Source organism: Ruegeria sp. HKCCD7628 (genome assembly GCF_057221005.1).
The window spans coordinates 282,102-339,772 of record NZ_JBWVBA010000003.1 but is presented as its reverse complement, the minus strand read 5'-3'; the positions used below and the strand labels follow the sequence as shown (position 1 = coordinate 339,772).

Genomic DNA, 57,671 nt, shown 5'->3' with positions numbered 1-57,671 from the left:
AGATCGACCGTGGGCTGATCTCACCCAGTGAGAGATATTCGGCCAAGGCCGATGTTCCGTTGTAATCCAACCGGTCTCTATCGTTGGAATAGTCAGAAACACGACCAACAAACGCTTCGAGAACATCAAAGGCGGCCTCTTCACCTGCGCGCAAATGCTGCGCGACCACTCCGGCGCCTCGGTTCATTGCCGCCTCCATGGCCCAACTCCCAATGTCATCCGACTTTGGCCAAGCTGGCGGCGCAATCAGGCGGTTCGGAGTTGGCACCGGTGGGTCAACGTCCCTGTGTTGCACAGCTCTCCACATCGGCGTGAACACGCGGAAAGGTTGTCCACTCTTCGTCGCTACTGTCCAGGGTTCGAACAGCAGATGGCCGGAAAACGACTTTGCCTCGACCCCTTGGTCCTTCAGCGTTGTCTTGATGCTGCTGTCCCGCTCAATGGAGTCCGGATCATAAGCGCGGGTCCAGTACACTGCAGATGCTCCGGTTTCGCGGACAAGCTGTTGCAAAACCTCGATGGCGTTTCCCTGCCGCAGGATCAACCGACTGCCAACTTGCGTCAAACGCTGCTGCAGCGCTTCCAGCCCTAGCGACAGTCGCCATTTAGGTGCAGCACCCAGCGTCTGAGCAAGATTGTCGAGTATGTAAACGGGAATGACGGAACGACCGCTTTGAACTGCTGCGTTCAAAGCTGGGTGATCCGACAGGCGCAAGTCCCGCCGGTACCAAATGATGATCGGTGACTGCTCGTTTTCCATGATCGCCCTTTGTATTTTCTTTTATACGAAACAGGGCGAAAACTGGATCACAAAACGGTGTCAAGACTTTCCAATAACTGGTTGATTTCGTTCTCAGACGTGTAATGGGTGAAACTGACACGCAGCACACCGCGGGTCAGATCGATACCCATCGCTTCAAGTGGGCGAACTGCGTAGAAATCTCCGCCCCCGGCCATGATCCCGTGCTTGACCAGATTGCTTGCCACATCTTCGGCATTTTGTTCCAAAGCCAAAGCTACGGTTGGCGCACGACGGGCCGCGTCAGAGGTCCCGATCAGCCGGACCGAATTGCGATCCTTCACGGCGTCCAAAACAGGTTGCAGCATTGCAACCTCTTGCCCTCGCATCAAGTTGTGCACAAACGCACCCCGCTCGGTCGCGCCGCTTTGGGGGCCGCCATGATGATCGCACAGAAGGTCGACGTAATCCGCCATCCCCGCGCAGGCCGCGATCTGAGCGTGATCCGGCCCCGCAGGCGTAAACCTTTTGTACAAACTGTCCGCATTGAAATAATGCGCCTGGTTTGGCAGCAACTCACCCAGCGACCGTCGCATGACCATACAACCCTGATGAGGGCCATAGGTTTTGTAGGCCGAGAACAGATAGATATCCGGCCCCATATCTCCGACATTGGGGAACCCATGCGGCGCGTAAGAAACACCATCCACACACACGAATGCGCCAGCGGCATGAGCGATCGCAGTGATCTCGGTTACCGGATTGATCTCTCCGATCACATTCGAACAATGCGGAAAACAGACCAGACGCACCTTTTCATCTAACAGGTTTTCCAGATCATGCGGGTTCAGCGATCCGGTCTCGGGGTCGATCTGCCATTCCCTGACCTCGATACCCTCCTCAGCAAGGCGGCGCCAGGGACCTGAGTTGGCCTCGTGATCCTGATTGGTCACAATGATCGCCTCTCCGGGTTGCATCCAGCGCCGGAACGCCTGTGCCAATACATAGGTGTTTTGAGTCGTGGAGGGACCAAAGCTCAGCTCGTCAGTATCGACCCCCAGAATCGCTGCCATGCGGACGCGGGCTTCGTCCATTTCCTCACCCGCCAGCCGACTTGCTTCGTAAGGACCGTAGGGTTGCACTTTGCGCTGGGTGTAAAAACGAAACAGGCGATCCAAAACCGGTTTGCAGGTATAGGATCCGCCTGCATTCTCAAAAAACGCCTGCCCTTGAAGGCTAGGTTCGGAAAAGGCCGGAAACTGCGACCGAACGAAATCGATATCGAGAGTGCTCATGGCACGAGGCTCCTTAGATCATGCACGTCAATCCATGAGGACACCGGTGCATGATTCCGGGTCCCTCGGAAATCATGGCGGGTCTTCCAGCCAAGCCTTCGCGTTTGCGATGGCAGCCCCTGCGGTCGCAAAGACCGGGCCAAGTTGCCCAGCGTTCGCGTCCGCGTCAAGCACTTGAATACAGAATGCCCGGTCTTTGGGGACGAGGCTTATCCCTGAACTTTGGTATAGGTACCTTCACCTGCAAGAATACCGCGGAACCCGCCCGGTTCATCCAGGCCGAACACGATCAGCGGCAGGTTATTGTCACGCGCCAGCGCAATAGCCGAGGCATCCATGACCCGCAGACGCTTTGCCAGAACATCATCATAACTGACCGTGTCATAGCGCACTGCATCCGCGTGTTCCTTGGGGTCCTTGTCATACACCCCATCCACACCGTTCTTGCCCATGAATATCGCCTCACAGGCCATTTCATTCGCGCGTAGCGTGGCGGCGGTATCTGTCGTGAAATAAGGGTTACCCGTTCCGGCAGCAAAGATGCACACACGCTTTTTTTCAAGGTGGCGTACAGCGCGGCGGCGGATATAGGGCTCACAAACCTCATCCATGCGAATGGCCGAAATCACACGCGTGAAAACCCCAACTTCCTCAAGTGCTGACTGCATCCCAAGCGCGTTCATAACCGTCGCCAGCATCCCCATATAGTCAGCGGTCGTCCGTTCCATCCCTTGCGCCGAGCCGCTCAGACCGCGGAAAATGTTACCTCCGCCGATGACCATGCAGATTTCGACCCCCAGATCGTGCACGGATTTCACCTCTTGCGCGATGCGCTGAACCGTCGGCGGGTGCAGGCCAAAGCCCTGATCGCCCATAAGCGCCTCGCCTGAAATTTTCAGCATCACGCGACTGTATTTGGTTTTCGGGGTGTCGGTTTCGGGGGAAAGGCTCATGTTGCGCTCCGGGCTGGCACGGGTTTTATTTCGCCGCAAAATGAAGCAAAACCTCTGCGGGTTCAATGCGGATCATGAGGAACAAGGCACTCTTGGATGGCCAACACGAACACATCGCAGATTTGGGACCGCCTGCCCCCCATTCCCACCGATAAACCTGTGCTAATTGCCGGGCCCACAGCCTCGGGCAAATCCGAACTGGCGTTGCGGATCGCTGAAACCTTCGGCGGTGTCATCGTGAATGCCGATGCCAGTCAGGTCTATGCGTGCTGGCAGGTAATTTCAGCCCGGCCATCCGCCGACGACGAAGCGCGCGCACCCCATCGGTTGTATGGGCATATCGCCTATGATCAGGACTATTCCACCGGCCATTGGCTACGCGAGGTCAAACCATTTTTGAGCGGACCTCAACGCCCCATCATAGTGGGTGGAACCGGGCTCTATTTCTCCGCTCTGACAGAAGGTATGGCTGACATACCGGCAACCCCATCCGACATCAGGACCGAGGCGGATCAGCTTACCCTACCCGATCTGATCCGTGGCGTTGACCGCGAAACTCTGGCGGGGATCGACACGCAGAACCGCGCACGAGTTCAGCGCGCGTGGGAGGTTCTGCGCGCGACCGGTCGCGGCCTACGCGACTGGCAGAACGACACACCGCCTCCGGTTTTGAACATCGCGGATACAGTGCCCATCGTTTTCGACGTGGACAAACAGTGGTTGCTGAACCGGATCAACCTGCGATTTGATCTGATGCTGGACACCGGCGCATTGCAAGAGGTCAAAGCCATGCGTGCGCACTACGATGCGTCGCTTTCTGCTTTCAAGGCCATCGGAGTTCCCGAGCTTATGGCCTACCTTGACGGCAACATGACACTCGAGGCCGCCCGTGAACGCGCCACAATCTCGACCCGACAATTTGCCAAACGTCAGCGGACATGGTTCCGTGCGCGCATGAAAGACTGGAATCGCGTTGATTTCTCAAAGTGATACCACATTTTTTTGATTGACTACTCAGGCGTGTTTTGTGCCACGCGCGAATATGTCGAATCCCCTGCCTTCAGACCGATCAGCCAATGTAACGCAGGTCCAGACTCGATCGGTGTTAGCGGCAACCGACCCCGACGAATGTCGTTTTTGTACCCTGAATGACGATTTCGAACGTTGACCTGACCCGATTTCTGGTGCCGAATGAACGCATGGGGATGTTCAGTATCACAAAAACGGAAACCCGAGAGCCTGCCACCCGCGCCTGCCGGGCCTGAGCGGTTCTACATTCAATCATAAAAATCTATGTCACAGGGAGAGACATTAATGACAAAGCAAACCTTGACCGGAGCACCGATGCACTGGGCGGCGGAAATGCATGCACAGGAATTTCGTGACGGCAAGCTCAGCCGGCGGGAGTTCATGGCCCGCGCCACGGCATTGGGTGTCGCTGTTCCTGCCGCCTATGGAATGATCGGCCTAAGCTCACCCGCAGTCGCGCAAGAACCACAGCGCGGCGGCACGATCCGCTACCAGATGGAAGTGCGTGCGCTGAAAGATCCGCGCACCTACGACTGGACACAGATTGCCACCTTCACCGCAGGTTGGCTTGAATATCTGGTTGAATACAACAATGACGGCTCATTCAAACCCATGTTGCTGGAAAGCTGGGAAGCCAATGCTGACGCGACCGAATACACGCTGAACGTGCGTAAAGGCGTCAAGTGGAACAACGGTGACGATTTCACCGCCGAAGACGTCGCGCGCAATATCACCGGCTGGTGCGATGCGACCCTAGAGGGCAATTCCATGGCGTCACGCATGGCGTCTTTGGTCGATGAAGCCACCCAAAAGGCGGCGGACGGTGCCATCACCGTGGTCGACTCGCACACTGTAAAACTGAAATGCAACGCCCCGGATATTACCATCATCCCAGGCATGGCAGACTATCCGGGTGCCATTGTTCACAGCAGCTTTGACGCAAACAACATGCTGGCCAACCCGATCGGTACTGGATTTATGATCCCGGAAAGCCACGAAGTTGGCGTTAAGGGCGTGCTGGTGCGTAACGAAGGCTTTGACTGGTGGGGATATGAGGCCGGCAAAGGCGGCTATATCGACCGGATCGAGTTCATCGACTACGGCACCGACCCTGCCGCGTTCCTAGCTGCATACGAAGCCGAAGAAATCGACATGAATTGGGAGTCGGTGGGCGAATTCGTCGACATCTTTGATGGTATCGGTCTGGTGCGCTCGGAAATCCCGTCTGGCTTTACCATCGTCATCCGCCCGAACCAGCTGGCCGAGGACGATAGCGGCAACAAGATCTACGGCGACAAGCGGGTTCGTCAGGCGCTGGCAATGGCCGTCAACAATGAGGTCTGCCTAGAGCTGGGCATGTCTGGCTATGGTATTCCTGCGGAAAACTGCCACGTGGGTCCGATGCACCCCGAGTACGACTCGGCCGTGACCCGTATCCCTTATGATCCGGCAGGTGCAAAAGCCCTGATGGAAGAAGCGGGTATGGCTGATTTCGAGCACGAAGTTCAGTCCATCGACGATGACTGGCGCCGGAACACCACTGCGGCTGTTGTTGCACAACTTAACGATGCCGGGATCAAGGCCAAACACACGATCCTTCCGGGCTCGACCTTCTGGAACGACTGGACGAAATACGCATTCTCCTCGACCAACTGGAACCACCGTCCTCTGGGCACGCAAGTTCTGGCATTGGCCTACAAGTCGGGTGTTGCATGGAACGAATCCGGTTTCGCCAACGAAGAGTTCGACAAACTGCTGGCCGAGGCGAACTCGATCGCAGATGTGGACAAACGCCGCGAAGTGATGGCCAAGCTGCAGGCGATCATGATCGAAGAAGGCGTGACCATCCAGCCTTACTGGCGCACAGCGATGCGTCACCATCGCGACAACATGGTCGGTGTCGAAAAGCACATCGCGGACCTTCCGCAGCTTTATAAATTCGGCCTCGTTTCCTAAGCCGAACAACACAAGGCCGCGCCTGACGGGCGCGGCCTTTTCATCCTGACGACGGCGACCAAAACAACAGCGATGCGCACGGTCCGGCGACCGATGCGCGAGCCTACCAACAGGGGCTAACATGGGATTATTCATCTTAAGGCGCGTCGGCATCATGCTTTTGACAGCGCTGTGCCTTACCTTTCTGGTCTTCTACCTGACGAACCTTTATCCGAACCTCGAAAAACTTGCGAAGACGCAGGGCAACTTCCGTATGTCCGACGAGCAGGTCGAGAGCTTTCTGGAAAAAGGTGGATACCTGCAGTCAACCCCCGTGAAATACGGTGAATGGTTGGGAATCCTGCCATCTTATCGGCACACGAATGAGGACGGCACAGTTCAGGGCAGATGTATCTTGCCCGGCAAGACTGCCGAAGAGTCTCCGAATTTCTGTGGTATTCTGCAGGGGTACTGGGGCTATTCGACCGTGTTCAAAGAAGAGGTCTCGACCGTTGTCGGGACACGTCTTGCCCTGACCGGACGGCTGATGTTCTGGGTGATGCTGCTAATGGTGCCGTCAGCTCTGATCTTGGGTATTTTGGCGGGTATGAAGGAAGGCTCGGCCACCGACCGGACGCTTTCGACCTTTGCCATCACAACAACGGCAACGCCGGAATACGTATCAGGCGTGATCTTCATCGCGATCTTCACGTCCTCTGCCGTGGGGCTAAAATGGTTCAAGGGCACGGCCACACAGGCGATGGAGAATCCGACGTTTGAGAATTTCTTCTTGCCCGTGCTGACAATCGCGCTTTATGGGATGGGCTATATCGCCCGGATGACCCGCGCCTCGATGACCGAGGTGATGACCGCGCAGTACATCCGAACCGCGCGCCTGAAGGGTGTCTCGTTCCCGAACATCGTGATGAAACATGCGTTGCGCAATGCGCTGATCGCCCCCTTCACCGTCATCATGCTGCAGTTCCCATGGCTGCTGAACGGTGTCGTGATCGTCGAGACCTTGTTCAACTACAAGGGCTTTGGCTGGGCATTGGTTCAGGCAGCAGGCAACAACGACATCCAATTGCTGCTGGCGATCTCGGTCGTGTCAGTCTTTGTGGTGCTGGTGACCCAGCTGATATCGGATATCGGCTATGTCTACCTGAACCCGCGCATTCGTATTTCGTGAGGAGGCAGAGATCATGGAACCATTAACCTGGACCGGCTCTATTGCCTTCCTGAACCCGCTTTTGGCGATTGCGCTCGTTCTTATGGCCGCATCGATCCTGGCTTGGATATTGGCCAGTATCGTTCTGCCCGAACCTCAGATGACGGTGAACCCCGACGGGACGCTGACATCGGGATCTGGCATACGAAACCTAATCCAAGCCCTGATGCGATACAGCTTTCTGGCAAGCGTCGCGCTTGCTGTTGCCTATATCGTCTTGGGCATTTTGATGGGAACCAGCGCAGGTATCATCGGCGCAATGATGCAGCAATTCCTGCCCGTCTGGTTTTCGTTGATCCTGCTGTACGCAATGTCCATCGCGTTCAAACGCAAATTGGGACTATATGGCAAGCTGTTTGACAGTCCAATTGGCATGATCGGCTTTGGCCTTGTGATGTTCTGGGTTTTCACCGGGATTTTTGGCGCGCTTGACCTGATCGTGACGCATGACTCGCTATCACAAGTCTCAGGGATGAAGAACAAAGTGCCCGGAACGCCTTTGCCCAGCGTGGAGGACGGAGAATATGCGTGGTACCTGCTGGGGGGCGATAACCTGGCCCGCGACGTCTTTAGCCGAATGGTCAAGGGCGCGTGGATTGTGGTGCAGATCGCGCCTCTGGCGACGATGTTTGCCTTCATGGTCGGGATCACGCTGGGCTTGCCTGCAGGTTACTACGGTGGGCGGCTGGACACATTGCTGTCTTTCCTTGCGAACCTGATCCTCGCCTTCCCGGTCATTTTGCTGTTCTACTTACTGGTGACGCCCGAGATCGTGGCAACCGGTGTTCCAAACTACATGGCCGCTGTCCTTTTCATCTTTCCGATCATCTTTCTTGGGGTGCTATTGAACTCGCGCTATTACACACGGCCGACGTTCCGAACGCCTCTTTTGATTGGTGTTCTGGGAGTCGCGCTCTGGCTGTACCTGTCGCTGATTTCGACAGGTGGGTATGTGGTTAACACCGACGCCTACGGCATTTGGGGTCTGCCAACCTTTCTGGACCTTTTCGACGTTCCAGCTGGCATCCTTGTGGTCTTCGTTTCGGTGGTCTTCGTGAACTCACCCACTGTGTTCCGCATCGTGCGAGGGTTGGCGATGGACATCAAAACCCGCGACTATGTCGCCGCGGCTCAGACGCGGGGTGAAGGACCATGGTACATCATGCTGTGGGAAATCCTGCCCAACGCGCGCGGCCCTCTGATCGTCGATTTCTGTCTGCGGATAGGATATACTACGATCCTTTTGGGTACCTTGGGCTTCTTTGGCCTGGGTCTGCCGCCAGAAAGTCCGGATTGGGGGTCGACCATCAATGAAGGGCGCAAGCTGTTGTCGGTCTATCTGCACCCTGCCCTTCCTCCGGCGTTGGCGCTGTTGTCATTGGTTCTCGGTTTGAACCTGCTGGCAGACGGTCTGCGCGAAGAAAGTCTGAAGGATTGATGTGAAAGCGGCCGGGGGGCCAGCCCCCCGGACCCCCCGAGATATTTTCAGCCAGATGAAGGGGATCCCCTGACTCTCGCGAGGAGAAAACAAGATGAACAAACTGGCGGATTATGATGGGCCAATTCTTGAGATCGATAAGTTGTCGATTTCGTTTTTCACCCGTCTGAGGGAAATCCCCGCTGTCATGGACTTCTCGGTCAGTGTGCAGCCCGGCGAAGCGGTTGGTCTGGTCGGCGAATCCGGCTGCGGCAAATCTACTGTGGCTCTGGGCGTTATGCAGGACCTTGGCAAGAACGGGCGGATCGTGGGTGGAACGATCAAGTTCAAGGGACGTGATCTAGCCGAGATGAGCTCGGACGAGTTACGCGACATTCGCGGCAATGAGATCGCGATGATTTATCAGGAACCAATGGCGTCGCTGAACCCGGCCATGAAGATCGGCAAGCAGTTGATGGAAGTACCGATGATCCACGAAGGCGTGAGCACGGATGAGGCCTATGCCCGCGCGCTTGAAGTGGTAACAGATGTCCGCCTTCCCGACCCTGAACGGATGCTGAACTCTTTTCCACATCAGCTTTCAGGCGGTCAGCAGCAGCGGATCGTTATTGCGATGGCGCTGATGTCTAAACCGGCTTTGTTGATACTGGACGAACCAACAACAGCACTGGACGTGACCGTCGAGGCCGCCGTAGTCGAATTGGTCAAGGATCTGGGCAAGAAATATGGCACTTCGATGCTATTTATCTCGCACAATCTGGGACTGGTGCTTGAGACCTGTGACCGTCTGTGCGTGATGTATTCCGGCGAGGCGGTTGAACGCGGCTCAATCCATGACGTGTTCGACGAGATGCAGCACCCGTATACGCAGGCACTGTTCCGGTCGATCCCCCTGCCAGGTGCAGACAAGAACGCGCGGCCTTTGGTGGCGATCCCCGGGAACTTCCCGTTGCCGCATGAGCGTCCTCCGGGATGTAACTTTGGACCACGTTGCGATTATTTCGAAGAAGGTCGTTGCGACGCACAAGACATTCTGATGGAGGCCGTACCCGGCAATGATCGCCATCACACACGTTGCCTAAAGTTCAAGGAAATCAACTGGAACGCGCCGATCACCGTGTCTGAGCAGAAGGAAAAGGCCGAAATCGGTCGGACCGTTCTGAAGATGGACAACCTCAAGAAATACTATGAAGTTGCGGCGAATGCACTGTTTGGTGGTGGTGCCACAAAGGTGGTTAAAGCCAATGAAACGCTCAGCTTCGAAGCACATGAATCCGAGACACTTGCGATTGTTGGAGAATCCGGTTGCGGTAAGTCCACGTTTGCCAAGGTTCTGATGGGGTTGGAAACCGCGACAGATGGGCAGATCCTTCTGGACAACCGCAATATCGAGGCCGTGCCCATCGAGGAACGCGATGCCAAGACCGTTGGCGAGGTTCAAATGGTCTTCCAGAACCCGTTCGACACGCTAAATCCCTCAATGACTGTTGGTCGCCAGATCATTCGGGCGCTTGAGATTTTCGGTGTTGGCAACTCGGAGGCTGAACGCAAGAAGCGGATGCTCGAGCTTCTGGATCTTGTGAAACTGCCACGCGCATTTGCAGATCGGATGCCGCGCCAGTTGTCAGGAGGACAAAAACAGCGCGTGGGCATTGCCCGCGCCTTTGCCGGAGATGCGCGGATTGTTGTGGCAGATGAGCCGGTCTCGGCGCTGGATGTCTCAGTGCAGGCAGCAGTGACAGACCTGTTGATGGAAATTCAGCGCGAACACAAAACCACCCTGCTGTTCATCAGCCATGATCTTTCGATTGTGCGCTATCTCAGCGACCGGGTGATGGTGATGTATCTGGGCCATGTGGTCGAGTTGGGCACAACAGATCAGGTTTTTGCTCCTCCCTACCACCCCTATACCGAGGCGCTGCTGAGCGCGGTTCCGATTGCGGACACCTCGGTCGAAAAGCAGCATATCGTGTTGGAGGGCGACATCCCGTCAGCCATGAACCCACCCCCCGGTTGCCCATTCCAAACGCGGTGTCGTTGGAAATCCGAAGTACCCGGCGGCTTGTGCGAAGAAAAAGTACCGCCTGTGAAAACTCTGGCCGAAGGCCATCAGGTCAAATGTCACCTGGCGGAAGATATTCTGGCGCGGATGGAACCCGTCATCAAAGTTGCGGCGGAGTAAATCATAAACCCAATTGGACCGGCAGCAATGCCGGTCTAGGCTAGGATAGAGAAGTAAGGTTAACTTCCCCAGATTATACGAACGTAGTTCTGCGTCTCTTTGTAAGGCGGCACACCACCATGTTTTTCAACGGCTTTTGGTCCGGCATTATATGCCGCCAACGCAAGGCGCCAGGATTTAAACTTGCGGTATTGCCAAGACAGATAGCGCGCACCGCCTTCCAAATTCTGTTTCGGGTCCTGAGGGTTTACGCCCAACAACCGTGCTGTTCCGGGCATAAGTTGGGCCAACCCCAGCGCGCCTTTGTGCGACACTGCTTGGGGGTTCCACCCGCTTTCCTGCTGAACAAGCCGTAGGAACAGATCCTCCGGAACGTTATGCTTTCGCGCAGCTTGCCGTGCGAGTGACACAAATTCACCTTTGTATTTTCCGGTATAACGCTGATTGAACTGGCCTTTGGGCCTTTTGGGCTTTAGACGCTCTGAATCTCGGTACTGTGTCGCGGCGCGTGTATCCAAAACCTTGGATTGTTTCAGAAAAATGTCTTTCCGGCTCTTGGTTGACAACGTGTCAGCCGATGCTGAAACGGAAACCAGCGCCAGAAAAAGAACTGAAAAACCAATCACCAAAAACCGCATTAACGCCAGCCCTGCATTTTCACGAACCCGATTGAGTATAGGTATTTCAGCCAATAATGAAAGCATGGTTAATCCAGCCTTGGTAAATTCCTGCTTATCTCAATACCCATCAACTGTGTTTTAACCATGACGCAGGCCGTATAGGGTCGCAGTGAGAATTGGCGTCAGATTCGGACGCATACTGTTAGATAAAGAACGGGGACGTATATGGCAGGCTCAGTCAACAAGGTCATTCTGGTAGGAAATCTAGGTCGCGATCCTGAAGTGCGCTCATTCCAGAATGGTGGCAAAGTGTGTAACCTGCGTATCGCCACCTCAGAGACCTGGAAAGACCGCAACACCGGCGAACGCCGCGAGCGTACCGAGTGGCACTCGGTCGCCATTTTCTCGGAGCCTCTGGCACGGATTGCCGAGCAATATCTGCGTAAAGGCAGCAAAGTGTATATCGAAGGCCAACTGGAAACCCGGAAGTGGCAGGACCAATCGGGTCAGGATCGCTACTCGACCGAAGTTGTCTTGCGTCCCTACCGGGGCGAGCTGACCCTGCTTGATGCCCGAGGCGAAGGTGGCGGTGGCGGCGGCTATGGTGGTGGCCAGTCAGGTGGATACGGCGGCGGTCAGGCTGGCGGCGGCTATGGTGATCCGTACGGCGCACCATCCAGCGCTCCTGCCCCGGCCTCTAGCGGAATCGACGACGACGAGATTCCGTTCTAAGTAAAACGGAGACATATCATGACATGGTCCTTCTCACTCGGCCGGATATTGGGGTCGGAATTGAGGGTCCATGTCACCTTTTTCCTACTGCTCGCCTGGGTCGGTTTCGCCGCCTACTCCAACGGAGGTCTCGAGGCGGCCGTTGAAAACCTGATTTTCGTGTTGGCGTTGTTTGCCTGTGTGGTCGCTCATGAATTTGGCCACGCCCTGATGGCAAGGCGGTACGGGATCAAGACTCCGGACATCACTCTGTTACCGATCGGCGGTTTGGCGCGTCTCGAGCGGATGCCGGAAAACCCGTTGCAAGAGGTCTGGGTCGCTTTGGCAGGCCCCGCGGTGAATATCGTGATCTGGATCGTTTTGGTCTTGCTTGGTGCCAACATGCCGATTGAAACGATGGCGCAGATTGACAGCACGACGCCGGGTCTGATGAACCGTCTGGCCTATGTGAACCTGCTGCTGGCTGTGTTCAACATGATCCCCGCCTTTCCAATGGATGGCGGGCGCGTGTTCCGCGCTTTGTTGTGTCTAAAAATGGACCGGGTCAAAGCCACAAGGGTCGCTGCGTTAGCTGGTCAGGCGGTTGCGGTGGGGTTTGGCTTTCTGGGTCTCAGCACAGGAAATCCGCTGCTGGTCTTGATCGCAGTGTTCGTCTTCGTTGCCGCCAATGCAGAAAGTCAGGATGTGACCATGCGCGCAGTCGCGCGGCAGGTACAGGCGCGCGACGCCATGATTACCGAGTTCCACGCGCTATCACCAAACGACACGCTAGCGACCGCCGCCCAAGCTGTCATCCACACGACGCAACACGAGTTTCCGGTAATGTCTGACGGCGGCGAATTACTCGGCTTTGTCACACGCAACCGATTGTTTGCCGCGCTTGCTGATGAAACGCCCCGGTCCAACCCAGCAACGTCGATCATGGAGACGGACGTTCCAACAGTCCGCCTGACCGACGGGCTTGAGGCGGTGTTGGACGGGCTGCACAAAGGTGCTCCGGCCATTGCGGTCTGTACACAGACGGGCGCAATGGTCGGATATATCACGCGCGAAAACATCGGCGAGTTGATGGTGATCCGCAGCCGCTGATCAGGCTGTTGCCAGCGCGTCCTGAAGCACCGACAACACGGCGTCGCGCGGCACATCCGACGTGACGAAAGCCTGACCAATCCCGCGCGCCAGAATGAATCGCAACTGACCGTCTATGACCTTCTTGTCCTGCGCCATCAGATTGACCAATGCCTCGGCCCCCGGAAGCTCTCCGGGAATGTCGGCCAGGTCGGTCTTCATCCCCATCGCGCGCAGATGCGCCCGAACGCGGCTTGGGTCTTCTTGCGAACAGAGGCCCAGACGAGAGGACAGCTCAAAGGCCAGCGCGCAGCCGATGGCCACGCCTTCTCCATGCAACAGGCGGTCCGAATACCCAGTCGCAGCCTCAAGCGCATGACAGAAAGTGTGACCCAGATTGAGCAAGGCGCGATCGCCCTGCTCGGTCTCATCCCTTTCCACGATATCAGCTTTCATTTGCACTGAACGGGTCACAGCACGCACACGTGCTGCCATATCACCACCCGAGACCTTGGTCCCGCTTTCTTCAAGCCACTCGAAGAAATCGGCGTCACCCAGCAGCCCGTATTTGACCACCTCGCCATATCCGGACAAGAAATCCCGATCCGTCATTGTGCTCAGAACCGACGTGTCGGCCAACACCAGCGAAGGCTGATGGAACGCCCCGATAAGGTTCTTACCCTGTGGCGCGTTTATGCCGGTCTTGCCGCCGACCGAACTGTCCACCTGCGCCAGCAGCGAGGTCGGGATTTGCACGAACCGAACACCGCGCCGCAAAACGGCTGCGGCAAAGCCTGCAAGGTCGCCGATCACGCCGCCGCCAAACGCGATGACAACATCCCGGCGCTCGACCTTCTCGGCCAGCAGCCACTCGACCGCGCGTTCAAAATGAGGCCAGCTTTTGGTTGCCTCACCCGCAGGCAGGGCCAATGCCGACATCTCGATCCCCGCCGAGGCCAACCCATCGCGCAGGGCATCCAGATGCAAGGCAGCCACATTTTCATCGGTCAAAACGGCGACCTTGGGCCTGTGCAGCAGCGGAGCGATCCGTGTCCCGGATTTCGCCAGCAGATCCGGCCCTATTTCGACGTCATACGAGCGCTCGCCCAGTGCAACATGTACGGTTTGGTGCATTTAAGTCCGTTCCAAAACATCGGATCGCGTCAGCAATGCGTCCACAACCCGGTCCACCATATTATCTATCGAGGTTTCTCCGTCCGACGTAACCGTCAGATCCGCTTGCGCATAAACCGGCACGCGATCCTCATAGAGGGCGCGCAATGTCGCATAAGGGTCTGCCGTGCGCAGCAAAGGGCGCGTGTCCTTGTGCTTGACCCTGTTCCACAGCACGTTCAGATCGGCCCTGAGCCAGACCGATACGCCCCTCTCTGTGATCATCTGGCGGTTATGCCCGGCCAAGAACGCCCCCCCGCCCGTTGAAAGGATGCCTTTTTCCTCGTCCAGAAGCCGCCCGATCACCTGACTTTCCTTGTCACGAAAGAACGGCTCGCCGTCGCGTTCGAAAATCTCGGGGATGGTCATGTTGGCCGCCGATTCGATTTCGGCATCACTGTCGAGGAACGGAACCGCCAGTCGCGCCGCCAAAGCGCGGCCGACCGCGGTCTTTCCCGCCCCCATCATGCCCACCAGAACAACCGTTTTGTGCAATAGAAGGCCCGGAGCACGGACTTTCGCATCGGTATTATGCTTAATTTCGCTCATTTCAACGTGAATGACGTGATCTTAAGAAAAATGCCAGCTATAACTGGGACAAAACAGAAAAATGAGGCGATGTTGAGCGATGGGCCGTCTGATAAAATTCCTGATATATCTGATCTGCCTGTGTTTTATCGGGTTGGTGGGCTACGCGTATCTAGGTCCTTTCTTTGGCGTTGATTTTTCGGCCCCGCAGGAAGAAGTGCGCGAGCCGGTCATTCTGAATGTGGATTAAGGCCGCAGCGGCTGCGATGCTGCTGGCCAGTGCGGCACAGGCGCAGCAGGAACCTTTATCTGTGATCGACTGGCTGAGCCAGCCACCGGACAACCTGCCCGGCACTGTTCTGCTGGAACCGCCTGTATCGGATTCCGGGTTGCAACCGGGTGTGGAAGTCACTCCGCTTGAGGCGTTGTCCCAGCCCTTGGGATTGGTGTCGTCGTCGGTGACAGGCCTTCCGGTGGATGTGTGGCAAAACAGCGATCCCGCACGGTTGGCGGAACTGATCGGTCACGTGCCGGTCAAATACAACCCGGCCATGCAACGCCTGCTTTTCACTCTGTTGCTTACCGAAGCTCGTGCGCCATCCGGACCCGATGCCGAGGAGACCTTGCTGCTGGCGCGGCTGGACCGGTTGATGCAGCTTGGCGCAGCTGATCCCGCGCAGTCTCTGGTGCAACTTGCCGGTCCGACGGACACCCGCGACCGGTTCCAACGCTGGTTTGATGCCACCCTTCTGACCGGAGACGAAGATAGAAGTTGCACAGCGCTGATCGCGCAACCGCATCTGTCTCAGGACTACGAAGCCCAGATATTCTGCAAGGCCCGGCGTGGCGATTGGACCTCAGCCGCGCTGACGTTAGAGGCAGCTCATGCGTTGCAGATTCTTCCGGAAATGGACCTTGCCTTGCTGGACAGGTTCCTCAGCCCCGAGCTGTTCGAAGACGCCGAATACCTACCGCAACCCGAGCGCCCCGACCCGCTTACATTCCGACTGTATGAAGCAATTGGCGAGCGCTTGCCCTCGACTTCGCTGCCGCGCGCCTTTGCCAATGCCGATCTGCGAGATGTGGCCGGATGGAAAGCACAGATCGAAGCAGCCGAACGACTGACTCGCGTCGGTGCTTTGACGCCCAACCAGTTGCTTGGGCTATATACCGAACGCTCTCCGGCTGCATCCGGAGCGGTCTGGGACCGCGTCGCCGCCGTTCAACGTTTTGAAAGTGCGTTGGACTCCGGTAAAGTCGGCGCGATCGCGCAGTCCCTACCCACCGTGTGGGAGCAGATGCGCAGCGTGGGGCTTGAAGTTCCATTCGCCGAGCTTTTTGCGAACCGGCTGTCAAAAGTCACATTGACCGACCCAGCCGCCGAGGAATTGCGCTGGCGTATTCTGTTGCTGTCCGATCTTTACGAAACCGCTGCCCTGGCTGTTCCTGACCAAGGGGAAGAGAACCAATTCCTCGCCGCTTTGGCTCAGGGTGATCCTGGACGCGCGCGCTCTCCATCGCCTTTGGCAGACGCTGTCGCGCAGGGTTTTGCCTGGGCCGCACCCGTTCCCGCCGATATCGACCGTTTGCTAAGCGACGGACAACTGGGTGAAGCCGTCCTTGAGACGATGGAGTTGTTCGCACATGGGTCACGCGGCAACCTCGTGGACCTTTCAGCCGCCATCGCAACCCTGCGGAGGGTTGGTCTTGAAGACACGGCCCGTCGCGCTGCGCTGAACCTTTTGATCCTACAGGGCACATGACCATGGTAGCCCCGGCCTCGCACGACCTTTGGATTTCAACCTTTCTTCAGGCGCAAGCGGCCGAGCTTGGGGCGTCACCCAATACATTGCTGGCATATGGGCGCGACCTGAAAGACTTCGCCGCGTGGCTCGAGCGTCGAAAAACCACCTTTGATCAGGCGGACCGCGACAGAATCGAACGTTATCTGATCGATTGTGACGCGCAGGGATTGTCCCAATCCACCCGCGCAAGACGGCTGTCCGCGATCAAGCAGCTTTACCGTTTTGCATTCGAGGAAAGCTGGCGTGAGACCAACCCCGCCATCCAGATAAAAGGACCGGGTCGCCAAAAACGCCTGCCGAAAACTCTGGACGTGCCGGAAGTTGACCGTTTGCTGCAAGCCGCGCGTGAAACTGGTCGCACCGAAACCGACCGCATCCGCAACACTTGTTTGATGGAAGTTCTTTATGCAACCGGCATGCGCGTGACCGAGTTAGTCTCACTGCCGGTGTCTTCCGCACGAGGTGACCCACGAATGTTGTTGGTTCTGGGTAAAGGCGGGAAAGAGAGGATGGTGCCGCTGTCGCCCCCAGCCCGCGAGGCGCTGGCGCTATGGCTTAAAACGCGGGACGAGGCCGAAGACCAATTGGTGGCCGATGGCGGGCAAAGGTCGCGGTTCCTGTTTCCCTCGCGCGGCAAATCGGGTCATCTGACGAGGCACATGTTCTTTCACCTGATCAAAGAGCTTGCGGTTCAGGGCGGCGTGTCGCCAGAAAAAGTCACTCCGCACACTCTGCGTCATGCGTTTGCCACACATCTTTTGGCAAACGGGGCCGATCTGCGATCGATCCAGACGTTACTGGGTCACGCCGATGTCGCGACCACGGAAATCTACACGCATGTATTGGACGAACGCCTTGCGGAGTTGGTGTTGGAGCATCACCCGCTTGCCAAAGAGCCGCAGGACAAAGGCTAACCCCTTGATCCGCCGGGGCCGCGCCCCCATAACGAATGAAGCAACACCAACCTACAAGGACCAATGGAACCCTCACCCTCTATGATCGACGGCGCATTCTGGTTTACCACAAGCGCTATTCTGCTTTTGCTTGTCCTGTCGGGCTTTTTCTCGGGTTCTGAAACAGCATTGACTGCCTCATCGCGCGGTAAGTTGCGGGCGCAGGCCGACAAAGGGTCTCGCGGCGCACAAAAGGCGCTGGATATCACCGACGACAACGAACGTCTCATCGGCTCGGTCCTGCTTGGCAACAACCTGGTCAACATCCTGGCGGCATCTTTGGCGACTGCTTTGTTCACCAAACTGTTCGGGGAAAGTGGCGTGGCTTTGGCGACGCTGGTGATGACCCTGCTGGTGCTGATTTTTGCCGAGGTGCTGCCAAAAACCTATGCCATCACAAACGCGGAAAAAGCGGCATCTTTGGTGGCACCCATTATCAGTGTCGTTGTCACCGTATTCTCGCCTGTTGTGGCAGCAGTACGTCTGTTGGTGCGCGGCGTTTTGCGCCTCTTCGGCGTTCGGATCGATCCCGACAGCAACATTCTGGCTGTCCGGGAAGAGATCGCCGGTGCATTGCAACTGGGACACTCGGAAGGTGTGGTCGAAAAGGAAGACCGCGACCGAATTCTTGGCGCGCTCGATCTGGGTGACCGCGCAGTTGAAGAGATCATGCTGCACCGCTCGAACATCGAGATGATTGACGCAGACGACGCGCCCGAGGCGATCCTTCAACAATGTCTTAAAAGTCCTCACACCCGCCTGCCCGTCTTTCGGGACGAACCCGAGAACATCGTAGGCGTCGTCCACGCCAAGGACCTGTTTCGTGCCATGTATGCCCACGCTGGGGATCGCGAAAGCCAGCCGAACCAGTTGGAGAGCTTCGATATCTCGAAGGTGGCCAACGATCCGTATTTCGTGCCCGAAACCACCACTCTTGACGATCAGATGCGAGAATTCCTGCGGATGCACAGCCATTTTGCGCTGGTCGTGGATGAGTATGGTTCGTTGCGCGGATTGATCACGCTCGAGGATATTCTGGAAGAGATCGTTGGTGAGATCGCGGACGAGTTTGATCTGGAAGAAGATGTCCCCGTCACGCGCACAGATGATGGTCAATATCTGGTTGAAGGCGCGATGACGATCCGTGACGTGAACCGGGCAATGGAATGGTCCCTGCCGGACGAAGAGGCAAACACCGTCGCGGGTCTTGTCATTCACGAGGCGCAGATGATCCCCATCGTAGGTCAGGTCTTTTCCTTCCACGGCTTCCGTTTCGAGGTCACCGCACGCGAGGGCAATCGGATCACCGAGCTCAAAATCCGACCGTTGTAACGAACAATCCGCGACACCTGGTGTCGGGAACGGAACAGTAAACCCGCACCCGCCCTTGCAGGTTCGGGTAAATGCGGATGGAGGCGAGGACGTGAAGACGACAACGCAAGTGGCAGTTATCGGCGGCGGCGTCGTCGGCTGTTCAGTCCTTTATCACCTGACCAAGCTGGGATGGTCCGACGTTATACTATTGGAACGCTCGGAAATTACCAGCGGGTCCACGTGGCACGCGGCGGGCGGGTTTCACACGCTGAACGGCGACACCAATATGGCCGCGCTGCAGGGCTATACGATCCGCCTGTACAAAGAACTGGAAGAGATTACCGGCATGTCATGTGGCCTGCACCATGTTGGCGGGATCACTTTGGCGGACAATCAGGATCGGTTCGACATGTTGTTGGCCGAACGCGCCAAGCACCGCTTCATGGGGCTGGAAACCGAGATCGTCGGACCGGATGAAATCAGGAAAATTGCGCCAATTACCAATACGGACGGCATCATAGGCGCGCTTTATGATCCCCTGGACGGGCATCTGGACCCATCCGGCACAACTCATGCCTATGCCAAGGCTGCGCGCATGGATGGGGCCACGATTGAAACCCATTGCATGGTGCACGAAACCCTGCAACGGCGGGATGGCACTTGGAATGTGGTCACCGACAAGGGCATCATTCACGCGGAGCACGTGGTGAATGCAGGCGGCCTATGGGCGCGCGAGGTCGGGGCGATGGCGGGCGTTTATTTCCCGCTGCACCCGATGGAGCATCAGTATCTGGTCACCGACACGATCCCTCAGATAGAAGCTATTATTGATGCGGGCGGAGAGCATCCGCATGTGATGGACCCAGCCGGAGAAAGCTATTTGCGACAGGAAGGGCGCGGGCTTTGCATCGGGTTTTATGAACAACCCTGCAAGCCTTGGGCCGTGAATGGGACGCCTTGGGAGTTCGGGCATGAATTACTGCCCGACGACTATGACAAGATCACCGATAGTATCGAGTTCGCATATCGCCGCTTCCCGGTCCTAGCCGAAGCCGGGGTGAAGTCGGTAATCCACGGGCCTTTCACCTTTGCGCCGGACGGGAACCCTCTGGTCGGCCCCGTCCCAGGGTTGCGCAACTACTGGTCTGCCTGTGGTGTAATGGCGGGCTTCAGCCAGGGCGGTGGCGTGGGTCTGACGCTGGCGCAATGGATGATCGAAGGCGAGCCCGAGCGCGATGTCTTTGCCATGGACGTGGCCCGGTTCGGCGACTGGATCAGCCCGGGCTATACTCGCCCCAAGGTGATCGAGAACTATCAGAAACGCTTTAGCGTTTCCTACCCGAACGAGGAACTGCCCGCCGCGCGCCCCAATCGAACCACGCCGATGTATGACATCTTCACCGATCTGGGTGCGGTCTGGGGTCAGCAATACGGGCTGGAGGTTCCAAACTATTTCGCCCAGCATGGTGAGCCCGAATACGAAACACCTTCATTCCGCCGGTCTGACGCATTTGCGGCCACTGGACGTGAGGTGCATGCGGTGCGCAATGCAGTGGGTATCAACGAGGTCCACAACTTCGGCAAATACCGTATCACCGGCCCTGATGCGCGAACATGGCTTAATCGGATCATGGCCGGGCGTATCCCGCAGCCTGGTCGCCTGTCACTGACGCCGATGCTGTCACCCAAAGGCAAGCTGATCGGGGATTTCACCGTATCTTGCCTGGATGAGACCGATTTCCGCCTGACCGCATCTTATGGCGCGCAAGCATTTCATATGCGGTGGTTCCTGCAGCATCAGGAAGGCGATGTTCACATCGAAAACATCAGCGATCGCCTGAACGGGTTTCAGATTGCTGGCCCCAAGGCTACCGAAGTTCTAGCGGCGTGTACCCGAGACGACCTCTCGGACCTGCGTTTCATGGATGTCCGCCGAATGACCTTCGGTATGACTGACTGTATCGTGCAACGTGTAAGCTACACCGGAGATCTGGGTTACGAGATCTACTGCGATCCGATGGCGCAGCGGCAGCTTTGGTGGACGCTCTGGCAAGCCGGAGAGCCGCTCGGCATGACCCCTTTCGGTATGCGGGCCATGATGAGCCTGCGTCTGGACAAGTTCTTTGGGTCATGGATGCGAGAATACTCGCCCGACTACACCCCAGGTGAAACCGGGTTGGATCGGTTCATTTCATTCTCGAAACCTGATGACTTCATCGGACGTGCCGCCGCAGAATTAGAGCGCTCGGAAAAACCTGCGCGCAGGTTGGTTTCCTTCATCGTTGATGCTGAAGACGCCGACGTGAATGCCTATGAACCGATTTGGCTACAGGGTGAGGTTGTGGGCTTCTGCACCTCGGGTGGGTATTCCCACCATGCGCAACAATCGGTTGCTTTGGGTTTCCTTCCTGTTGAACACATCGCGGAGGGAACAGAGGTCGAGATCGAAATTCTTGGTCAAATGCGTAAGGCCCGGATGGTGTCGACGCCTTTGTTTGATGGTGACGGAACCCGAATGCGGGGATGACATCAGCCAGCCAGAACGTCATTCTAGGCACATGAAAAAAATACCAATTATCTTGCTGGCTGCCGGTCAGTCCAAGCGCATGCGTGGACAGGACAAATTGCTGCAACAAGTGGACGGCATGACCCTGATGCGCCGATCTGCGCTAACTGCAATGGATGCCGGAGAGGTGTTCGTCGCGCTGCCCCCAAGGCCACATGATCGGTATGCCGCATTGCACGGGCTGGACCTGCACAGGATCGAGGTTGTCGATGCCGCGGAAGGGATGAATGCCAGTTTACGCCGTGCATTGGCTCAAATCCCAAACGATGTCCCGGCGGTCATGGTTTTATTGGCCGATCTGCCCGAGATCACGGCGCAGGACATAACCGCAGTCTTGTCCGCCATGATCGATCACCCTGACCACCTGATTTGGCGCGGAGCCACAGCCTCGGGTAAGCCCGGTCATCCGGTGGTTTTTGACCAAAGTCTGTTTTCCGAGCTTAGCACCCTGTCCGGTGATGAAGGAGCCCAATCCGTTGTGCGTGCCCATTTGGACAAGGTTTTCTTGCGGCCCCTACCCGGCGAACATGCGTTACTGGATTTGGACACACCCGAGGATTGGGCAAGATGGCGCAATCAACGTTAAGTCAAAAGTAACACGGCCCGGTCTTTCCAGACCGGGCCGGTACCCAAAGCGGGACTACCACGTTTCACACGTTCCAAAAGCGCAGCCAAAAATGCCTGTAGCACCTTGGCTATTCCGCTGCCGAACCTAAACAAGACCCCCTCGTTAACATGCCGCTGAGCGCTTCTGGTAACAGTGACGAGCTTTTGGCACCCCCTAGTGCCATCAGCTTCCCCTCGCTTGGGCATGCCTATCGTCACCGATCCGCCCCGCGCAAACAACGCTAAAACAGGAATTTCGGTTAATTTTCGACATATCAGAATGGTTTTTCCGCAACATCTCTGAAATCGGCAATCTACCTAAAGATGTTTATTAACCCCCGATGAATGCAGGGAAATTCGAATATGATCAGATCTATATGAAAATTGATTTATGTTGTTCATGGTTGTTTGCGGTTAAGTGGTCTTTTCACCAGAACAGACCACAACCTAAAGGCGATCTTAGGGAATGTAAAAACCCCCTTGCATCATTTGTTATCGAATTTGTCTCAATTCTTCACTTTTCTCTTTCTGGCCCCTTATTAGGAAACAATTTGGAAGATTCGCTGGTTTGATTCGTCCCGTTTTGCACCTTCCATCCATTCAGATCGGCGAATAAGACATCCGATTTGTGGCAAAATTAAGATTTCTTAACCTTTGTTAAAGGAAATGATCAGACTGGTGCCGCATCTGCTGTCTTAACGCGCGACCGCATCCGCGTGATATAAACAGGAGACCAAAATGAGCATCCGAAAATCTTCTCTTCTCATGCCGCGCACAACCAGTTGGGTTGGCGTCAGCGCCCTAAGCGCCGCGCTTCTTGCGACGACCGCCCTGCCCTCCAAAGCAGACGAAGCGCTGGCGGATCTGGTCGAGAGCGTATCGCCGTCAGTCGTGACCATTGTCGCGGAACAGAAAGCGCGCCAGATCCCGACCCAGGGACAGAACTTTGATTTTGAAGGACATCCGTTCGGTGAATTTTTCAAACGTTTCGGCGCGCCTGAAGGCTTCGATGCTCCGCAACGCGGTCCGGCACAGGGTCTGGGATCGGGATTTGTACTTGATGAGGCAGGCTACATTATCACCAACCACCATGTCGTCGACAATGCCGAGTCTGTGACCGTCCGCCTAAGCGACGACCGCACGTTCGAAGCAGAAGTCATCGGGACCGACCCTTTGACGGATATCGCCGTGCTCAAAATCGACGCGGGTGAGGACCTGCAAGCCGTCGAACTGGGCGACAGCGATATTATCCGTGTGGGCGAAGATGTTGTCGCCATCGGAAACCCGTTTGGGCTCAACTCGACCGTGACTACGGGGATCGTTTCGGCCAAGGGTCGCAACATCTCGCAGGGGCCATACGCCGAATTCATCCAGACGGATGCCGCGATCAACAAGGGTAACTCGGGTGGACCTTTGTTCAACATGGATGGAGAGGTCATTGGGGTGAACTCGGCCATTTACTCGCCAACCGGCGGATCGGTGGGCTTGGGCTTTGCAGTAACGTCCAACATCGTGGACCACATCGCCTCTGATCTGCGCGATGACGGTCAGGTTAGCCGCGGCTGGTTGGGTGTCTCGATCCAGAATGTCAGCCCCGAAATCGCCGCCGCGATGGGTATCGATGCTTCAACCGGCGCGCTGGTGTCTGACGTGGTTGATGGCAGCCCGTCAGAGGGTATCCTCAAGCAAGGCGACGTTATTCTGACGTTCAACGACGAACCCGTCGAATCCAGCAGCGACCTGCCAATTCTTGTTGGAACAACCAAGGTTGGTACCGACAGCACTCTGACCGTTCTGCGTGACGGCAAGGAACAGCAGCTTAAGCTGACCGTCGGCCAGTATCAAAGCGCCTCGGCCAACATCGACACGTCTGTAGACGATGCGATCGAAGGCACCGCTCTGGGTGTGACGGTTGCCCCACTGACCGATGCCAACCGCACCGAGATGGGATTACGCGAAAACGTCAGCGGTGTTGTGGTCACCGCGCTTGAAGCCGGTAGTCCAGCCGCCAAAGCCGGACTGCAACGTGGCGACGTGATCGTAAAACTGGGCAGTCAGAACACAACCACACCGGATGCGTTGAAGGCTGCACTGGACAGCGAAAAAACCGGCCCTGCGTTGATTCTTATCAACCGAGCAGGCAACCAGATCTTTGTTGCGGTGGAAATCGCCTGATCTGACACCCGCGCGCGCCACGTGATGGGGAATATCTGGCGTGCGCCTCCCCGGCGGGTTGATTTGTCCGCTCTCCGCCGGGACTGCCGGGTGCGCAACGACGCACCCGGCACGTTTTTCTCCAAACACAGTGCGTGACCCGACATTCTGTGGTTAAATTCAAAGTGAAAGGAGTTCGCATCATGAGCCGTCGCCTGTTGATCGTCGAAGATGACGCAGACACCCGCGAGTTCATCGCCAAAGGCTTTTGCGAGGAGGGCTATGTGGTCGAACAGGCCGCAGATGGCCGCGAGGGCCTGTACCATGCCACCGATGGCGGGTTCGATGCCATCGTGCTGGACAGAATGCTGCCGGGGCTGGACGGATTATCTCTGATCCGTTCCCTTCGGGCTGCCGGAATGAAAACCCCGGTGTTGATGCTCACCGCAATGAGCGCCGTGGATGAGCGGGTCAAAGGGCTGCGGTCGGGCGCAGATGACTATCTGGTAAAACCTTTTTCTTTCCAAGAGTTACACGCCCGCATTGAAGCACTTTTAAGGCGACCACAGGAATCTGAGGAAAGCGCGACACTGACCTGTCGCGATCTCGAAATGGATCTGCTGACCCGCAAAGTAACGCGCGAAGGACACGAGATCACGCTGACACCGCGCGAATTTCAGATCCTCGAATACTTCCTGCGACGCAAGAACAGGGTGGTGTCCCGCACCATGTTGCTAGAAGGTGTGTGGGATTATCATTTCGACCCGAACACCAATGTTGTGGACGTCCATATCTCAAAACTGCGGAGGCAGTTGGATGAGGACGGTCGGACACCATTGATTGAAACCGTCCGCGGTGCGGGTTACATGATATCTGATGGATAACATACGGCTTTCGTTCAACAATTCCAGGACGCGCCTTGTCTTGGCCAGTATGGCCCTGAGCACATTGCTGACAGCGACGGTGCTTGCGCTGGTCTATGTAACAGCAAATCGCAGCATCGAGGGCGAAACGCGGTCGGTTGTGTCTGCAGAATTGACTGGCTTGGCGGATGAGTACGAACGTCGGGGATTGATCGGATTATTAACAGCCATTGAACGCCGCCTGCCCTCGGCCTCAGAACGAGATGCGCTTTACCTGCTAACTGACCGATTTGGCGCGAAACTTGCTGGTAACCTGAAACAGTGGCCAGTCGATATCACCGCGGGCAGCGGTTGGGTCGAACTTGAGCTCCACCGGGCGGACAATGACCAGTTGGTACCGATTTCGGCGGCTTCGATCCGCCTTCCTGGTGGAGAACGGCTCTTGGTCGGTCGAGACGCGTTGGCGCGGCAACAATTTGACCGGGTTTTGTTACGTTCGGTTGGAATAGCGCTGGGAATTGCCCTGGCGCTGAGTGTTTTGACCGGATGGTTGTTTACCAGGTTGGTCTTTTCGCGCCTGTCCGACATTGCCAGCACCGCGGAAAACATAGTCTCTGGGGATTTGTCCCGCAGAATGCCAATGCGCGGGACCGGAGACGAGTTTGATCAGGTGGCTGGAACACTGAACACGATGCTGGACCGCATCGAGGAATTGATTAGCAATCTGCGCACGACTTCGAATTCCATTGCTCATGACCTCCGCTCCCCTCTGTCGCGTCTCAAACAAAGGGTCGAGGCGTTGTCGGACCCCGCTAAAACGGATCACGAAAGAGAAATCGATGTCGCCCGTGCATCCGTTGAAATCGACCATGTTTTGCGTGTGCTGGGTCAATTGACCGAGATTTCACGCGCCGAAGCCGGTGTCGGGCGTGAACAGTTCGAAACCGTCGATCTGCAGCAGCTTGTCGGAGATGTTGTGGAACTCTATGAACCGGTCGCCGCTGATCAGGGGTCAAATCTTGAAGTTGTGGGGTCGGTCGCTCCGATACAGGGTCACCGTCCACTGTTGTCTCAGGCGCTGTCCAACTTGCTCGAGAACGCCCTGCGATATGCTCCTGAACACACAGCGATAACTGTAACAGTCAGCGAAGATGGCCCTAACGCCATCCTTAGCGTTCGTGACCACGGCCCCGGAGTTCCACCAGAAGATCTGCCGCGCTTGCAGGTGCCATTTGTCACGCTGGATCCTGCCCGTACCGAGCGTAACGCAGGGCTTGGATTGGCCCTTGTCGCCGCGATTTCACATATGCATGGCGGTGCCTTCACTGCGCGTAATTGCAACCCCGGCCTTGAGGCGACAATCAAACTGGCACGCCAATAATCGCCATTATTTTGTTCTTGTAGCGTTTATCTTCCGTGACATCCGCGCCAAACCAGTCCGGAGGCACATAGGCTAGCGCCTCGGGTTCAGAAGGGAATTCCACCTCGACCAGGCGCAACGGGGCGAGATCGCCGAAGAAGATATCCAACTCGAACACCCGACCATCTTCCATGCGGCCCGTGTACCGCTCTTTTTCGACCCGACGTCCGTCAGTTTCAGGCCAGAAGGTCTCAAATTGCTCTGCCGATATCTCTGCCTCACGTTCGATCCGTACCAATGACCCAACGCCCTTTAACGTCAGGTAGTAGCGGTCGCCTTTTTGCCGCAGGCGCAGCTCGGTGGAATCATCAGGTGCAGTCAAATAACCCTGACGCACCACTGCCCTTTCAGCCCTACTCAGATCGGGCAGTTCTGCTACCAGGAATTTACGTTCAATCTCGGCGCTCATCTTTTTGAAACCAATACATCTTCCAGTTCATCGAACAATGCCTGATAAGCTGCACAGGCTTGACTACGCGGAGCGTAGATACTGATCGGTGCGCGGTTCTGGCCCATGCGTTCAATATCTGCGGCAAACGGAATTACGGTCTGCAAAAACCTTTTACGGTACTGTTTGCACATGCTTTCCATCGTTTCTTGGTGCAAGGACTTGCGTTGCTGAACCATCGAAAAGAAAGCCTTTATCTTCTTTCTGGGCAACTTCTTTTGCTCAAAGAAGCCAACCAACTGATCGAAAGTTCGTTCAGACAAAGTAGTGGGTATAACGGGCACGACGATCTGATCCGCTGCCTTGAAAATGTTCTCGGACAGGGTCGAAAAGTTCGGTGGGCAATCCAGTATGATTACGTCGTAGTCGCTCCCTGCACCAACCAAGGCCTTTTTCAACCGCGAGCGCTTGTTGCGCATACGCGACAGAAACACGTCGAAGTCCCTAAATGTCATGTTGGCAGGCAGAACATCAAGCCCGTCGAAGTCGCTGGCACGGATGGATTTTGTAAACCTCTCAACGTCTTCGAAGAACGTGGCCTCAGTCAGCTTTTTGGACGGTTTGACGCGCAGATAAAAGCTGGATGCCCCCTGCGGATCAAGATCACACAAAAGAACAGTGTTCCCGTCCTTGGCAAAAGCGTAAGCTAGGTTAACTGACGTCGCGGTCTTACCAACCCCGCCCTTGTTGCTGTAACAGGCAATGATTTTCACGCCCTAATCCTCCTTTTGGTTAAACAGGCTGCGAAACGTGTTTCTGACTTGTGGGCTATCGAAGTTCTGGAAGTTAGCAATCACACGCGCGCGCTCGACTTTTTGCCTTTGATCCAAGACCGCAACAAGGCCTCCGACTGCCATTGCCAATTGCGCATCCGCTCGGTGCTGGGTGTTTGTCCGCTGCTGGATAAAGTCAATTAACGCCTCTTGCTGAACCGCGGCGTCATTGAAAAACCCAAGGTTATCTTGCAATTTTTTCAGAGGCTTGAGGATTCTTTTGAAAGCACTTTGGTCAAAGAGTGGGCCAAAAAACTCCATCAGGTAGCGTAACTTTTTGCAGTCAATCCTAAGATCATGAACCAAAGCGTCTGGTGTTTCCCGAGTGATCATGCGTGCGCGTTTACAGACTTTGCGATAACGCTTCCAAATCAACGCACAGGCGTAATCGTAAGCGCCGAGCTGCGCGTTGGGGCCGGGCTCGAAGTTGGATGCATCTGAAAACAGCTTCAAAGTCGCGCTGACGTGTTTATTGTATTTCGCCGATCGCAAACGCCTACACAACGCGGCCTGTACCTGCTTTCTCTCGTCTTCGAGCATTTTAAACATGATACCCGCACCCTCATGAAGACTTGGCGGTAACAATTTGAAATAATTATTTTTCTCTAGCAGATAGACATCCAGATCCCGCACCCGTCCGGTTGGCGCCATAAGATCAGAGAACGTTCGTTTCAACTTGATGGTTTGCCGCTCGGAAAACACGCCTTTAAACAGGCTGAGAACTGACCGCACGCGCCGCAGGGATACGCGGTAGTCGTGAAGAAACTCGGTGTCGATGTCCGCAAGCAACCCCGCCTCATTCTGCCGCGCGACGGTCAGGAAGGTATGGATCAGGTCAGTCGCCACCTCGGCCGAAGGCTCGGTCTTTCCCAGTCTTATTTCTGGCTTTGCCCGGTAAGGAACAGCGTCTGGAAAGAGGGTAACGCACAGAGTTTCCAGTCCAACATTCACGTCCAAATCTATGTTATTACGAAATAATTGAAATGTTCGATCATAGCCTTTCATGCGCCCAAATGTCAGAATACAGGCTTGGCCGCGCTCCGACGTCAACGTTGTCAACACCCCCCGTACCTGCGTTTTTTGCAGGTCGTCTAAGACAGATAAATCTTGGGTCGACATCACACCTGATCCGATGCGCATAAACGCTCGCAGTTTCGGAAAATCACCCAGTGCATCGCGAACGGGGCCAGCAGTAAGATCGCTTAGAAAACAGCCTTCTGCCCGACCTTTCTGCGCCAAGACCATACCGTCGCCGACCAATTTCAGTTCATCGGATATCTGGAAAAGTACGCGACCCGACGCCCGGATTGACTGGTCGTGACAATCCAAGACATGAAAAGTCTGGTGCGAAAGCCCTTTTTCGACCGATAAAACATACCCTTTTAGGCGTGACGAAATACGCCGCGCGTCGAAGCCGCCTGCCAAAATGAAAACAGCGTCAGTATCCGTCATCGCAAACAACCCCTGCCCGATGAGACAAGACACTGTCAGGAGATGGCGATTCCGCCCCGAAATCAACCCTTTCTCACGACTGCACTGGGCTTGACGAACTTGCCGATGACAGAGCGGGCGCATCGGGCTAAGACGAGACTATGTCTGATCCTGTTTCCTCGATCCGAAACCTTGGCCCTGCATTCGAACAGGCCTGTGCCCGCGCCGGCATCCATTCGGCACAGCAGTTGCGCGATCTGGGTGCGGATGCAGCTTATACCCGCCTGCTGCGCAGTGGTTCGCGCCCACATTTCATCGGCTACTACGTGCTGGTGATGGGGCTGCAGGGGCGTCCATGGAACGATTGCAAAGGCGAGGAGAAGAAGGCGCTGCGCAAACGGTTCGATGCGATCAAGGCCGGGGTCAGTACCGCGCCTGAGATGCAGATCATCGCTGATCTGGATGCGATCGGCGTGCGGATATCGGCTGCGGACCTCAAACCCGAATGAAAAAGGCCGCCCCCGGTGACGGGAGCGGCCCTGAATTCTACTGTGGCTAAAGTTTAGCCGACCAGTTCAATGCCCGAGAAGAAATAGGCGATTTCTACCGCTGCGGTCTCAGGTGCGTCGGAACCGTGGACCGAGTTTTCGCCAACGGATTCAGCAAACTCGGCACGGATGGTGCCGGCCGCTGCGTCTGCAGGGTTGGTTGCGCCCATGACTTCGCGGTTCTTGGCAATGGCGCCTTCACCTTCCAGAACCTGAACAACGACCGGAGCCGACGACATGAACTCGCACAGCTCGTCATAGAACGGACGCTCGGCATGAACTTCGTAGAACTTGCCAGCTTGCTCTTTGGTCATGTGGATGCGCTTTTGCGCAACGATGCGCAGGCCCGCGTCTTCAAACTTGGCGTTGATCTTGCCAGTCAGGTTGCGGCGGGTTGCATCGGGTTTGATGATCGAGAATGTGCGTTCCAGTGCCATATCGGCCTCTCCTTACAATGTGGCGCGTGGTATGCGCCGAAATCCATCGCGCGCCGCCTAGCACGGTATGTGGCCCAAGAAAAGTGTTATATGGCGTGGCGCTCAGATCGTGTCCGGCAATGGGTCCAACTGGTCGACCCGGCGAACATAGAGGATGGACAGAAGCCCGGCGAAACTGCTGAGGCACATCATGCCGAGAACGAGATAAGGACCATTCTCGGCAGTAACCAAGGCCCCAGTGGCCATGGTCAGCACGGCTCCCAACGCCACGGTCATCGCGCCCGACAATCCCGCCGCGCTGCCCGCCAGTTGCGGACGCACCGACATCAGCCCGGCAGTCGCATTGGCCACCGTCAACCCGTTGCCGAACCCAACCAGAATAGCCGAGCCGAAAAAGGTCCAGACGCTGCCGCCTTCGGCCGCGAAAACCACGAACCCCATCAAGGGCCCGACCGAGGCTATCACCCGCCCCGTCAAAATCATGGAGTTCAACCGGATCCGCGCCGCTAGACGCCCGGTCAGGTAGCTGCCCGCCATGAACCCCAGCGTAATGATCCCGATCCCCAGCCCGAGAAGCGCGGGGTTCAGGTCGAACCACGTCGCCGCAACTAAGGGCGCGCCGGTGATGAAGGCGTAGAACCCGCCAATCGAAAACGCGGCGCAGAAGGAATAGCCCCAGAACCGGCGTGAGTTGAAGAGCTGCGGATAAAGCCTCATCTGCGCGGCGAAAGTGGCCGTTGTGTTTGTGTTGGTCTCGCCCAGATCGACCCAGATCAACGCCAAGAGGCTCGTGCCCAGAAGAACATACAAAACAAACCCCGCGCGCCAGCCAAACAGCATCTCGAGCAGACCGCCCAGCATCGGCCCCAGCATCGGGGCGAGCGCCATGGCCATCGAGACATAGCCTAGTTTGGCGGCAGCCTCATTCGGTGGGTGCATGTCGCGGATCGCAGCGCGGGCCAGCACCTGCCCCGCGATCACCGCGCCCTGCAGCATTCGGAACCCAAGAAACGCCCAGATCGAATTTGCCAACGCACAGCCGATTGAGGCCACCACGAAGATAACCATGCAGACCAGCAAAACCGGCCTGCGCCCGAAGCGGTCGGACAAAGGTCCCATGATCAACTGCAGCACCGCCGACAGCGCCAGATAACCCGCGACCGACAGGTTCACCAACGCATAGTCCGCCTCCAGCGATACGCCTATGGCGGGCAGAGACGGCAGGAACATGTTCAGCGACAGCACTGACAACCCGGTCAGCAGGACCAGTGTGATCATCGACGGTGGTGTCTGCGCGGGCTTCATCGAGGGTTCCAGTTCATTCAAACATGTCAGCGCTATCACACTGATCGCATGATGAACATGCCAAGCCGCTGGCGGCGGCATCACGGCTCTGCTAAGAGCGGCCCATGCTACGGATCGAAGACATCAATTACGCCGTCGAAGGCCGCCCTTTGTTCGATGCGGCCAGTGCCACCATTCCCGATGGGCACAAGGTTGGGCTTGTGGGCCGCAATGGCACCGGCAAGACCACCCTGTTCCGCCTGATCCGGGGGGAATTGGCGCTGGAATCGGGCAATATCCTGCTGCCCAAACGCGCGCGGATCGGCGGTGTGGCGCAAGAGGTACCCTCCTCCGATGTCTCGCTGATCAATACCGTTCTGGCCGCCGATACCGAACGCAGTTCCCTGATGGCCGAGGCCGACAGCGCCACCGACCCTGCCCGCATCGCTGACATTCAGACCCGGCTGGCCGATATCGACGCTTGGTCGGCCGAAGCGCGCGCGGCCTCGATCCTGAAAGGTCTGGGGTTTGACGACGAGGATCAGCTGAAACCCTGCTCGGATTTCTCGGGCGGGTGGCGGATGCGTGTCGCGCTGGCGGCAGTACTGTTTTCGCAGCCCGATCTGCTGCTGCTGGACGAACCGACCAACTATCTGGACCTTGAAGGCGCGCTGTGGCTGGAAAGCTATCTGGCCAAATACCCGCATACAGTCATCATCATCAGCCACGACCGAGGGCTGTTGAACCGCGCGGTGGGGTCGATCCTGCATCTGGAAGATCGCAAGCTGACCTACTACGCCGTGCCTTACGACAAATTCGCCGAACGCCGCGCCGAACGCATTGCTCAGGCGGAATCGGAAAATGCCAAGGCCAAGGCCCGCATCGCTCATCTGCAGAGCTTCGTGGACCGGTTCCGCGCCAAGGCCACCAAGGCCGTGCAGGCCCAGTCGCGCCTGAAGATGATCGAGCGCATTCAGCTGGTCTCGACCCCGCAAGAGGCCGCCCTGCGCGCGTTTTCCTTCCCCGAGCCCGAGGAACTGTTGCCCCCGATCATTCACCTTGAGGGCGGTATCACAGGCTATGGCGACACCGAAGTGCTGCGCCGTCTGAACCTGCGCATTGATCAGGATGATCGCATCGCCCTACTGGGTAAGAACGGTCAGGGCAAATCGACCTTGTCCAAACTGCTGTCCGACCGCCTGCCCCTGATGGCAGGCAAGATGACCCGCAGTTCCAAGCTGCGCATCGGCTATTTCGCGCAGCATCAGGTGGATGAGCTGTATGTGGACGAAACTCCTCTGGACCACCTGCGCCGCCTGCGCCCGGATGAGGCACCGGGCAAGTGGCGATCCCGTCTGGCCGGGTTTGGCCTGAATGCCGACCAGGCGGATACAGAGGTCGGGCGTCTGTCGGGCGGCCAGAAAGCACGCCTGTCGCTGCTGCTGGCCACGATCGACGCGCCGCATATGCTGATTCTGGACGAACCCACCAACCATCTGGATATCGAAAGCCGCGAAGCGCTGGTCGAAGCGTTGACCGCCTATTCCGGCGCGGTGGTTCTGGTCAGCCACGACATGCACCTGCTGTCGCTGGTTGCGGATCGGCTGTGGCTTGTATCGGACGGGTCGGTAAAACCGTTCGAGGGCGATTTGGAGGCCTATCGTGCCCTGCTGCTGGCCCGCGACAAGCCGGTCAAGGAAAAGCCTGCCGCCGCGAAACCAAAACGCCCCTCGCGGGATGCGATGCTGGCCCTTCGCGCCGATCTGCGCAAATGCGAAGACCGGATTGAGAAGCTGACGGATATGCATGAAAAGCTGTCTGCAAAACTTGCCGATCCGGCCTTGTATGAAGACGATCGGATCAACGATCTGGAAACCTGGAATCGCAAATTCGCTGAGGTGGTTGAAGCGATGCAAAAAGCCGAAGCCCTTTGGGTGTCCGCCGCAGAACGTCTGGAGGAAGCCGAAGCGTCATGACTTCCCCAGTCACCGAAACTAAAGATATGATTGCCGGTATGCGCCCCGCGCTTCAGCCCGGTGAATATGCCTTTGTTGTCTGGCCGCCCGACGCAGAATGGCCAAGGGGCACACGGGCCAGCTGTATCGAGGCCGAGGGCCTTTCGCTGATCGTTCCCTTCGAGGCAGCGCAGAACGGCGCTGTACCTATGCGCTGCATTACCCTGCAGGTGCATTCCTCGCTTGAAGGTGTCGGCCTAACCGCTGCCGTCTCAAGTGCGCTTGCGCAAGCTGACATTCCGGCAAACATGGTTGCGGGGTATCACCATGACCATGTTTATGTTCCCAGCGATCAGGCCGATAAGGCCGTGGCAATCCTGACAGAACTTCAGGGCAGTGCCACAGAATGATCGACCTAGCCTTTTTCGTCACCGCATTCACCACCCTGTTCGTGGTGATCGACCCCTTTGGCACCACGCCCATCTTCGTGGCGCTGACACAGGATATGGATGCCGCAACCCGCCGCAAAACCGCGATCCGTAGCTGCCTGACCGCCGTTTGCATCCTGATCGCCTTTGCGGCCTTTGGCGAGGCGGTGCTGGGCTTTGTTGGCATCTCGATGGAGGCGTTCCGCGTCGCTGGTGGCGCATTGCTGTTCCTGACCGCGCTGGACATGCTGTTTGACCGCCGTACCAAACGGCGCGAGGACCGGGCCGAGGAAGAGGAACACCCCGACCCGTCCGTGTTCCCGTTGGCCATTCCGTTGATCGCGGGGCCAGGCTCGATTGCCACGATCATTCTGCTGGCCGGGCAGCACCCCGGCGTTTTGGGTATCGTCGAGGCTTGCATCGTCATGCTGGCCGTCATGGCCGTTGTTTTCATTTTTTTCCTGTCGGGTGGCGTGATTGCGCGCATTCTGGGCAAAACCGGTTTGAACGTGCTGACCCGTTTGTTGGGAATGCTGCTGGCGGCTCTGTCTGTTCAGTTCATATTGGATGGTCTCAAAGCCTTTGGTTTTGCGTCCTGACCCCCATATATCTTTCAATAGAATTGGATAGGATGATGGTATGGAAGGCGACAGCTTTGCACGTTTGGCATATTTGAGCCTGCTTGGCGCGGCTGTTGTGGCGTGGTTTTTTTCGCAAAACCGGCAATCCCTGAACAAAACCTTGCAACAGGCGATGGCCTGGGTGTTCATTTTCATTGGCGTTATCGCCGTGGTCGGCCTATGGGAAGATATCCGCTCAACTGTTGGTCCGTCTCCTCAGATGACCGTAACCGGCGAGGTGATCGAGGTCCCCCGTGCGTATGATGGTCACTACTATCTGCCGGTCGAGGTTAACGGCCAGTCGATCACCTTTCTTGTTGATACAGGAGCCAGCCAGATTGTGCTGGCCCAGCGCGACGCCGAACGTCTGGGCATTGATACTGATCAGTTGAACTATATCGGCCGCGCCGCAACGGCGAATGGCGAGGTCCGGACGGCACCGGTGCGTCTGGATACGCTGACGCTGGGCCCGGTTACAGATCGCAATGTCTCGGCCTGGGTAAATGAAGGAGAGCTGTTCCAGTCGCTGCTGGGCATGGACTATCTGCATCTTTTCTCGAACATCCAGTTTGCGGATGGGCGCATGATCCTGTCTCGCTGACTTCAATCCACCATTGAGAACAAAATAAGAACATGCTAACATGAATGCATGTCTGCACATCTTCTTGATCGTAAAGCCAAACGCACAGCAGCGGGCCTTGCACTGCATCCTCAGATCACCTTACAACTGGGCCGCGTGCACGAAGCCTGTGGCCCTGCTCGACGCAGTTTCGCCACCTGGCTGGCCGGTCAGACGCAAGGTCCCGTGCTGTGGATTTCCCCCGCGTGGGAGCCGGGCCAGTTGAACCCTGACGGCATGATGCCCTTTGTCGATCCCGGCCGCTTCATCTTTGTCCACCCAACCCGCGCCGAGGATATTTTATGGTGTCTGGAAGAGGCCCTGCGCAGCGGGGCGATCCCGCTGATCATCGGTGACCTGCCTGGTGCGCCCAGCCTGACGCCCGTGCGCCGAATGCATCTGGCCGCCGAACAGGGGGGCACGCTGGGGCGGGCTCCGCTGGGGCTGTTGCTGACACCGGGTGATGGCGGCGCGCAGGGGGTTGAGACGCGTTGGCACATGGCCGCTGATCATGCCCAAGAAGCGCGCCGCTGGACCCTAACCCGCCGCCGTGCCCGCGCCCTGCCCCCGATCACGTGGCACGCTACGCAGACCAAACCGCGCGCCGGATTGAACCTGCAAAGAACGGCAACCGACGAGGTATTGTCGTGACACCACAGCGTGATCACGAAAGAAGTGACTAGCCAACCCCCACCCCGCGCCCTAGCGTTCCGGGAATGAGCCACGCAATCCACGACAGCCGCTATTCTTGGCTACGCCTTACAATCACACTTGCCATCGCGATGGTGGCGAATGTGGGCATGTGGGCGGTCATCGTGGTCATGCCCGCGATCGAGACACAGTTCGACGCGGGGCGGGCCGAAGCCTCGTTGCCTTACGTTCTGACCATGATCGGCTTTGCGCTGGGGAACATGTGGCTGGGGCAACTGGTCGATCGGCTGGGTGTGACCAAAGCGTTGATCGGAGCGGCCGTGCTCAGCACCGTCAGCTATGTGCTGGCAACCCTAGCGCCGAACATGGTCATGCTGTCGCTAGCACATCTGTTGGTGGGACTAGGCACCTCGATCGGGTTTGGTCCGCTGATCGCTGATATCTCGCACTGGTTCATGAAGCGGCGCGGCATTGCCGTGGCACTGGTGGCCAGCGGCAACTACCTGTCGGGCGCGATCTGGCCCACCCTTCTGTCCGATATTCTGGCGCGCGACGGCTGGCAGCAGGTCTATCTGACGCTGGCTCTAATAACTCCGGTGATCGTCATCCCCCTGTCCCTGTTGCTGCGCCGTCAGGTTCCGGCCGAGGCGCATCAGACCGCAGCCGCGAGCGCCAGCATCAAGGCAAGCAGCGTCGGGATCTCGCCGCGCGCGTTGCAATACATTCTGGGTCTGGCCGGGATCGGGTGTTGCGTTGCGATGTCGATGCCGCAGGTCCATATCGTCTCGTATTGCGTCGGGCTGGGCTATGGGCCCGCCGTCGGGGCCGAGATGCTGTCACTGATGTTGCTAGGCGGCGTGGTCAGCCGCGTGATTTCCGGGATGGTGGCCGACAAGCTGGGCGGGCTGATGACCCTGCTGATCGGGTCAATACTGCAATGCATCGCTCTGTTTCTGTTCCTGCCTTATGACGGGATGGTTTCGCTTTACATCATCAGCCTCATGTTCGGGTTAGCACAGGGTGGGATCGTACCCAGCTATGCGCTGGTTGTGCGCGAATACATGCCTCCGCAAGAGGCCGGAGCCCGCGTGGGCTTTGTCATGATGATGACCATCATGGGGATGGCTCTGGGCGGCTGGATGTCGGGCTGGATTTACGACGTAACCGGAAATTATCAATTGGCCTTTATCAACGGCATTCTCTGGAACGGGCTGAACATCGCAATCCTGCTGATGTTGCTGAAGCGCTCGCGCCCCCGCAGGCAGGAGGTCATGGCATGACCCAAGTAACACGACGCGCCGTACTGGCAGGTTTGGCTGTACTGACCCTTGCGGGTTCAGCACTGGCTGCGCCGCGCACGTACCAATTGGTGCCGGATGGAACATCGGTCGATTTCACCTTTGACCTTTCCGGCATCTCACAATCCGGCACCATGCCCATCGAATCCGCCGACATTCGGATCGACCTGAACGACCTGCTGAACAGCCGTGTGGACGTGATCCTGAACGTCGCCAAAGCGCGGACCAAGCTGCCATTCGCCCGCAAACCCATGCTGAGCGAGAGCGTCCTGGATGCCGAAGGGTTTCCGACCATCCATTTTGTGTCAACAAGCGTACAACTTGGTGAAAGCGGCCGCATCTCTCAGGGCGCCAAGATCAGCGGGGATTTGACCGTTCGTGGCGTCACCCGCCCAATCGAGTTGAAAGCTGATTTATTCCGACCTCCGGGCAGTGCCGCTGACAATCTGGACGATCTGTCCATCCGCCTGACCGGAGAGTTGAACCGGCACGATTTCGGAGCGTCAGGCTATGCTGATCTGGTACAGGACACCGTAGGCTTGGACATCCGGGCGGAAATCCAACGCTCACAATAGCAAAAAAACGACGCGTCAAGGTCGATAAGCTGCGCGCATCTCGCTGCGGATGTCCCAAGGTGGTATCGTTATGCGCACGATGATTTCTTTTGCCGCCCTGTTTCTTTCGGTTATTTTGCTGCAGTTATCGACCGGCGGCGTGGGGCCGCTTGACGCCATCTCGGGACTGACGCTGGACTTTTCAACCGAGCAGATTGGTATGCTCGGATCGTCGCATTTCATTGGCTTTTTTGTGGGTTGCTGGTGGGCGCCTCGTCTGATGGGCAGCGTGGGGCATTCCCGCGCCTTTGCTGTCTGTACGGCATTGGGCGCGATGGGGTTGCTGGGGCATACTCTGACAGAAAACCCGAACGTCTGGGCCGTGCTACGGATCGCGTCAGGCACCTGTGTCGCTGGGTGCTATACAGTGATCGAGGCCTGGCTGAACGCCAAGGTCACCAACGAGTCGCGTGGCCGTGTCATGGGCAGTTACCGCATCGCCGATCTGGGCGCGTCGCTCTGTGCCCAGTTGATCATCGCTGTGCTGCCGCCCGCATCTTATGTCTCATACAACTTGCTGGCCATTTTATGCTGTGCCTCGCTGTTGCCGCTGACCTTGACCAAGGCGAGCCAACCTAAAACGCCCGACGCCCCTCGCCTGCGTCCTAAACTGGCATGGCGCAGTTCACCATTGGCTGTGGCGGGCGTGATCGTCGCGGCGCTCAGTTCGGCATCCTTCCGCATGGTCGGGCCGGTCTATGGGCAAGAGGTCGGACTTGGCGTCGACCAGATTGCTTTCTTTCTGGCGTCCTTCGTTCTGGGCGGGGCATTGGCGCAATACCCGGTAGGTTGGTTGGCAGACAAGTATGACCGTCGCTGGGTGTTGATCTGGCTGTCTGCCGCAGCGGTCCTGAGTTGCGGCATCACGATGGCAGCCGGTGGGGCAGGAACAATAGGCGTGATGCTGGCTGCGGGGATCTTTGGATTGACGACTTTCCCGATCTTTTCCGTCTCGTCTGCGCACGCAAACGACTTTGCCACAACCGAAGAACGGGTCGAGCTTTCTGCCGCATTGATGTTCTGGTTTGCGCTGGGTGCGATTGCGTCACCCTATGTATCGTCTAACCTGATTCAGCAGTTCGGCCCCGGCGCGTTGTTTGCTTTTGTTGCTTTGGGTCATGTATTCCTGATCGCGTTTGGCCTAGCACGAATGCGGTCGCGTCCGACACCGGATGAGCGAACAAACTATGTCTACGCTCCGCGAACATCCTTCACGATTGGGCGGCTGTTGAAACGGTCACGTGAGGCCGACAAAAACAGCCCCTGAACCGGTCGAATTGAGTTAACAAATAACAACACACGCAAAAGCCGGGCTTTTGCTGCCCGGTTACATAAGGTAGACGGGCGCGCAGACAGTTACGTGGACACGCAAAATGGCTCGGATTCTCATCACCTCGGCGATACCCTACATCAACGGGATCAAGCACCTCGGCAACCTGATCGGCTCGCAGCTGCCGGCTGATCTGTACGCGCGCTATCAGCGTGGCCGCGGGAATGAGGTGATGTTCCTGTGTGCCACCGACGAACACGGAACCCCGGCGGAACTCGCCGCCGCCAAGGCGGGTAAGCCTGTGGCCGAATACTGCGCCGAGATGCATGGCGTTCAGGCCGATATCGCAAACCGGTTCGGACTGAGCTTTGATCACTTTGGCCGGTCGTCCAGCGATCAGAACAAGCACCTGACCCAGCATTTCGCGGGCAAACTGGACGAGGCCGGGCTGATCCGTGAGGTCAGCGAAAAACAGGTCTATTCCAACGCCGATGGCCGGTTCCTGCCCGACCGCTATATCGAGGGCACCTGCCCCAATTGCGGCTATGACCGCGCACGCGGCGATCAGTGTGAGAACTGTACCAAACAGTTGGACCCCACCGACCTGATCGAGCCGCGCAGCGCGATCAGTGGTTCGACTGATCTTGAGGTCCGCGAGACCAAGCACCTGTATCTGCGTCAATCCGCGATGAAAGATCAGCTGGATGCGTGGATCGACAGCAAAGCTGACTGGCCAATCCTGACCACCTCGATTGCCAAGAAATGGTTGCATGACGGAGACGGCCTGCAGGATCGTGGTATCACCCGCGATCTGGACTGGGGCGTTCCGGTCAAGAAAGGCGATCAGGACTGGCCGGGAATGGAAGGCAAAGTCTTCTATGTCTGGTTCGACGCGCCGATCGAATATATCGCCTGTGCCAAGGAATGGGCCGATGCCAGTGGAAAACCGGATGCCGAGTGGGAACGCTGGTGGCGCACCGACAAAGGCGCAGATGACGTGCGCTATGTGCAGTTCATGGGCAAAGATAACGTGCCTTTCCATACGCTCAGCTTCCCGGCCACCATTCTGGGATCAGGCGAGCCGTGGAAGATGGTCGATCACCTGAAATCCTTCAACTATCTGAACTATGATGGCGGCCAGTTCTCGACCTCTCAGGGTCGTGGCGTGTTTATGGATCAGGCTCTTGAGATCCTGCCCGCCGATTACTGGCGCTGGTGGCTGCTGAGCCATGCGCCCGAAAGCAGCGACAGCGAGTTCACATGGGAAAATTTCCAGCAGTCGGTGAACAAGGACCTGGCCGACGTGCTGGGCAACTTTGTCAGCCGGATCACCAAGTTCTGCCGTTCGAAATTTGGTGAGGCAGTGCCTGAGGGTGGCGTTTTTGGTGAGCGTGAACAAGAGCTTATCGCAGAGCTCACCCGCCGGGTCCGAGCCTATGAAGGTTTTATGGAATCAATGGAGGTCCGCAAATCAGCGCAAGAACTGCGTGCGATTTGGGTCGCGGGCAACGAATACCTGCAATCCGCAGCGCCGTGGTCAACCTTCAAGGAAGACCCGGCACAGGCTGCCGCACAAGTACGCCTTGGTCTGAACCTGATCCGACTGTACGCCGTGTTAAGCGCACCGTTCATCCCGATCACCTCGGCTCGGATGCTGAGCGCGATGAACACGCTGGACACCGATTGGCCAGAAGACATCGCAGCCGCGTTGAACGCCCTGCCCGCTGGTCATGAATTTGCTGTTCCAGATGTTCTTTTCGCCAAGATTACGGATGAACAGCGCGAAGACTGGCAAACTCGTTTTGCGGGCACCCGCGACTGACGGTTCACGACATCACAAGAACACAGGGGGCCTTGATGGCCCCTTTTTCGTTTAGGGTCGCCTCAATTCGGCGCATCAGTGAGTAAATATAAGGATCATCAGCATAATTTCCGCAACCAAAAGCCGGGTCGCAGCGCTCAACATGCTTGAGAAATCAACTTAAAACCGCCATCCTCACAGAGAGTTTAGTCGACTCGGCCGCCCTGCAAGTGCCGAGGCGCGTAAAGTTTACTTCAGTGAGGCGATTGCAATGCCCCTTTCACAGACGATTTCCAGACTCTGCCTATCCAGCGTGACGCCGGCTTTCGTGCGGCGCGCGACAGCGGCGGCTTTGATCGGGGTGGCATCAACAGCCACGGCGCAAGACCAAAGCGAAGCCCCGCCGCCTAAGGTTTCTATTGCTGCGGCTTACACTCAGGAAATAACCGAGGAAGCGACGTTTATCGGCCGCGCCGAGGCGCTGGACAAAGCCGATATTGTTGCCCGCGTCGGTGGTTTTCTGGACAGCCAGAACGTCGAAGACGGGGCTTTGGTAAAGGAAGGCGATCTGCTGTTCACTATTGAACCCGACCTTTACCAAGCGACATTGGATGCCAGAAATGCCGATCTGGACCGGGCGCAGGCCAATCTGGAACTGGCCAAGGTGGAGCTCGCACGTAAACAGGAATTGTACGAGCGTGACGCGACCCCGGAATCTGAACGCGACATTGCCCGCGCCAACGAACTGGTGGCCGAAGCCGAGGTCAAGTCCGCGCAGGCCGCGATTAAACAAGCCAAACTTGATCTCAGCTATACGGAAATCCACGCTCCCTTTGACGGACGTATCGGTCGCGCTACGACAAGTGTCGGGGATGTTGTTGGGCCGAATAACCCGCCGCTAGTGAATATCGTCAGCGAAGCCCCGATCTATGTGAATTTTTCGCTGAACGAAAAGGAATTCACGTCGGTTCTGCAAGCGGTGGGTGAAAACGCCGCCTCGCTTGCGGAAAGCAATAAAAGCCCAGTGGTGAAAGTTGTCCTGCCCAACGGGACCGAACTGGATGAGGAAGGTACAATCGTCTTTGTCGACAACCGAATAGACCCGCTGACCGGGGCGATCAGGGTGCGCGCTCAATTCGACAACGCCAAGCGTCTGATCGTCGATGGTGCATTCTTAAGCGTACAGATCGAGGCATTGAAACCAACGACTGAGGTGTTGATCCCGCAAGCCGCTTTGCAGCGCGATCAGCGTGGTGACTTTGTTCTGGTGGTGAATGACCAGCAGATGGTTGAACAGCGTTACATCACCACAGGCACGACCGTAGAGACAGCGATCATTGTAAAGGATGGTCTGCGTGAAGGTGAAAGCGTGATCGTTGAGGGCCTCCAGCGGGTGCGTCCCGGCGTGGCTGTAGATGCTGTAGTCGCCTCTCAGCAGCCGGGAGAATAAAGAATGTTCTCTGCCCTGTTCATTAGCCGGCCCAAGCTGGCACTTGTTATTTCGTTGGTGCTGACCATCATGGGCGGTATCGGCTATCTGGTTCTGCCGGTTGCGCAATTTCCTGACATCACACCGCCCGTGGTCAGCGTTTCGACCACGTACACCGGCGCCAATGCCGAAACCGTAGAAAACACCGTCGCCGCGCCGATCGAGGCTCAGGTCAATGGTGTGGACGACATGATCTATATGACGTCGACTTCATCGGATAACGGCTCCTACTCGTTGAATGTCACATTCGAGGTCGGCACCGACCCCGATATCGCATCTGTCAACGTGCAGAACCGCGTGGCGCAAGCGATGTCGTCGTTGCCGACGGAAGTGACCGCGTCCGGTGTCGTGACCCAAAAAGCATCCACCAATATGCTGCTGTTGGTGACGCTGACGTCGCCAAACGGGACATATGACAGTGTTTTCCTCTCCAACTATGCCTCAATCAATCTCAAAGACGCGCTGGCGCGGGTTCAGGGGGTTGGTAAGGCGGATGTACTGACCAATCTGGAATACGCGATGCGGATCTGGATGGACCCTGACAAAATGGCCGGCCTGTCCATCACACCCGGCGACGTGATCAGCGCCATTCGTGAACAAAACGTCGAGGTTTCGGCAGGCTCAATCGGCGCACCTCCGGTGCCTGAAGGGCAAACGTTTCAATATACCATCAAAACCAAGGGACGCCTGACATCCGCCAACGAATTCGGTGAGATTGTCATTCGCACCGGAGATGCAGGCGCCATCGTGCGTGTCAAAGACATCGCCCGGGTCGAGCTTGGGGCACAGTACTACGCCGCTTCGGGCTATTTCCAAAGCGTACCTGCGACGGTCATCGGCATCTATCAGGCGCCGGGCGCAAATGCGCTGGCTGTTTCGGAACGGGTGCAGGCTGAACTTGACCGGCTGTCTCGGTCATTCCCGACAGATGTAGAATATGCTGTGCCGTTCAATACCACCGACTTTGTTGAACAATCGCTGAACGATGTGGTTTCCACCCTGATCCTGACATTCATTTTGGTGATCTCGGTGGTGTTTGTCTTTCTTGGCAGTTGGCGAGCAACCATCATTCCAGCGGTCGCAATCCCCGTGTCTTTGATCGGGACCTTTGCCTTCTTACTCCTATTTGGAATGTCCCTGAACACGATTTCGCTGTTCGCCTTGGTTTTGGCCATCGGGATCGTGGTCGATGACGCCATTGTGGTGGTCGAAAACGTCGAGCGTATCATCGCAGAAGAAGGCCTGCCTCCGGCCGAGGCGACCCGCAAGGCGATGGGCCAGATCACCGGTCCCGTCATCGCGACAACGCTGGTTCTTTTGGCGGTTTTCGTCCCCGTGACCTTCATGCCCGGCATCTCGGGGCGGCTCTACTCGCAGTTCGCCGTGACGATCTCAACCGCGGTTGTGATCTCATCGATCAACGCATTGACGCTGTCGCCCGCGCTTTGTGGTCTTGTGCTGCGCGCACGATCTGGTCCACCGACAGGGTTGCTGGCTGTGTTCGAGCGGTTCATCGGTTCGGTACGTTCGGGCTATGTCGCCATCGTACGCCGGTTGCTGATCCTGCCGATCGTTGCGCTGGGGATCATCGTAGCTTTGGCGATGGGGACCGGGACAATCATGTCCAAAACCTCCAGCGGGTTCCTGCCGCTTGAAGACAACGGCTACTTGTTCGTCGATGTGCAATTGCCCGATGCGGCAACTCTGGAACGTACCGAAGTTGTAACCAAGCGCGTGGATGACCAAATCCGGGAAATTCCGGGTGTGGCCAACACGGTTCTGATTAACGGCTTCTCGATCCTGAACGGGACGTCAACCAACGGTGCCGCGATCTTTGTGAACCTCGACAACTGGGACGAACGTCAGGAAGACGACCTGAGCGCAAATGCCATTCTGGAGAAGGTGCTGGCCATTGCATATGGCGAAACCGCTGCATCCATCGTAGCCTTTAACCCACCCCCCATTCAGGGCCTTGGCAACTCGGCCGGGGTCGAGATGGAGGTCCAGCAAACCGGTGGGGGTACTCCTCAGGACCTAGCCTCGGCCGTTGGCTCTTTCGTCTATGCCGCGAACCAGCGCCCCGAGATTGGGCAAGCTTACACGACCTTCCGGGCAAACGTGCCGCAGCTGTTCGTCGATCTGGACCGTGAAAAGGCCAAGACACTGCAAGTGTCAGTCGCCGAAGTGTTCCAGACCATGCAAGCGCAATTGGGATCCTACTACGTCAATGACTTCAACCTGTTCGGACGGGTGTATCGTGTGATGATCCAAGCCGATGGGACGTATCGGGACAATGTCGACGATATCTCAAACCTGTATGTTCGGTCGCAAAAAGGCGAAATGGTTCCTCTGGGCACTCTGATCGACGTTGAAAACGTACTCGGCCCGGTTTTGCTGAAACGTCACAACCTGTTCCGTTCGGCCACGGTCACGGCTGTCCCGGCCGAGGGGCTATCGACCGGCGACGCCATCTCTGTCATGACCGAAGAATCTGCGAGCGCCCTGCCCCCCGGATACGCGTTTGAATGGACCGGTACGGCCCAGCAGCAGCTGGCCTCGGGCGGTCTGGTGATCGTGATCCTTGGACTGGCGATCTTGTTCGGATACCTGTTCCTTGTCGGACAATACGAAAGCTGGTCGCTTCCAGTTTCCATTCTGCTGTCTGTGATTGTCGCGCTTTTCGGAGCGGTTGCTGCCGTGGCTATCGTAGGCAGCGACATCAACCTATATACGCAGATCGGGATGATCATGCTTGTAGGGCTGGCGTCTAAGAACGGCATCCTCATCGTGGAATTCGCGATGGAACAGCGTGCCAAAGGACTATCAATCAAAGAAGCCGCCGCCGAAGCTGCCCATCAGCGTTTCCGCGCGGTGATGATGACAGCGCTGTCTTTCCTTTTGGGGGTCGTTCCACTCTTGGCCGCTAACGGAGCAGGTGCAGCCAGCCAGAAAGCGATCGGTGTGGCTGTGTTCGGCGGAATGCTGGCCGCTACCCTAATCGGCGTGATCCTCGTTCCAGTTCTCTACGCCCTGCTGCAAGGCTTGCGAGAATGGTTAAAAGGCATCAAGGATGACCCTGACCCCGCTGAGGAAACCGCCTGAACCCAAAAGCCCCGCCATTTAAGCGGGGCTTTTTTCTAGCGATTTTCGATCCAGTCTTGGATGTGGGCGATCTGATCCCGCGTCAGTCTTAGGCCCAGTTTATTGCGCCGCCAGACGATGTCTTCGGCGCTGCGCGCGTATTCCTTCTCGACCAGCCACACCAGCTCTTTCGAAGTCAGATTCGCGCCGAAATCCTCTCCCAAATCCTCGGTGATTTGCGCGTCACCCAGAATTGCACGAGCCTCGGTGCCATACGCGCGAACCAAGCGTTCTGCCCATGCCCTATCCAGAAAGGCATAATCAGCTTCCAAACCTGCTATCAAATCCTGCACACCATCAACGGGAAAGTCACCTCCTGGCAGGGACACACTAGCCGTCCATGGCCCCGGCAGATCAGAGAAATGCTCTGCCACCTTCTCCATCGCGCTTTCAGCCAGCCGTCGATAGGTGGTGATTTTCCCCCCGAACACGTTCAAAACCGGGGCACCACCTGTCGCATCGACCTTAAGCGTATAATCACGGGTCGCAGCAGTGGCGCTGCTGGCCCCATCGTCATACAATGGCCGCACGCCGGAATAGGTCCAGACGATGTCGTCACGCGTGATCGGCTGCTCGAAATACTTCGTCGCGAAGGTGCAGAGGTATTCTTGCTCGACCTCGGTGCAGACTGGCGGCTCTGATGGATTGGGGTGGTCCTGATCAGTGGTTCCAATCAGGGTAAAATCCCTCTCATACGGTATGGCAAAGATGATGCGGCCATCTTCGCCCTGAAAGAAGTAACATTTATCGTGGTCAAACAGCCTGCGCGTTACAATATGACTGCCTCGGACCAGACGAACCCCCTCACGAGAGTTCACACGTATCTTGGTCTGTATGATATCCCCGACCCACGGCCCACCCGCATTGATCAACATCTTCGCGCGGACGACGCGGGTTTCATCGGTCCCTGTTTCGCGGATCGTGACGTGCCAAAGGTCCGCAACACGTTCGGCCGAAAGAACCTCGGTCCGCACCATGATATTTGCACCTCGGGCTTCGGCGTCACGGGCGTTCAATACAACCAGCCGGGAATCTTCGATCCAGCAGTCCGAGTATTCATAGGCCGTTTCAAACTTGTCTTTCAGCGGGGCACCTTCAGGCGCAGATCGCAGATCCAATGAGGAGGTACCGGGCAATATCTTGCGCCCTCCAAGGTGGTCATACATGAACAAGCCTAGCCGGATCAGCCAGGCCGGACGACGCCCCCGCATCCACGGCATTATGGTGCTTAAAAGCCGCGAAGTCGGCGTATCCGAGTCGAACCGCATGTCCTCGTGATACGGCAGAACGAAGCGCATCGGCCAACTGATATGCGGCATCGCACGCAGCAGTGTTTCGCGTTCAATCAGCGCCTCGCGTACAAGGCGGAATTCGAAGTACTCCAAATATCGCAAACCACCATGAAACAACTTGGTCGAGGCTGACGAAGTGGCCGACGCCAGATCGTTCATCTCGGCCAAGGTTACCGACAATCCGCGCCCGGCCGCGTCGCGGGCAATGCCACAACCATTGATCCCTCCGCCGATAATGAAAAGGTCGGCCACATCGTCTGTTTGCACTGTCATACCCGGTGAGTCCCGATGTTGAAAATCTGCGGCCATTAACCCGGTGAGACCTTGGGTCGTCAACGATATTTTTCGTTTATGTTCGTTTTAGCTCGTTCTTATTTGTCGCATTTCTGCACAAATTGCACATTCACCTGTTTCAAAGGTTGATATTATTCAAAAAGAGAAGAAAACCGAAAAAACATTCCAACCGGAGGATCACGTGTCCCTTTCGTTTCGACAATCCGATATTCTGGAAATCGCCAAGCAAGATGGCCGTGTCGCGGTTGAAGACCTTGCCGCGCGTTTTGAGGTCACTGTTCAGACCATCCGACGTGACCTGTCCGATCTTGCGGACATGGGGAAATTGGACCGCGTTCACGGTGGCGCCGTGTTGCGGTCCGGCGTGTCAAACATCGGCTACGAGGATCGACGCGCCCTAAATGCCGAGATCAAGACCCGGATCGCGCAGTCCTGCGCGCGCGACATTCCAGACGGTGCATCGGTGTTCATGAACATCGGAACCTCGACCGAGGCGGTCGCGCGCCAACTTTTGTCTCACAAAGACCTCATGGTGGTGACGAACAACATGAACGTGGCCAACATACTTGTCGAAAACCCACACTGTCAGATCGTGGTTGCAGGTGGCGTGCTGCGCCGGTCGGACGGAGGGCTGATTGGCAACCTTACGACCTCGACGATCGAGCAATTCAAATTTGACTACGCTGTGATCAGTTGCTCTGCGCTTGACGCCGAGGGCGACTTGCTGGATTTCGACTTTCAAGAGGTCCATGTAAGTCAAACGATCATAGCACAGGCGCGGCATGTCATGCTTGCGGCAGACAATTCGAAATTCCAGCGCTCAGCACCAGCGCGCATCGCATCCCTGTCTGATGTGGATGTCTTCTATACCGATGCTCAGCTACAACGCAGCTTGGTCCAGAAATGCGCTGACTGGGGCACGCGATTGGAAATCTGCACATGACCTCCACTTTAGGCGAACTTTGACCGTCAAGTTCTTGCCAGACGCGAGCTAAGCTGACAATATTTAAACATATTGCAATTCTTATGATTAGAGGGGTGCGAGACATGATCGCACTACTATTCGCGCTGCTTACAACAGCTATAGGGCTGATCTACTATCGGATGAAAAAGGCTGCCAACGCGGTTTTTTTCGTAACCCTGGCGCTGAGCGTCTACTGGTTCCGTTATCACGCGACCAGTCAACTGACCATTCAGCTTTAGGAGACGGCAGTGACACCCGAACTGTCTCGCAGCCTAAACGCGATTGGGGCCCTAGCGGTTAGCCTGATACTGTTGCTGGCTTTCGTTTATCAGTTAGCCTTGTACGAACTGCCCTGCCCTTTATGCCTGTTGCAGCGCGTGGGTTTCATGGCGGTCGGGGTCGGATTAGCGCTAAACCTGATACACGGCGCGCAACCGCAACATTATGCGCTAATGCTGATCTCGGCGCTGTTTGGGATCAGTGTTTCGATCCGACAGATCTTTCTGCACATCGTACCGGGAACCGGCCATTACGGGTCGCCGGTTCTCGGCTATCACTACTACACCTGGGCCGCGATCTGCTTTTTCCTGATCCTGCTGGGAACCGCCATTATGCTGTTGTTTTCGCGCCAATACACCGACGTTTCAAATGAGCAACCCCGATTTGGCGGCAATATATTGGCAAAAGTCGCGTTCTTTACCCTATTGGGCCTCGGAGCTCTAAACACAGTGTCGGCCCTGCTGGAATGTGGTCCCGGTATCTGCGCTGACCCTCCGACAAGCTATAAATTGATTGACGAAGTGGATGCTAACAAATGAGGATGGGTCAACCTTCCCATAAGGAGGCACGAGCATGGGATTATTGGAGCAGCCACTAGGCTACTATGACTACCTGACATTTGTCGCGCTCATTTTGCTGCTGGCTGCAGTGATGGCACTGTTTTTGTTCATCATGGGACTGCCAGGGCGCATTGCTATCAAGCGCAACCACCCCCATGCCGAGGCCGTTAAGATCATGGGGTGGATGGGGTTTCTGGCGATCGTGCCTTGGGTTCACGCGTTTATCTGGGCCTTCCACGATGGCACCACTGTCGATATCCGCCGTATGCCCGACGACGAACGCGATGCGGTGCGCAAGGAAATCAAACGGTTAGGCGGAACTCTGACCGAAGAATACCGCGACACGCTGGATCCTGAAGACAGTCAGAAAAGCTAAGGCCAAAGGAACTCTCACACTATGTTTGTCGCCCTGGGCATTACGCTTTTTTACCTCATTTTTGTTTGGCTGATCTTTTTCAAACTGAAATGGCTCAAATTCAATATCGCCTGGGGTATCGTCTCGTTCTGGGTAGGGGCGCATCTGCTGTTGATCTTTCTGGTGGCCCTGCGGTTCTTTCAGCCGTTTTCCATCGACAGCCATGTGATCCGCTCGACAATTCAGATCGTCCCCCGCCTGACGCAACCGACCATCCTGACCGAGGTACTGGTCGAGCCGAATACGCAGGTCAAAAAAGGCGATCCACTCTATCGCTTTGACGATACTGTCTTTTCGCTTGAGGTCGATGAAGCCAAAGCGCAGTTAGTCGCTGCCCAGCAAAACGCGAAAATTTTGGAACAGGACGTGATCGTCGCCGCCGAAAATGTCGAGCGCGCAAACGCGCAGCTGGCTTATGCACTGACGCAGCAGACCCGCTATGAAAACCTGGTGCCCGCAGGTGGCGCACGGCAGGATGAGCTGGACCGCTGGAATGAACAGGTGACCGAGGATCAGGCCCAGATCAAAGAGGCCGAGGCCAATCTGGAAAAAGCCCAACTGGCGCTGGATTCCCAAATTAACGGGGTCAACACAGGCATTCTGCAAGCGCAAGCGCAGCTGGACAAAGCGCAGTATTTCTTGGACAACACGACGATTTACGCCCCTGAAGACGGCATGATCGTCTCGCAGCAGGCACGTCCTGGCATGGTTGTGGGGGAAATCCGGCTGGGCGCTATTGCCAGTTTCGTCACCAAGGATAATCCTTATATCTTGGCCACTTACCGCCAACAGAACCTGAAATTCGTTGAACCGGGGCAAGAGGTTGAGGTGGCACTGGACCTTTATCCCGGTGAAATCCTCACCGGCAAGGTCGAGGCGATCTGGTGGGCCACTCGTCAGGGGCAATACCTACCTTCGGGCCGCCTGCCCGGCTTTGAGCTGCCCAAGCTGCCGGGCCGCATTGCGGTGCAAATCTCGGTCGATATTCCTGATGGTCACACCTTCCCCGCAGGCGGCCACGCGGCGGTCGCGATCTATACCGGTCAGGGCAAAAGCTTTGAGTTCCTGCGGCGCATCAACATTCGCCTATACTCATTTGCGAACTTCATCCGCCCGCTGGATATCTGAGGACATAGCGCATGAAACGAACCCGCCTGACCCGCCAGATGATGGGCACCGCGCTATGCGCCGCCCTTTTGGTCGGATGCGCACCGGTGGGGCCGGATTTTGTGCGCCCGAACTCTCCGGTCGTGAAGGAATGGATCGAGGTTAACAGCCCCAGTGTCGGCCCCAGCGGTTTGACCTCGCGCAGCGCGCCCGTGGTCAAATGGTGGGAGACATTCAATGACCCCACTCTCAACAGGTTGATCAACGAGGCCTATGCCCAAAACCTCGACCTGCAGGTTGCCGGGGCTCGCGTGTTGCAAGCCCGAGCGCAGTTGGGCATCGCATTTGGCGAGTTGTACCCGCAATCACAAGCCATCGGCGCCTCGATCGAGCGGCGTCAGGTCAGCGAAAACCTCGGCCCGATTGCCGATATTCGCGAGATCATCCCGCTGGACACCGAATTTTCAACATCGCAAGCCGGGTTTGACGCGCAGTGGGAACTGGACGTCTGGGGCCAGCAACGGCGCGGCGTGCAGGCGGCGCGGTCCAATCTTGCGTTGCAGGTGGCCAATTATGATGATGCGCTGGTGACGCTGACGGGCGATGTGGCCGCGCTCTATGTCAATATTCGCGCCCTGCAGGAGTCGTTGGCGATCGCACGGGACAATATCCAGCTTCAACAGGAATCGGCCGACCTGACCCAGTTGCGCTTCAACAATGGCGTCACGACCGAATTGGACGTCCAGGAATCCACGGCCCTTTTGAACAACACCAAGGCGCTGGTGCCCGCGCTGGAAAGCGATCTGCAACAGACCAAGAATGCGCTGGCTGTTCTGCTGGGCACGACACCGTCGCGCATGACCACTCTGTTGGGCAATTCCGGGCGTATCCCCACGGCCCGGTCAAACGTCGCTGTGGGTGTTCCGGCCGAACTGCTACGCCGCCGTCCCGATGTGCGCGCAGCGGAACTGGCCGCAGCCACACAATCGGCGCAGGTTGGGATCGCGATCGCAGACCTGTATCCGCAATTTATCCTGTCAGGCTCGATCGGCGTGCAGGCGTCCGGTGGGCGTGACCTGTTCACATCAGCCAGTTCAACCGGTCTGGCCAATGCGGGCGTGGTGTGGAACGTACTGAACTATGGGCGGATCAAGAACAATGTCCGCGCGCAGGACGCCGCCTATCAAGCGTTGATCGCGAATTATCAGAACACCGTACTGACCGCCTATTCCGAGGTTGAAAGCGCCATGGTCGCTTATACCCAATCGCGCAAGCAGGTAGGGTTTTATGAAAACAGCGTCGCCGCCTCGCGCCGCGCAGCCGAGATTGCGGTCGACCAATACCAGGACGGCATCGTGGATTATTCCCGCATCCTGAACACGCAGACGGCATTGCTGAATTCGCAAGCCAATCTGATCGAGGCACGCCAGCAGGTGTCCAGCAATCTGGTCGCTGTTTACAAAGGTCTGGGCGGCGGCTGGCAGATCCGGCAAACTCAGGAATTCCTGCCTGAAACGGTACTAGCTGAAATGGCCTATCGCACCGATTGGGGCGACCTGTTGGAACAAGACCCCACGCGCGCCAGCCTGAACTAAGTGCTATTTCGTCAGCCCTCGCAACCCGCCCGAGATCAGGATGTTCACTTCGTACAAGATGCGCGGAGCCGCCAGCCCACCGGGGCTGGCCAGATAATTCGGGCTCCATTCCGGGTCAAATTTCTGTTTGAAACTGCGCAACCCTTCGAAGTGATAGAATTGCTCACCATGTTCATAGACAAACCCACCGACGCGATTCCAGAATGACGCCAGTTGCCGGTTCTCGATCCCTGAAAACGGTGCAGCCCCCAATGAGAACCACTGGAACCCCTGCTCGGCACCCCATGCCATCATCTCGGCAAATAGCGCGTCCATGACGAAGCTGGCGCTGTCAGGTTCATATCGCATCAGGTCCAGTGACAGCTCCGATTTATGGCCGCCCTGAAACAGGTTGGCAAAGGCCACGATCCGCCCGCCTCCGCTTTCACGCAGCACGGCGTGGTCGAAATAGGACAGATAGTCGTCATCGAATCCCCCAAGCGCGAACCCCTTCTCCTCTCCGGCCTTCTGGGCCAGCCAGTCATCCGAGATTTTCCGCAGCTCCGGCAGAATCGGGGCAAGGTCTTCCTTGCGAATGATCTCAAAGACATAGCCCTCACGCTCAGCTCGGTTTTTCGCCTGCCGGAACCGTTTGCGCGATTTACCATCCAGCGAGAAATCCTTGAGTGGCACGCGGGCGACCTCACCGATTTTCAGGATCGACAGGCCAAGATCCAGAAAGGTCGGCAGGTATTTCGTCGAGACGCTGTAGAACGCGCACAGCTTACATTCGCGATCCGCCATCTCGCGCAACTGCCAGATCAGTTGCTGCCCGGCTTTTTCATCGCCCACCGGCTCGCCCTTGGTTATCAGTGCGTTGCCGGTATCGGCATAGGCCAGAAACGCGCTGTCATCGGGGGCGATCAGGAACTGCTTGTCCCCAGTCAGGGAAATCTGCGCCTCGGTATCCTCGCTCTCCATCACCAACCGTTCAACAACTGCGGGGATCTCGGTGAGTTCCGGCACAGGAATTTCGCGTCCGAACAGAGAGGTCACGGCCACGACCCCAAGGATTAATGCCACCACAAGACTAGAGCGCAAAAACCGCGAGGCGTCGCCGTTCCACGCGAATTCCCACCATAGGGCATTCTGATATTCGACATGGGAATAGGCAAACAGACCGATCCAGAAAATCACGGCCAACAGGGCCATGACGCTGACCAGCCACGGAATATTCAAACGAAAAATCGACGCGCCGCTTACCCGATAAAAGGCATCGCGGAACATGGCCAGCACCCCAATCGTGGCCAACATGCTGATCGCTTCATGCGTATCCAACCCTTTCGCAATCGAGGCCCCAAAGCCGGCCACCATAAGCAACATCGCAACCACCCACGCGCGGTACAGCTTGCGGAACAGGCCGCGCGACACCAGCAATAGCAATACGCCCACCGCGCTACCGACCAGATGCGATGCCTCAACAAATGACAGCGGCAGGACATCCCGCAAAACCCCAAGGTTCTCACTGCTGGCTGGCAGAGCACCAGACACCAGCAAAATGACACCTGCAACCGCAGCAACGCCGGCTGCGACCATTGGAACGATGGGTCGGATAACGCGATACACCCACGTGGCGGCACCTGTGATGTGGTGCCGGTGGCTCAGCGCCGAGGCGACCGCAATCGAGAGGCTGGCGATCACGAAGGGCAGAAACGTGTAAACCAGACGGTACAGCAGCAATGCGGCGATCACATCCGAACGGCCCGAGGCCCCCAAACCCGCGATCATGGTGGCCTCAAACGCGCCGATACCGCCGGGAGCGTGGCTGACAATCCCGACTGCGATTGCCGCAATGAATATGGTGAAAAAATACGGAAAACCGACGCCCAGATCACTGGGCATCAACGTATAAAGCACCATCGACGCACCAAACAAATCCCCCAGCGCAGCAAGCGTCAGAAGACTGGCCAATTTGCCGTTGGGCAGGTTGAAGCCTACGCCCCCATAGGCCAGACGTCGCCCACCATTGGCAAGCCACAGGAACAGACCCAGCAATGCGGCAAGCATACACAGGCCGATCACCGTTTCGGTTGTGTCACTTATCGGAATAACCTTGGATATCCCATCAGGATGCAGTGTCAAAAGGATGCCCAGAAGAAGCACCATGCCTGACCAGAAGGCGATCCACGAGGTCGCGATGACCCCCGCAACCCTGCTCAGATCCAGACCCAAAGATGCATAAATCCGATACCGGATCGCGGTCCCTGTAATATAAGAGAACCCTAGGCAGTTCGACACTGCGTATCCGCAAGCCCCGGCCATTCCCGCCACTGGCAACGGCACTTCGCCATCCGCTACGCTTTGCACAGCAAACACGTCATAGAGCGACAGCGACAGGAAGCTGACCATCGTCCAGCACAGCGCAAAAAACATCAATTTCCAAGAAGTGTTAGCTACATCCGACTGCACATCGGACCATTTTACGTGCGAAGACAACTCGTGCAGGACAGTCAAAGCCACCAGCATAACCAGAACGGGGACCAGGATTTTAATCCAGGGACGTTCCAGAAACCCGGCCACACGTTCAGCCAAACGAACAGCCCAGAGGTCGTGGCCGGTATCCTGATCGGTCATATCTGTTCTCTGCTCTTGAGGTTTTGGTTGCTTGCGTGCTGTAGCAGTTTTACACAAATTCGTTGAACCTCAAAGCACTACGGCTCTTACATCCGGCCCTTACGTGTGGACAAAAGCAGATTGGTTTCCGATCGGGTGATCCCCTCCATCCGGCGGATTTGAAACAGGACTTCGTCCAACTCGGCCAACGTATCTGTGCTGATCTCGGCTATGAGGTCCCAGCTACCGTTGGTTGAATGAACGGCGCGCACTTCGGGCATGGCTGATATACGGGCCATCGTACGCTCGGTGCCGCGGCCCTCGATCTCAAGCATCATTAACCCGCGAACCGGACTTTGGGCCACATCCTGTCGGGTCAGGACTGTGAAACCCACGATCTCGCCCGATTGCTTGAGCCGCTGCAATCGACTGCGAACAGTCGTGCGTGTTACCCCAAGCGTTTCAGCAAGTTCAGACAAGGATGCGCGCGCATCGCGATGCAGTGCACTTAACAACCGATTGTCCAGTTCGTCCATATCAACTTCCCATTTCGAGATATCAAAGTTCTTTTTGAGCATTTTGATGACTTTTCGCAACCCACTATGACTGCATAAATAAGCACATGAAAAACACAAATATCATACTGGTTGGCAGCCCCATGGATTCGGGTAAACGCCGACAGGGCTGTCGGATGGGCCCCGACGCCTATCGGGTCGCAGGGTTGCAGACCGCTCTCAACAGTCTTGGGCATGCTGTACAGGATATTGGCGACGTCGTCCCCGACCAATTGGATGTGGCTGAACACTCGCACCTATTCGCGCTGCCTGAATGTATCGGTTGGACCCGTGCATTGAACCGGGCCGCTCAGGAGGCGGCGCAAAAGGGCATGCCGATATTCATGGGCGGAGATCACGCCCTGTCGATGGGGACCGTTTCTGGTATGGCCGAACACGCACAGAAGCTTGGCCGCCCCCTGTTTGTACTGTGGCTTGACGCACATAGCGATTTTCACACACCGCAGAGTACCGACAGTGGCAACCTGCATGGAACACCTGTTGCCTATTTCACCGGCCAATCGGGTTTTGAGGCTTTCCCACCGATCACTGCGACAGTCCCGACGGACCGAGTTGGCATGATTGGGCTGCGCTCGGTCGACCCTGCCGAACGGGCCCAGTTGGAAAAAGATCACGTCATGTTGGCAGACATGCGCAGCATCGACGAACACGGCATCAAAGCACCACTTATGGCCTTTCTCGAACGCGTTCGCGCAGCAAACGGGATGCTGCACGTGTCACTGGACGTCGACTTTCTGGACCCTTCCATCGCACCAGCTGTTGGAACGACCGTACCCGGTGGAGCGACCGAACGCGAAGCGCATCTGGTCATGGAGCTGCTGCACGAAAGCGGCCTTGTCTGTTCGCTTGATCTGGTCGAGCTCAACCCGTTTCTTGATGAGCGCGGCCGCACTGCAAAATTGATGGTCGATCTGGCCGCGTCCCTTCTGGGGCGGCGCATCTTCGACCGACCGACCCGGAGTTTCTGATGACCCAACCGTCCGATAAAGCCCTCGTTCCATTTGTATCTGTCGACAACATGATGCGACTGGTGCACCACATCGGCGTGGAACACATGATCGCTCAGATCGCGGCGCAGATCGAAGCTGATTTCAAAAGGTGGGAAAGCTTCGACAAGACCCCGCGCATTCCCGCCCATTCTCCGCATGGGGTTATTGAGTTGATGCCCACCTCCGACGGCGAGGCTTATGGGTTCAAATACGTCAACGGCCATCCCAAAAACACATCTGAGGGCCTTCAGACCGTCACAGCATTTGGACTGCTGGCAGATGTCTACACCGGGTACCCTACCCTGCTGACGGAAATGACATTGCTGACAGCCTTGCGAACAGCGGCCACGTCGGCCCTTGTGGGTCGCTACCTTGCCCCCAAATCCGCCACAACGATGGCCATGATTGGAAACGGTGCGCAATCCGAGTTCCAATGCCTAGCCTTCAAGGCGATGTGCAACATCAACACCGTTCGCCTGTACGACACTGACGCCAACGCCACCGAAAAATGCGCCGCGAACCTCAAGAATTCAGGACTGACTGTTGTTCTCTGCAAAACGCCCGAGGATGCTATCGAAGGCGCGCAGATTATTACGACCTGCACAGCAGATAAGAAATACGCGACCATACTGACAGATAACATGGTTGGGCCCGGCGTTCACATAAACGCAATCGGAGGAGATTGCCCCGGAAAAACCGAACTCCACCGGGACATCCTTCTCCGCTCCGAGATTTTTGTCGAGTATCCTGAGCAGACAAGGGTTGAAGGCGAAATACAGGCCTTGGCCTCGGATCATCCCGTGACAGAGATGTGGAAGGTCATGACAGGCCAAGCCACAGGCCGTAAAGACGACCGGCAGATTACCCTGTTTGACAGTGTTGGCTTCGCAATCGAGGATTTCTCGGCGCTACGGTTTATCAAAACTGCCATCGAAGGCACGAATTTCTATGAACCGTTGGACATGTTGGCGGACCCGGACGACCCCAGAGATCTGTTCGGCATGTTGATGCGTGCCGGCTAAACCGGGGGCGCTGCCCCCGCTGCCCTGCGGGCGACTCCCCCGAGATATTTTTGGCCAGATGAAGCTAGGGATCCTATTTTCATCTGGCAGCAAATATCCCGAAGCGCGAGGCAGAGCCTCGCAAAGAGCTCTCTATCCCGCCAACGATGGTAAGTAGAGCACGATACCGGGAAACGCGACCAGAAGCGCGATAGTGACTGCGTCCGCGATAAAAAACGGTGTCACGCCCTTGAATACATCCTGAACGCTTAAATCTGGACGTACTCCGGCGACAACAAAACAGTTGAGACCAATGGGCGGCGTGATCAGACAGAACTCTGCCATTTTTACAACCAGTATCCCGAACCAGATCGCGCACATTGGACCAGACATACCAAAAGCGCTGTCAGCCGCGCTGACTGTCTCGCCCCCGTTCAAGGCCATCACCGCAGGGTAAACCACCGGCAAGGTCAACAGAAGCATCCCTATGGCGTCCATGAACATTCCCAAAACCGCATAGGCCAACAGGATGCAGATTAGGATCAGCATGGGCGACATCTCAAGCGATGTGATCCAATCCGAGAATGCGCCGGGCAGATC

General features: G+C 56.9%; 51 protein-coding genes (2 of these 51 cut by a window edge). 36 read left to right on the top strand and 15 right to left on the bottom strand.

The features are described 5' to 3' along the window. The 3 genes from AC2TAD_RS10150 to pyrH all read right to left on the bottom strand — a co-directional run. Positions 1–760, bottom strand: the 5' portion of a protein-coding gene (locus AC2TAD_RS10150; RefSeq protein WP_480867488.1) for a cryptochrome/photolyase family protein. It extends 665 nt beyond the left edge of the window; only the first 760 of its 1,425 coding nucleotides appear in the window; its start codon is at positions 758–760; the stop codon falls past the left edge of the window. A 47-nt stretch (positions 761–807) separates the two neighbouring features. Beyond that, complete coding sequence (locus AC2TAD_RS10145) at positions 808–2,034, bottom strand: aminotransferase class V-fold PLP-dependent enzyme (protein ID WP_480867486.1); 1,227 nt, start codon at positions 2,032–2,034, stop codon at positions 808–810. 209 nt (positions 2,035–2,243) lie between these two features. Then, positions 2,244–2,987, bottom strand: a complete 744-nt coding sequence (gene pyrH, locus AC2TAD_RS10140; protein ID WP_170353007.1) for a UMP kinase — start codon at positions 2,985–2,987, stop codon at positions 2,244–2,246. Between the two features lie 96 nt (positions 2,988–3,083). Here pyrH and miaA point away from each other — a divergent pair, with 96 nt between their 5' ends. The 5 genes from miaA (at position 3,084) to AC2TAD_RS10115 (ending at position 10,799) form a co-directional block, all read left to right on the top strand. Continuing rightward, positions 3,084–3,977: a tRNA (adenosine(37)-N6)-dimethylallyltransferase MiaA gene (miaA, locus tag AC2TAD_RS10135; protein WP_170750860.1), complete on the top strand. Its 894-nt coding sequence runs from the start codon at positions 3,084–3,086 to the stop codon at positions 3,975–3,977. A 324-nt stretch (positions 3,978–4,301) separates the two neighbouring features. Continuing rightward, positions 4,302–5,972 carry an ABC transporter substrate-binding protein gene (locus AC2TAD_RS10130; RefSeq protein WP_170750858.1) on the top strand — a complete coding sequence of 557 codons (1,671 nt, stop codon included), beginning with the start codon at positions 4,302–4,304 and terminating at the stop codon, positions 5,970–5,972. 121 nt (positions 5,973–6,093) lie between these two features. Then, a complete protein-coding gene (locus AC2TAD_RS10125; protein WP_170353001.1) occupies positions 6,094–7,140 on the top strand; it encodes an ABC transporter permease in 1,047 nt (348 codons plus the stop codon). 13 nt (positions 7,141–7,153) lie between these two features. Then, complete coding sequence (locus AC2TAD_RS10120; RefSeq protein ID WP_480867483.1) at positions 7,154–8,617, top strand: ABC transporter permease; 1,464 nt, start codon at positions 7,154–7,156, stop codon at positions 8,615–8,617. A gap of 94 nt (positions 8,618–8,711) precedes the next feature. Further along, complete coding sequence (locus AC2TAD_RS10115) at positions 8,712–10,799, top strand: dipeptide ABC transporter ATP-binding protein (RefSeq protein ID WP_480867481.1); 2,088 nt, start codon at positions 8,712–8,714, stop codon at positions 10,797–10,799. Positions 10,800–10,858: 59 nt separating this feature from the next. Here AC2TAD_RS10115 and AC2TAD_RS10110 read toward each other — a convergent pair whose 3' ends face one another. Next, positions 10,859–11,437 carry a lytic transglycosylase domain-containing protein gene (locus AC2TAD_RS10110; protein WP_480867583.1) on the bottom strand — a complete coding sequence of 193 codons (579 nt, stop codon included), beginning with the start codon at positions 11,435–11,437 and terminating at the stop codon, positions 10,859–10,861. Between the two features lie 207 nt (positions 11,438–11,644). On the opposite strand from AC2TAD_RS10110, the gene ssb reads away from it, so the two are divergent. After that, the gene (ssb, locus tag AC2TAD_RS10105; RefSeq protein WP_353393025.1) at positions 11,645–12,151 is read left to right on the top strand and encodes a single-stranded DNA-binding protein; all 507 of its coding nucleotides are present in this window, start codon (positions 11,645–11,647) and stop codon (positions 12,149–12,151) included. Between the two features lie 18 nt (positions 12,152–12,169). Further along, positions 12,170–13,240: a site-2 protease family protein gene (locus tag AC2TAD_RS10100; RefSeq protein WP_480867479.1), complete on the top strand. Its 1,071-nt coding sequence runs from the start codon at positions 12,170–12,172 to the stop codon at positions 13,238–13,240. Here AC2TAD_RS10100 and aroB read toward each other — a convergent pair whose 3' ends face one another. Continuing rightward, positions 13,241–14,353, bottom strand: a complete 1,113-nt coding sequence (aroB, locus tag AC2TAD_RS10095; RefSeq protein ID WP_480867476.1) for a 3-dehydroquinate synthase — start codon at positions 14,351–14,353, stop codon at positions 13,241–13,243. Further along, positions 14,354–14,941, bottom strand: a complete 588-nt coding sequence (locus tag AC2TAD_RS10090) for a shikimate kinase (protein WP_480867474.1) — start codon at positions 14,939–14,941, stop codon at positions 14,354–14,356. It abuts the gene before it with no gap. 79 nt (positions 14,942–15,020) lie between these two features. On the opposite strand from AC2TAD_RS10090, the gene AC2TAD_RS10085 reads away from it, so the two are divergent. From AC2TAD_RS10085 to AC2TAD_RS10045, 9 genes are all read left to right on the top strand, one after another. Continuing rightward, complete coding sequence (locus AC2TAD_RS10085; RefSeq protein WP_170352987.1) at positions 15,021–15,170, top strand: hypothetical protein; 150 nt, start codon at positions 15,021–15,023, stop codon at positions 15,168–15,170. After that, entirely contained in the window at positions 15,160–16,683 is a 1,524-nt protein-coding gene (locus tag AC2TAD_RS10080) for a hypothetical protein (RefSeq protein WP_480867473.1), read from the top strand. The genes AC2TAD_RS10085 and AC2TAD_RS10080 overlap by 11 nt, the downstream gene beginning before the upstream one ends. A 2-nt stretch (positions 16,684–16,685) precedes the next feature. Next, complete coding sequence (locus AC2TAD_RS10075) at positions 16,686–17,639, top strand: tyrosine recombinase (RefSeq protein ID WP_353393442.1); 954 nt, start codon at positions 16,686–16,688, stop codon at positions 17,637–17,639. Positions 17,640–17,702: 63 nt separating this feature from the next. Next, entirely contained in the window at positions 17,703–19,010 is a 1,308-nt protein-coding gene (locus tag AC2TAD_RS10070; RefSeq protein ID WP_170352984.1) for an HlyC/CorC family transporter, read from the top strand. Positions 19,011–19,101: 91 nt separating this feature from the next. After that, complete coding sequence (locus tag AC2TAD_RS10065; protein WP_480867471.1) at positions 19,102–21,519, top strand: GcvT family protein; 2,418 nt, start codon at positions 19,102–19,104, stop codon at positions 21,517–21,519. Between the two features lie 31 nt (positions 21,520–21,550). Continuing rightward, entirely contained in the window at positions 21,551–22,144 is a 594-nt protein-coding gene (locus AC2TAD_RS10060; RefSeq protein WP_480867469.1) for a nucleotidyltransferase family protein, read from the top strand. A 758-nt stretch (positions 22,145–22,902) separates the two neighbouring features. Beyond that, a complete protein-coding gene (locus tag AC2TAD_RS10055; protein ID WP_480867467.1) occupies positions 22,903–24,339 on the top strand; it encodes a Do family serine endopeptidase in 1,437 nt (478 codons plus the stop codon). 182 nt (positions 24,340–24,521) lie between these two features. Next, positions 24,522–25,202 carry a response regulator transcription factor gene (locus tag AC2TAD_RS10050; RefSeq protein ID WP_480867465.1) on the top strand — a complete coding sequence of 227 codons (681 nt, stop codon included), beginning with the start codon at positions 24,522–24,524 and terminating at the stop codon, positions 25,200–25,202. After that, the gene (locus tag AC2TAD_RS10045) at positions 25,195–26,562 is read left to right on the top strand and encodes a sensor histidine kinase (protein WP_480867463.1); all 1,368 of its coding nucleotides are present in this window, start codon (positions 25,195–25,197) and stop codon (positions 26,560–26,562) included. The genes AC2TAD_RS10050 and AC2TAD_RS10045 overlap by 8 nt, the downstream gene beginning before the upstream one ends. On the opposite strand, the gene AC2TAD_RS10040 is transcribed toward AC2TAD_RS10045, so the two are convergent. From AC2TAD_RS10040 to AC2TAD_RS10030, 3 genes are read right to left on the bottom strand one after another with little or no spacing between them, the layout of a single operon-like run. After that, positions 26,543–27,010 (bottom strand): CYTH domain-containing protein, encoded by a 468-nt coding sequence (locus AC2TAD_RS10040; protein ID WP_480867461.1) that lies wholly within the window; start codon positions 27,008–27,010, stop codon positions 26,543–26,545. The two genes, AC2TAD_RS10045 and AC2TAD_RS10040, sit on opposite strands and share 20 nt — an antisense overlap. Beyond that, positions 27,007–27,762 carry a ParA family protein gene (locus AC2TAD_RS10035; RefSeq protein ID WP_480867460.1) on the bottom strand — a complete coding sequence of 252 codons (756 nt, stop codon included), beginning with the start codon at positions 27,760–27,762 and terminating at the stop codon, positions 27,007–27,009. The genes AC2TAD_RS10040 and AC2TAD_RS10035 overlap by 4 nt, the downstream gene beginning before the upstream one ends. A gap of 3 nt (positions 27,763–27,765) precedes the next feature. After that, positions 27,766–29,274 (bottom strand): CHAD domain-containing protein, encoded by a 1,509-nt coding sequence (locus tag AC2TAD_RS10030; RefSeq protein ID WP_480867459.1) that lies wholly within the window; start codon positions 29,272–29,274, stop codon positions 27,766–27,768. A 140-nt stretch (positions 29,275–29,414) separates the two neighbouring features. On the opposite strand from AC2TAD_RS10030, the gene AC2TAD_RS10025 reads away from it, so the two are divergent. Next, positions 29,415–29,762: a TfoX/Sxy family protein gene (locus tag AC2TAD_RS10025; protein ID WP_480867457.1), complete on the top strand. Its 348-nt coding sequence runs from the start codon at positions 29,415–29,417 to the stop codon at positions 29,760–29,762. Between the two features lie 53 nt (positions 29,763–29,815). Here the strand turns inward: AC2TAD_RS10025 and ndk are convergent, their stop codons facing one another. Together ndk and AC2TAD_RS10015 are read right to left on the bottom strand one after the other, a co-directional pair. Next, positions 29,816–30,238, bottom strand: coding sequence for a nucleoside-diphosphate kinase (gene ndk / locus AC2TAD_RS10020; RefSeq protein ID WP_170352964.1), 423 nt, complete (start codon positions 30,236–30,238; stop codon positions 29,816–29,818). Between the two features lie 102 nt (positions 30,239–30,340). Further along, complete coding sequence (locus AC2TAD_RS10015) at positions 30,341–31,543, bottom strand: multidrug effflux MFS transporter (RefSeq protein WP_480867581.1); 1,203 nt, start codon at positions 31,541–31,543, stop codon at positions 30,341–30,343. Positions 31,544–31,647: 104 nt separating this feature from the next. Between AC2TAD_RS10015 and AC2TAD_RS10010 the strand changes: the two genes are divergently transcribed. The 11 genes from AC2TAD_RS10010 to AC2TAD_RS09960 all read left to right on the top strand — a co-directional run bounded on the left by AC2TAD_RS10010 (position 31,648) and on the right by AC2TAD_RS09960 (position 45,369). Beyond that, positions 31,648–33,498, top strand: coding sequence for an ABC-F family ATP-binding cassette domain-containing protein (locus AC2TAD_RS10010; RefSeq protein WP_480867455.1), 1,851 nt, complete (start codon positions 31,648–31,650; stop codon positions 33,496–33,498). Further along, on the top strand, positions 33,495–33,887 hold the full coding sequence (locus AC2TAD_RS10005; protein WP_480867454.1) for an ACT domain-containing protein: 393 nt from the start codon (positions 33,495–33,497) through the stop codon (positions 33,885–33,887). Before AC2TAD_RS10010 ends, AC2TAD_RS10005 begins: the two co-directional genes overlap by 4 nt. Continuing rightward, positions 33,884–34,504, top strand: a complete 621-nt coding sequence (locus AC2TAD_RS10000; RefSeq protein ID WP_170352956.1) for a MarC family protein — start codon at positions 33,884–33,886, stop codon at positions 34,502–34,504. Before AC2TAD_RS10005 ends, AC2TAD_RS10000 begins: the two co-directional genes overlap by 4 nt. A gap of 40 nt (positions 34,505–34,544) precedes the next feature. Further along, a complete protein-coding gene (locus AC2TAD_RS09995) occupies positions 34,545–35,126 on the top strand; it encodes a retropepsin-like aspartic protease family protein (RefSeq protein ID WP_480867452.1) in 582 nt (193 codons plus the stop codon). A gap of 48 nt (positions 35,127–35,174) precedes the next feature. Continuing rightward, on the top strand, positions 35,175–35,795 hold the full coding sequence (locus AC2TAD_RS09990) for an ImuA family protein (RefSeq protein WP_480496113.1): 621 nt from the start codon (positions 35,175–35,177) through the stop codon (positions 35,793–35,795). Between the two features lie 65 nt (positions 35,796–35,860). Next, on the top strand, positions 35,861–37,075 hold the full coding sequence (locus AC2TAD_RS09985) for an MFS transporter (RefSeq protein WP_480496115.1): 1,215 nt from the start codon (positions 35,861–35,863) through the stop codon (positions 37,073–37,075). After that, a complete protein-coding gene (locus AC2TAD_RS09980) occupies positions 37,072–37,668 on the top strand; it encodes a YceI family protein (RefSeq protein ID WP_480867451.1) in 597 nt (198 codons plus the stop codon). Before AC2TAD_RS09985 ends, AC2TAD_RS09980 begins: the two co-directional genes overlap by 4 nt. 70 nt (positions 37,669–37,738) lie before the next feature. Continuing rightward, entirely contained in the window at positions 37,739–38,974 is a 1,236-nt protein-coding gene (locus AC2TAD_RS09975; RefSeq protein ID WP_480867449.1) for an MFS transporter, read from the top strand. 106 nt (positions 38,975–39,080) lie between these two features. Then, positions 39,081–40,799 (top strand): methionine--tRNA ligase, encoded by a 1,719-nt coding sequence (gene metG / locus AC2TAD_RS09970; RefSeq protein WP_480867448.1) that lies wholly within the window; start codon positions 39,081–39,083, stop codon positions 40,797–40,799. Between the two features lie 250 nt (positions 40,800–41,049). Continuing rightward, positions 41,050–42,228, top strand: coding sequence for an efflux RND transporter periplasmic adaptor subunit (locus AC2TAD_RS09965; RefSeq protein WP_480867446.1), 1,179 nt, complete (start codon positions 41,050–41,052; stop codon positions 42,226–42,228). A 3-nt stretch (positions 42,229–42,231) separates the two neighbouring features. Further along, positions 42,232–45,369, top strand: a complete 3,138-nt coding sequence (locus AC2TAD_RS09960; protein WP_480867444.1) for an efflux RND transporter permease subunit — start codon at positions 42,232–42,234, stop codon at positions 45,367–45,369. A 35-nt stretch (positions 45,370–45,404) separates the two neighbouring features. Here the strand turns inward: AC2TAD_RS09960 and glpD are convergent, their stop codons facing one another. Further along, a complete protein-coding gene (gene glpD / locus AC2TAD_RS09955; protein WP_480867443.1) occupies positions 45,405–46,973 on the bottom strand; it encodes a glycerol-3-phosphate dehydrogenase in 1,569 nt (522 codons plus the stop codon). Positions 46,974–47,175: 202 nt separating this feature from the next. On the opposite strand from glpD, the gene AC2TAD_RS09950 reads away from it, so the two are divergent. The 6 genes from AC2TAD_RS09950 (at position 47,176) to AC2TAD_RS09925 (ending at position 51,914) form a co-directional block, all read left to right on the top strand. Then, positions 47,176–47,937 carry a DeoR/GlpR family DNA-binding transcription regulator gene (locus tag AC2TAD_RS09950; RefSeq protein WP_480867441.1) on the top strand — a complete coding sequence of 254 codons (762 nt, stop codon included), beginning with the start codon at positions 47,176–47,178 and terminating at the stop codon, positions 47,935–47,937. 104 nt (positions 47,938–48,041) lie between these two features. Further along, a complete protein-coding gene (locus AC2TAD_RS09945) occupies positions 48,042–48,197 on the top strand; it encodes a DUF5993 family protein (RefSeq protein ID WP_170352935.1) in 156 nt (51 codons plus the stop codon). A 9-nt stretch (positions 48,198–48,206) separates the two neighbouring features. Further along, positions 48,207–48,776, top strand: a complete 570-nt coding sequence (locus AC2TAD_RS09940; protein ID WP_480867440.1) for a disulfide bond formation protein B — start codon at positions 48,207–48,209, stop codon at positions 48,774–48,776. A gap of 34 nt (positions 48,777–48,810) precedes the next feature. After that, on the top strand, positions 48,811–49,173 hold the full coding sequence (locus tag AC2TAD_RS09935; RefSeq protein WP_480867438.1) for a DUF3302 domain-containing protein: 363 nt from the start codon (positions 48,811–48,813) through the stop codon (positions 49,171–49,173). Positions 49,174–49,194: 21 nt separating this feature from the next. Beyond that, a complete protein-coding gene (locus AC2TAD_RS09930; protein WP_480867436.1) occupies positions 49,195–50,340 on the top strand; it encodes an HlyD family secretion protein in 1,146 nt (381 codons plus the stop codon). 11 nt (positions 50,341–50,351) lie between these two features. Continuing rightward, on the top strand, positions 50,352–51,914 hold the full coding sequence (locus tag AC2TAD_RS09925) for an efflux transporter outer membrane subunit (protein ID WP_480867435.1): 1,563 nt from the start codon (positions 50,352–50,354) through the stop codon (positions 51,912–51,914). 3 nt (positions 51,915–51,917) lie between these two features. Here the strand turns inward: AC2TAD_RS09925 and mprF are convergent, their stop codons facing one another. Both mprF and AC2TAD_RS09915 read right to left on the bottom strand, forming a co-directional pair. Then, positions 51,918–54,527, bottom strand: coding sequence for a bifunctional lysylphosphatidylglycerol flippase/synthetase MprF (gene mprF / locus AC2TAD_RS09920; protein WP_480867434.1), 2,610 nt, complete (start codon positions 54,525–54,527; stop codon positions 51,918–51,920). 86 nt (positions 54,528–54,613) lie between these two features. Then, entirely contained in the window at positions 54,614–55,042 is a 429-nt protein-coding gene (locus AC2TAD_RS09915; RefSeq protein WP_170751380.1) for an Lrp/AsnC family transcriptional regulator, read from the bottom strand. Positions 55,043–55,128: 86 nt separating this feature from the next. Here AC2TAD_RS09915 and rocF point away from each other — a divergent pair, with 86 nt between their 5' ends. Beyond that, positions 55,129–56,049 (top strand): arginase, encoded by a 921-nt coding sequence (gene rocF / locus AC2TAD_RS09910; RefSeq protein WP_480867433.1) that lies wholly within the window; start codon positions 55,129–55,131, stop codon positions 56,047–56,049. Next, positions 56,049–57,092, top strand: coding sequence for an ornithine cyclodeaminase (locus AC2TAD_RS09905; RefSeq protein WP_480867431.1), 1,044 nt, complete (start codon positions 56,049–56,051; stop codon positions 57,090–57,092). The genes rocF and AC2TAD_RS09905 overlap by 1 nt, the downstream gene beginning before the upstream one ends. A 132-nt stretch (positions 57,093–57,224) precedes the next feature. Here AC2TAD_RS09905 and AC2TAD_RS09900 read toward each other — a convergent pair whose 3' ends face one another. Beyond that, positions 57,225–57,671, bottom strand: partial view of a TRAP transporter large permease gene (locus AC2TAD_RS09900; protein ID WP_209196515.1) — the 3' end only. It continues 957 nt past the right edge of the window; only the last 447 of its 1,404 coding nucleotides appear in the window; its start codon lies off the right edge, out of view; its stop codon occupies positions 57,225–57,227.

Bases quoted from the DNA above. Each gene is read 5' to 3' on its own strand.
- AC2TAD_RS10000 (WP_170352956.1), top strand. From the start codon at position 33,884: ATGATCGACCTAGCCTTTTTCGTCACCGCATTCACCACCCTGTTCGTG.
- AC2TAD_RS09945 (WP_170352935.1), top strand. From the start codon at position 48,042: ATGATCGCACTACTATTCGCGCTGCTTACAACAGCTATAGGGCTGATC.
- rocF (WP_480867433.1), top strand. From the start codon at position 55,129: ATGAAAAACACAAATATCATACTGGTTGGCAGCCCCATGGATTCGGGT.
- AC2TAD_RS10115 (WP_480867481.1), top strand. From the start codon at position 8,712: ATGAACAAACTGGCGGATTATGATGGGCCAATTCTTGAGATCGATAAG.
- AC2TAD_RS09965 (WP_480867446.1), top strand. From the start codon at position 41,050: ATGCCCCTTTCACAGACGATTTCCAGACTCTGCCTATCCAGCGTGACG.
- pyrH (WP_170353007.1), bottom strand. From the start codon at position 2,987: ATGAGCCTTTCCCCCGAAACCGACACCCCGAAAACCAAATACAGTCGC.
- glpD (WP_480867443.1), bottom strand. From the start codon at position 46,973: ATGACAGTGCAAACAGACGATGTGGCCGACCTTTTCATTATCGGCGGA.
- AC2TAD_RS10015 (WP_480867581.1), bottom strand. From the start codon at position 31,543: ATGAAGCCCGCGCAGACACCACCGTCGATGATCACACTGGTCCTGCTG.
- AC2TAD_RS10085 (WP_170352987.1), top strand. From the start codon at position 15,021: ATGGGCCGTCTGATAAAATTCCTGATATATCTGATCTGCCTGTGTTTT.
- AC2TAD_RS10080 (WP_480867473.1), top strand. From the start codon at position 15,160: ATGTGGATTAAGGCCGCAGCGGCTGCGATGCTGCTGGCCAGTGCGGCA.
- AC2TAD_RS10010 (WP_480867455.1), top strand. From the start codon at position 31,648: ATGCTACGGATCGAAGACATCAATTACGCCGTCGAAGGCCGCCCTTTG.
- AC2TAD_RS09960 (WP_480867444.1), top strand. From the start codon at position 42,232: ATGTTCTCTGCCCTGTTCATTAGCCGGCCCAAGCTGGCACTTGTTATT.
- AC2TAD_RS10090 (WP_480867474.1), bottom strand. From the start codon at position 14,941: ATGAGCGAAATTAAGCATAATACCGATGCGAAAGTCCGTGCTCCGGGC.
- AC2TAD_RS09915 (WP_170751380.1), bottom strand. From the start codon at position 55,042: ATGGACGAACTGGACAATCGGTTGTTAAGTGCACTGCATCGCGATGCG.
- AC2TAD_RS10130 (WP_170750858.1), top strand. From the start codon at position 4,302: ATGACAAAGCAAACCTTGACCGGAGCACCGATGCACTGGGCGGCGGAA.
- AC2TAD_RS09985 (WP_480496115.1), top strand. From the start codon at position 35,861: ATGAGCCACGCAATCCACGACAGCCGCTATTCTTGGCTACGCCTTACA.
- AC2TAD_RS10025 (WP_480867457.1), top strand. From the start codon at position 29,415: ATGTCTGATCCTGTTTCCTCGATCCGAAACCTTGGCCCTGCATTCGAA.
- AC2TAD_RS10100 (WP_480867479.1), top strand. From the start codon at position 12,170: ATGACATGGTCCTTCTCACTCGGCCGGATATTGGGGTCGGAATTGAGG.
- ssb (WP_353393025.1), top strand. From the start codon at position 11,645: ATGGCAGGCTCAGTCAACAAGGTCATTCTGGTAGGAAATCTAGGTCGC.
- AC2TAD_RS10110 (WP_480867583.1), bottom strand. From the start codon at position 11,437: ATGCGGTTTTTGGTGATTGGTTTTTCAGTTCTTTTTCTGGCGCTGGTT.
- AC2TAD_RS09905 (WP_480867431.1), top strand. From the start codon at position 56,049: ATGACCCAACCGTCCGATAAAGCCCTCGTTCCATTTGTATCTGTCGAC.
- miaA (WP_170750860.1), top strand. From the start codon at position 3,084: ATGGCCAACACGAACACATCGCAGATTTGGGACCGCCTGCCCCCCATT.
- AC2TAD_RS09995 (WP_480867452.1), top strand. From the start codon at position 34,545: ATGGAAGGCGACAGCTTTGCACGTTTGGCATATTTGAGCCTGCTTGGC.
- AC2TAD_RS09980 (WP_480867451.1), top strand. From the start codon at position 37,072: ATGACCCAAGTAACACGACGCGCCGTACTGGCAGGTTTGGCTGTACTG.
- AC2TAD_RS10005 (WP_480867454.1), top strand. From the start codon at position 33,495: ATGACTTCCCCAGTCACCGAAACTAAAGATATGATTGCCGGTATGCGC.
- AC2TAD_RS10060 (WP_480867469.1), top strand. From the start codon at position 21,551: ATGAAAAAAATACCAATTATCTTGCTGGCTGCCGGTCAGTCCAAGCGC.
- ndk (WP_170352964.1), bottom strand. From the start codon at position 30,238: ATGGCACTGGAACGCACATTCTCGATCATCAAACCCGATGCAACCCGC.
- AC2TAD_RS10045 (WP_480867463.1), top strand. From the start codon at position 25,195: ATGGATAACATACGGCTTTCGTTCAACAATTCCAGGACGCGCCTTGTC.
- aroB (WP_480867476.1), bottom strand. From the start codon at position 14,353: ATGCACCAAACCGTACATGTTGCACTGGGCGAGCGCTCGTATGACGTC.
- AC2TAD_RS10030 (WP_480867459.1), bottom strand. From the start codon at position 29,274: ATGACGGATACTGACGCTGTTTTCATTTTGGCAGGCGGCTTCGACGCG.
- AC2TAD_RS10075 (WP_353393442.1), top strand. From the start codon at position 16,686: ATGGTAGCCCCGGCCTCGCACGACCTTTGGATTTCAACCTTTCTTCAG.
- AC2TAD_RS10145 (WP_480867486.1), bottom strand. From the start codon at position 2,034: ATGAGCACTCTCGATATCGATTTCGTTCGGTCGCAGTTTCCGGCCTTT.
- mprF (WP_480867434.1), bottom strand. From the start codon at position 54,527: ATGACCGATCAGGATACCGGCCACGACCTCTGGGCTGTTCGTTTGGCT.
- AC2TAD_RS09935 (WP_480867438.1), top strand. From the start codon at position 48,811: ATGGGATTATTGGAGCAGCCACTAGGCTACTATGACTACCTGACATTT.
- AC2TAD_RS10125 (WP_170353001.1), top strand. From the start codon at position 6,094: ATGGGATTATTCATCTTAAGGCGCGTCGGCATCATGCTTTTGACAGCG.
- AC2TAD_RS10070 (WP_170352984.1), top strand. From the start codon at position 17,703: ATGGAACCCTCACCCTCTATGATCGACGGCGCATTCTGGTTTACCACA.
- AC2TAD_RS10040 (WP_480867461.1), bottom strand. From the start codon at position 27,010: ATGAGCGCCGAGATTGAACGTAAATTCCTGGTAGCAGAACTGCCCGAT.
- AC2TAD_RS09925 (WP_480867435.1), top strand. From the start codon at position 50,352: ATGAAACGAACCCGCCTGACCCGCCAGATGATGGGCACCGCGCTATGC.
- AC2TAD_RS10050 (WP_480867465.1), top strand. From the start codon at position 24,522: ATGAGCCGTCGCCTGTTGATCGTCGAAGATGACGCAGACACCCGCGAG.
- AC2TAD_RS10120 (WP_480867483.1), top strand. From the start codon at position 7,154: ATGGAACCATTAACCTGGACCGGCTCTATTGCCTTCCTGAACCCGCTT.
- AC2TAD_RS09990 (WP_480496113.1), top strand. From the start codon at position 35,175: ATGTCTGCACATCTTCTTGATCGTAAAGCCAAACGCACAGCAGCGGGC.
- metG (WP_480867448.1), top strand. From the start codon at position 39,081: ATGGCTCGGATTCTCATCACCTCGGCGATACCCTACATCAACGGGATC.
- AC2TAD_RS09930 (WP_480867436.1), top strand. From the start codon at position 49,195: ATGTTTGTCGCCCTGGGCATTACGCTTTTTTACCTCATTTTTGTTTGG.
- AC2TAD_RS09975 (WP_480867449.1), top strand. From the start codon at position 37,739: ATGCGCACGATGATTTCTTTTGCCGCCCTGTTTCTTTCGGTTATTTTG.
- AC2TAD_RS10055 (WP_480867467.1), top strand. From the start codon at position 22,903: ATGAGCATCCGAAAATCTTCTCTTCTCATGCCGCGCACAACCAGTTGG.